We start from the raw sequence: 54,514 nt of genomic DNA on the forward strand, positions 1-54,514 counted from the left end.
AATGGGTTGTTAAGGACAAACCCCGCGCCCGGCATGTCGGCCAGACGCGGGGTTCGGTGGTTTAGTTACGAACCGAAGGCCCTTCGACCGACAGGCCGTTGCCGCGCGACGCGACATACAGTTCCAGCGCCACGAATTCGGGGCTGCCGGGCGCGAAGGATTCGGCACGGGTGTCGCGGATACAGCCGAAGAAACGGCCATGCACGGTGTTCAGCCTGGCGTTCTTCAGGCGATAGGTCGGGAACCCGTTGACCTGGCCCTGGCTCAGGTGGTCGGCGCGGATCATGTTGCCGTAGTTCTCTTCATGGCAGGACGCGCAGGACAGGTCGAGCTGCCCGAAGCGGGTGTAATACATCTCCTTGCCCTGCTCCCAGGTCTCGGCAACCGGGCCGTCGATGGCCACGTTCACCGGCATGCCGCGGGACTGAACGGCGATCAGCGCCTCCATCGCGGCCATCGGGCCGCTGTCGTACTTGTACGCCTCGGCGCCCATGTTCTCGGTCCGGCAGTGGTTGATCTGCATCGCCAGGGTGCGCACCTCGCCGGCCTCTTCGTTCCATTTCGGATAGACCGCGCGCACGCCCTTCATGCTGTCCTCGGCGCTTTCGTGGCACGACGCGCAGGACTTGCCCTCGGTGCCTTCGACCGTGTCCCACGCCACCATGGCGTCCTCGACCGCCAGCATACCGGGGTTGTCGAAATCGTCCATTTCCATGGCTTGCGTGTCGTCGTTGCGGAAGTGCCAGCCCGACATGATCTCGGGCAGCAGGCTGTCCTCGAGATGCGCGGGCAACGGCGCCTTGGTGACCATCTCTTCGCCGTTGATGGTCAGCGTGTCGTCATCCGGGTCTGCAAATGTCAGCGCCGGTGCCGCAACCATCAATGCCGCGATGGCTGTCAGTGCCTTGAATTTCATTAAGCGTCCTCCCTTTGGCGGGCCCTGCCCCCGGTTTCTTCCGGGGACAGGCCGCCTGTCGTTTTTATTATCCGATCGCAACCGACTTGACGTCCTCGTAGACCGAGCCGTCGTCGTCGTACCAGGTGAACTTGAGGTCACCGGCCTCGGGGATCGTGGCCTCGAACTCGAAATACGGGTTGGTCGAGATCGCCGGCTCCATCTTGACGTCGATCACGGACGTGCCGTTGAACTCGCAGGTGAAGCGATTGATGATCGAACGCGGGATGACCGAGCCATCCTTGTTCTTGCGCTGACCCGATTCCATCTTGTGGCTGATCAGGGTCTTGATCGTGACGACTTCGCCGGCCGAAGCACTCTTCGGGGCCTTGACGCGGGGTTTAACACCGTCTGCCATGTTCTTGTCTCCTTGGTTTTCCCGATCAGCCGCCGCAGCCGCCGATGGTCACTTTGACGTTCTTGGTGGCCTTGGCAAAGCTGCCGTCGGCCATCTTGGCGATGGCCACGACATCCTGCGTGCCGGCCAGGCGGATACGGGTCGAGGCCGTGGTGCTGCCCGCCAGCTCGCCATAGGTGAAGGTGGCGACGCCCGGGGTCGGGTTGCCCATCGCCAGCAGCATGATGGCGCTCGCGCCCTCGGCCGAAACGCCGATCGGAACGGTGTTGCCGTTCTCGGCGATTTCCGGGGCGTCCAGGGTCACACCGCCCTCGGCGACGTCCGCACCGCCAGTGAAGGCGGCGATGGCCTCCTCACCGGCCGCATTCACGCGGAACGGCAGGACGGTCAGGGCAACAGCACCGGCGCCCAGGGCCAGCGTATCGCGACGTGTAAGGTCCATTTCTCTACTCCTCAGTTTGTTCTCCTGCGCGCCCCGTCACTCTTCCTTCAGAGTGCCCAGGAACGCGATGACGTCCTCGACCTGCTGCGCGGTCAGCAGCGGGCCGAACGAATCGTCCGCGGCCTTGCCGGTATAGGCATTGCCGGGGCGGGTGAATCCGTCGACCTTGTAATAGGCGGGCATCACCGTGCCCTCATAGGTCTTCTTGGCGTTCACGAGGATGCCGCGCAGCTCGGCCTCGTTCCAGCGATCCGCCACACCGTCGAGGCTGGGGCCGACATTGCCGAGGAACTGCGCATATTCCAGCACGTTGGCCTGGTGACAGGCGACGCAATTGCCAAGGCCGCGGTTCGTCATGACCTTCTCACCCTCGGCGGGATCGCCCGGCTGACCCGTCAGCGAGGTCGCCACGGCGCCGTATTCGTCGAATTCCACATCGCCCGGTGCAACGGCATCCGCCGCCGCCGCCACGCCCGCGACCAGCGTCGCCGCCAGTGTCAGTGTTGCAAGCTTCATGATTCCTCCCATGGATTCAGCTCTTGTATCTCTTGTGACCGAGTTGGCTCAGTATACCGTAGTTCACCGGGCCACCCGTTTGCAACATCAAATTCACGATTATGAATTTTTGATTTTCACCCAACGCGATCAATCGTTGCTTTTCTGCTGGCGTTCTTGAATTTTTCTTGCGTGGTAACGCTGGAAATCCTCGTCGTTATCAAGCTCATAGAGTTTCTCGTTCACCCAGACGAACATATCATACGTGGTCTGTTCGCCAAAGGCGCCGGGCATGATCGCAACGGCGGCATCCCTGACCGACACGTCCTGCGGCACCTCTTCGGGCAGGAAGATCACCGTGGGGGTAAAGAGAATCCCCCATTTGCGCGCCGCCGCCTTCTCGCTCAGCGCCTCGCCATCGGTGTCCACCATCTCGGTGTCGCCATGCAGGTTGATCTGAACGACAAAGAAATTCTCGCCGATATAAGAGGATATCTCCTCACGAGGATAGATTTCCTCGTGCATCTTCTTGCAATAGATGCAGCCGCGCTGCTCGACCATCAGCACCAGGCGCTTGCCCTCGGCATTGGCCTCGGCCAGATCCTCCTGCAGGTCCTTGAAGGTGTCGCGCATCCAGGGCTCCTTGTGCAGCCCGTCATCGCCGACCGGTGCCGCCATCACCGGCAGCGCGAACAGAACGGCCCAAAACCCAGCAATCAGTTTCTTCATGTCATCCTCCCAGTTGGCTCCGTCACCCGATTCGCGAGAACACGGGGAAAACCTCGATCATCCAGTTTGCAATCTCGTTGATCGTGCCCGTTGCGATCAGGATCGCGAACACGACCAGCATGACACCCAGCGCCTTTTCGACATAGGGCTGGTATTTGCGGTTACGCTGCACCCAGTTCAGGAACGGCCGCGCGAATATCGCGGCGACGACGAAGGGGGCGGTCATGCCGATCCCGAACAGCCCCAGCAACAGCCCGCCGCGCCAGACCTCGCCCATGCCGCTGGCGATCATCAGGATCGTCGCCAGCACAGGGCCGACGCAGGCGCTCCACCCGAAGCCGAAGGCCAGGCCCATGACATAGGCCCCGATCACCGAACTTGGGTCCATCTTCGATTCCATCCGCGCCTCGCGGTACAGGATGCCGATCCGTATGATGCCCAGGAAATGCAACCCGAACACAAAGATCAGCCCCGCCGCAACATAGCGCAGAACGTCGAACCAGTCGCGGAAGACCTGCCCAAGCGCCGTCGCGCCCATCCCCATCAGCATGAAGATGCTGGTCACGCCCAGCGCGAAGAACACCGCCGACAGGAACAGCCGGCGCTGCGCCCCCGGCGCGATCCCGCCCTCGCCCTCGCCGCGCAGCTCGGCCATCGACAGGCCGGCCATGTAGCTTAGGTAGAAGGGCACCATGGGCAGGATACAAGGGGTGAAGAAGGCAAGAAACCCGGCAAGCGCCGCGCCGGCAAAGGTGACGTCCATGTGACAATACGATCCCTTGTGAAATTCACATATTCAGATTATGTTTTGTATACCATCGTAGTCAATCGGAAGTTTCATGATAACCATCAGGATCGCCATCCTCTGTCTCGCGGCCGGCCTGGCGGCGGTGCCCGCCCTGGCGGCCGAGCTTATCATGGTCGAACGTGACGGTTGCCAATACTGCATCGCATGGAAGAAAGACATCGGCCCCGCCTATCCCAACACCGAGATGGGCCGGTACGCGCCGCTGCGCATGGTCGATATATCCGACGCCCCGCCCGAGGGCGTCGAATTTGCGTCGCGCGTGATCTTTACACCGACATTCGTTCTGGTTGAGGATGGCCGCGAACTGGGCCGGATCGAGGGACATCCGGGCGAAGATTTCTTCTGGGGTCTGCTGCATCGCCTGCTGACCGGGAAGACAGGATATGACGGGCCCGGCTGACCGCCCCTGGCCTGCATGTGCATGGGCCGGACCAGTCGCAAGAACAACGAAAGCCGCCATGGCAAGGCGGCCATCGGAGGGATGATGACGTGACGTTGCCGGTATTCGACAAGGGCATCTCGGACGACGAGATGGAGCGCATCGTCGAGAACGCCACCCTGGCGTCCAACTTCCTCAAGGCCGTCAGCCACGAAGGCCGGCTGATGATCCTGTGCCATCTCGTCTCGGGCGAAAAATCCGTTACCGAACTCGAAGACCTGCTGTCCGCCCGCCAGGCCGCGGTCAGCCAGCAATTGTCGCGCCTGCGGCTCGAAGGTCTGGTCATCCCCCGGCGCGAGGGCAAGGCGATCTATTACAGATTGGCAGACGATCGCCCGAAACGTATACTGGAGATGGTTTACGATCTCTTTTGCGAATGACGCGAAACCGCCATTCGCCGGGGTCGGACCGGGGGAGGATTACGGATGTTTGACTGGATCACGGACGAGGCGCTTGTCGCCCTGATCGGCATGGGCGGCGGCATCCTGCTGGGCCTGGCCGCACGGCTTGGCCGGTTCTGCACCCTCGGCGCGATCGAGGACATGCTCTATGGCGGGTCGGACCTGCGGATGCGGATGTGGGTTCTGGCCATCGGGGTGTCGGTGCTGGGCACCTTCGGGCTGGCCGCGGCGGGGCTGCTGGAACTGGAAACCTCCTATTACCTGTCGATCCGCTGGATGCCGCTTGCCGCGGTGCTGGGCGGGCTGATGTTCGGCTATGGCATGGCGCTGGCGGGCAATTGCGGCTTTGGCTCGATCGCACGGGCGGGCGGCGGCGATTTCCGCGCCTTCGTGATCGTGGTGATCATGGGCGTTTCGGCCTACCTGGTGCTGTCCGGCCCGCTGGCCATCCTGCGCGACTGGGCCTTTCCGCAGGCCGAGGTGGTGAACGACATGCCGCCGGGGCTTGCGCACCTGCTGCATCAATGGACCGGGCTGTCCGTGCCGCTGATCGGCCTGACAATCGGCGCCGCGATCACCGCGGGCGCGCTGTGGTCGCGCAGCTTCCTTGCCAGCCCGCGATCGGTCTTCTGGGCGGTGGTGGTAGGCGTGGCCGTTGTCAGCGGCTGGGCCGGCAGCTACTGGGTGGCGGCCAACGGCTTTACCCCCCTGCCCGTCGTCTCGCACAGCTTTTCCGCGCCGGTGGGCGAAACCCTGCTTTACGCCATGACCGGCTCGGCCCGCGCGCCCTCCTTCGCGGTGGGGTCGGTGACAGGCGTCGCGGTCGGCGCCTTCATCGGCTCGCTCATCAAGGGCCATTTCCGCTGGGAAGCCTGCGAAGACCCGCGCGAACTGCGCCGCCAGCTGGCCGGCGCGGCGCTGATGGGCGCGGGCGCGGTGATTGCGCTCGGCTGCACCATCGGGCAGGGCATCTCGGCCTTCTCGATGCTCGCCTTCTCGGCGCCGGTCGTGTTCCTGTCGATCATCGCCGGCGCGGCCTTCGGCCTGCGCCAGTTGATCGAAGGGTTCCAGCCCGCCGAATAGCGCGGCAACCACAAAGACGGGCCGCGAACACCGGATATCGGCGCTGCGGGACGATGCTGCCGGTTGAAGGGCACACCCCGCCCGGAACGGCCGCGCAGCGGCCCGGGCATCGCACGGCCGCCCCCCGGCCGGGCGATTGGCTGCCGCCAGTGCCGCGTTTAGAGGTGGGAAGTGGCGGCACGATAAACTGCCAAACCCCAACCGTCGGATCGCCCGACCGCGGCCGTGCGCTACCCTCCGTTGCACTCAACTTGAAATGTCAGTCGCGGCCGAAGCAACCGTTCCGCCCCGCTCCAAATTCACGCATCCGCCCCGAGAAAAACGAAGGGCCGACAGCGCCGGCCCCTCCCCGTCTCGCATATCCGGCGGCTCAGATCTTCATCTGCGTGTGCTTCTTCAGCTCCGCCCGCGCGATCTGGCGGCGGTGCACCGCGTCGGGCCCGTCGGCCAGCCGCAAGGTGCGCACCTGCGTCCATTTATGCGCCAGCGGCGTGTCCTGGCTGATGCCCTGCCCGCCATGCATCTGCACCGCCTCGTCGATCACCTTGAGCGCCATGCGCGGCGCCACCGTCTTGATCATCGAAATCCACGGCGCCGCGGCCCGCGCATCGCCCTGGTCCATGTACCACGCCGCCTTGAGGCACAGCAGCCGGGCCTGTTCGATCTCCATCCGGCATTCCGCGATGATGTCGAAATTCGCCCCCAACTGGGCCAGCGGCTTGCCGAACGCCTCACGTTCCAGGGACCGCTTGCACATCAGCTCCAGCGCCGATTCCGCCTGCCCGATGGCGCGCATGCAATGGTGGATGCGCCCCGGCCCGAGCCGCCCCTGGCTGATCTCGAAACCGCGCCCCTCGCCCAGCAGCAGGTTTTCCGCCGGCACCCGCACATCGGTAAAGCGCATATGCATGTGTCCGTGCGGCGCGTCGTCCTGCCCGTAGACCATCATCGGGCGGATCGTTTCGATCCCCGGCGTGCCGGCGGGCACCACGATCATCGAATGGCGCCGGTGCCTGGGCGCGTCCTCGCCGCCGGTCTTCACCATGACGATATAGACCTTGCAACGCGGATCTCCCGCGCCGCTGGCCCACCATTTCTCGCCGTTCAGCACGTAATCGTCGCCGTCACGCACGCAGGACATCGAGATATTGGTGGCGTCCGAACTGGCCACATCCGGTTCCGTCATCAGGTAGGCCGAGCGGATCTGCCCCTCCAGCAGCGGCTCCAGCCACTGCTTTTTCATCTTGTCGGTGCCGTAGCGTTCGAACACCTCCATGTTGCCGGTATCGGGGGCCGAACAGTTGAACACCTCGGCGCCCAGCGGCGTGCGGCCCATTTCCTCGGCGAAATAGGCGTATTCCACCGTGCTCAGCCCGAAACCGCGCTCGCTGTCGGTCAGCCAGAAATTCCACAAGCCCTGCGATTTCGCCCTGGCCTTGAGGCTTTCCAGGATCTCGGTCTGGCGCTCGGTGAACTGCCAGCGATCGCCCCTGGCGACCTCTTCCTCGTATTCCTCGGCCAGCGGCGCAACCTCGTTGCGGATCATGTCCGCCACCCGCGCCAGCAGCTTGCGAGTCTCCTCGCGCATACCGAAATTCATGTCCATCGCTCCGCTCCTCCCCGGACTTTTTCCAACCTGCGAAATTTCATTTCGCAGCCATATCAGCACGTCGGCCCGGCGATGAAAAGAACCAAGCCGCGCGACGGGGCGTCACACGGGACTACGGGCGGTTGTCGGGAAGAGAATGGTGCGGTCGAGAAGACTCGAACTTCCACGGGAGTTACCCCACAGCGACCTCAACGCTGCGCGTCTACCAATTCCGCCACGACCGCACATCTTGGCTTGGTGACGGGGCGTATAGACGACCCGCCCGGCGATGTGAAGGGGCAAAAACGGGCGGCCGGGCGGATTTTCCGCCCTGCCCCGCATTCACGCCCGCCGCAGCAGCAGGCGCAGGTGATCGGGGCGCCATACTCCCCAGAGAAACCCTGCCAACGCCAGTGCCCCGCATACGAACCAGAACCCCGCCCAGGGGGTCGCGGGAAACAGGATCGCGCTCATGATGCGGCCCGGCAAAAGGGTGAACAATCCCGGTATGCCCATCCCGAACACGTAAAGCGACAGCATCGTGCGGCGATGGTCGGCCATCCGCCCGGCACGGATATGGCGCAACCCCTCCCAAAGGCCGGCCAGCGTAACAACCGACAAGACATGGATCGGGCTGAACGGGCCGACCACGCGGATCGTGTAGATGAAGAATGAACTCAGCGCCGTCACCGCCATCGCCGCCACCCAGATCCGCCCTGCAAGCCGGTGCAGCCGGTCACGGCTGCGCCGCAGCAAGGCGACCGGCCCAAGCGTCAGGGCCGCCAGCGCGGCCACGATATGCAGCTGGATCACCGGCGGGGCCTCGAAGAAAGGCGTGAGGGTCATGTCAATTTCCTTTCGCTTTGCTATATCGACAGGGAAACATCACCGGCCTCGCACCCGCCCGGGCAGGATGCAAAACCGGCTGGGCCGAAAGACGGGGGAACTGCGTGAAATCCGGGAAACTGCAACTCGCGCTTCGTGAAACACGAGGGTTTCTGGCGCGCTGGCCGGTCCTGACGGGTGCGGCGGTGATTGTCGTGATTCTGGTGATTTCGGGGCCGTTCGGCACCGGCGATGCGTTGACGATACTGCCGCGCCTGCTCTACTGGGCCGCGGTTGCCCTGCTGACATTTCCCGCCGGCGTTCTGGTCAACCGGCTGGTCGCGGCGACCGGGGGCCCCGGCGCGATGACGGCCGTGCTGGCGACCCTGGCATCGGGGCTTGCGGCCACCGGCATCGTCCTTGCCCTGAATGCCGTCACCTTCGCCCCCGGCGCCGGCGTGGACTGGCCGGTGGTCGCCAGGATACTGGCCGTCGCCGTGCTGGTCGCCGCCGCGTTCCACTTTCGCACCGCGCAGACCACGCAAGAGCCCCCCTCCCCGCCGTCCTTTCTCGACCGCCTGCCGCTCGACAAGCGCGGCCCCCTTGTGTCGATCTCGGTGCAGGATCATTATGTCGAGGTGGTGACGACGCGCGGCCGCGACCTGCTGCTGATGCGGCTGGGCGACGCGATCCGCGAAACAGGCGCCACCAAGGGACTTCAGGTGCACCGTTCGCACTGGGTCGCACTGGACCAGGTGCAGGCGGCACGGCGCGAAGGCGAACGCGCCGTTCTGACGATGACATCCGGGCACGAGATTCCGGTCAGCCGCACCTATGTCCCGGCTGTCCGCGAGGCGGGATTGCTGCCCAGGGGAAAGGAGCGCACATGACCCGCGACCAGATCCGCGTCGATATCGTGTCGGACGTGATGTGCCCCTGGTGCATCATCGGCTACAAGGAGCTTGAGGCCGCCGCGCGGCAGACCGGCATCGGGCTGGGCCTGCGCTGGCATCCGTTCGAACTGAACCCCGACATGGCCGCCGGGGGCGAGGATCTGACCGAACACATCACGCGCAAATACGGCATCACCCGCGATCAAAGCGCGCGGAACCGCGCGGTTCTGCAAGAGCGGGGTCAGGCGCTGGGGTTCGAATTCGCCTACGGGCCGGACGCGCGGATGCGCAACTCGTTCCGCGCCCATCAACTGGTGGACTGGGCCGAGGCACAGGGCGCGCAGCACGCCATGAAGCTGGCGCTCTTCGCTGCGCATTTCAGCGCCGGGCTGGATGTGGACGACATCGCCGTGCTGACGGAACTGGCCGGGACCATCGGGCTCGACCGGGCGGCGGCACGCGCGGCGCTGGAGACCGGGGCCCATGCGGACCAGGTGCGCCGCAAGCAGGCATTCTGGCAGCAACAGGGCGTCACCGGCGTGCCGGCGATGGTGTTCGACCAGCGATACCTCTACACCGGGGCGCAGGGGATCGACGCCTGTGCCCGCATCCTGCGCGAGCTTGCGACGCACCCGGGCTGATCCGCCTTCACAAGCGGCGCCCGAGGGGCTAAAGCGCAGGTCATGGTGGAATGGATCATCTCTGACGGCCTGACCGATTACGACACCGCCTGCCGCGCGATGGAAGAACGCGCCGCCGCCATCGCCGAGGGCCGCGCGGACGAGGCGATCTGGCTGCTCGAACACCCGCCGCTCTATACCGCCGGCACCAGCGCGAAACCGCAGGACCTGACCGATCCCGACCGCTTCCCGGTCTATCCCAGCAAGCGCGGCGGGCAATATACCTATCACGGGCCGGGGCAGCGGGTGGTCTATGTCATGCTGAACGTGGGCCAGCGCGGCCATGACGTGCGGCATTTCGTCCAGCAGCTCGAAACATGGGTGATCGCCACGCTGGCCGAGTTCAACGTGACCGGCGAAATCCGCGAGGGCCGGGTCGGCGTCTGGGTCGCGCGGCCGGAAAAACCGCTGACCGCCACCGGCGCCGTGGCCGAGGACAAGATCGCCGCCATCGGCATCCGCCTGCGCAAATGGGTCAGCTTTCACGGCATCTCGATCAATGTCGATCCCGATCTCGACCATTTCGGCGGCATCGTGCCCTGCGGCATAACCGAGCATGGCGTGACCAGCCTTGTCGACCTGGGTTTGCCCGTCACGATGGCCGATCTCGACACGGCACTGCGCCGCGCATTCGGCAATGTGTTCGGGGACGGGGCTTGACGTCCCCCACCCCGGGGCGCGAAAAAGGTGCGCGGAAAAATCACATTGCAGCGCGGCGCCATTCGCATATCTCTGCCGCGGAACGCGCGAAACAACCACCGGAGACCAGGAAAACATGACCAAGTTTCTGACTGCCGCCGCCCTTATGGCGCTTGCCGCACCGGCCTTTGCCGATGGCGACGCCGCCAAGGGCGAAAACGAATTCAAGAAGTGCAAGGCCTGCCATATGATCGTGGCCGATGACGGCACCGAAATCGTAAAGGGGGGCCGCACCGGCCCCAACCTCTATGGCGTTATCGGCCGCACGGCCGGCAGCGTCGAGGATTTCCGCTACGGCAAGGGGCTCGAAGCCGCCGCCGAAGCCGGGTTCGTCTGGACCGAAGAGGCCCTCACCGAATACGTCGTCGATCCCAGGGTCTGGCTCGACGCGCAGGGCTTCCCGAACCAGTCCAAGATGACGTTCAAGCTGCGCAAGGGCGGCGAAGACGTGGCGGCCTATCTCGCCTCGCTGACCGGCGAAAGCTGATCCCGAAACACATCTTTCAAAAGACCGTCAGGCCCCGGCCCGGCGGTCTTTTTCTTTTCGGAATCAAATAATTGCACCCGAAATTTCGGCTTTTTCCACCCGCGAAGGGTGCGACAATATTTATTGATCCAGATCAAACTACGCCATTGCCGCCCCCGCCCCGCCATTCTAAAAAGCGAATAGATAACCGGGCGCGGGGATTCCTGCGCCTTCAAGGGACATAAGCAGGAGGCAGCCAATGGCAGACGCAGCCATTCACGGCCACGACCACGAGGATCAGCGCGGTTTCTTCACCCGCTGGTTCATGTCGACCAACCACAAGGATATCGGTATCCTGTACCTGATCACGGCGGCAATCGTCGGCCTGATCTCGGTGCTGTTCACCGTCTACATGCGCCTGGAGCTGATGGAGCCCGGCGTGCAGTACATGTGCCTCGAAGGCGCGCGGTTCACCGCGGCGGCCGCCGGGGAATGTACCCCCAACGGCCACCTGTGGAACGTGATGATCACCTATCACGGCGTCCTGATGATGTTCTTCGTCGTCATTCCGGCGCTGTTCGGCGGCTTCGGCAACTATTTCATGCCGCTGCAGATCGGCGCGCCCGACATGGCGTTCCCGCGGATGAACAACCTGTCCTACTGGCTCTACGTGGCCGGCACCTCGCTGGGCGTGGCCTCGCTGCTGGCGCCGGGCGGCAACGACCAGCTCGGCTCGGGCGTGGGCTGGGTGCTCTACCCGCCGCTTTCGGTGAACGAGGGCGGGATGTCGATGGACCTTGCGATCTTCGCGGTGCACGTCTCGGGCGCCTCGTCGATCCTGGGCGCGATCAACATGATCACCACCTTCCTGAACATGCGCGCGCCGGGCATGACGCTGTTCAAGGTGCCGCTGTTCGCCTGGTCGATCTTCGTCACCTCGTGGCTGATCCTGCTGTCGCTGCCGGTCCTGGCGGGCGCCATCACCATGCTGCTGACCGATCGCAACTTCGGCACGACCTTCTTCGACCCGGCCGGCGGCGGTGACCCGATCCTGTATCAGCACATCCTGTGGTTCTTCGGCCACCCCGAGGTGTATATCATCATCCTTCCGGGCTTCGGCATCATCAGCCACGTGATCTCGACCTTCTCGCGCAAGCCGATCTTCGGCTACCTGCCGATGGTCTGGGCCCTTATCGCCATCGGTTTCCTCGGCTTCGTCGTGTGGGCGCACCACATGTACACCGTGGGCATGTCGCTGACCCAGCAGAGCTATTTCATGCTGGCCACGATGGTCATCGCGGTGCCGACGGGCGTCAAGGTGTTCAGCTGGATCGCGACGATGTGGGGCGGCTCGATCGAGTTCCGCACGCCGATGCTCTGGGCCTTCGGCTTTCTGTTCCTGTTCACCGTCGGCGGCGTGACCGGCGTGGTGCTCAGCCAGGCGGGCGTCGACCGTGCCTATCACGACACCTATTACGTGGTGGCCCACTTCCACTACGTGATGAGCCTCGGCGCCGTGTTCGCCATCTTCGCGGGGATCTATTTCTACTTCCCCAAGATGACCGGCCGGATGTACCCGGAATGGGCGGGCAAGCTGCATTTCTGGGCGATGTTCATCGGTGCGAACCTGACCTTCTTCCCGCAGCACTTCCTGGGCCGCCAGGGGATGCCGCGCCGCTACATCGACTACCCCGAGGCCTTCGCGGTCTGGAACTACTGGTCGTCGATCGGCGCCTTCATCAGCTTCGCGTCCTTCGTGTTCTTCTTCGGCATCGTGTTCTACGCGCTGTTCCGCGGCGCCCGCGTGACCGAGGCGAACCCGTGGAACGAATACGCCGACACGCTGGAATGGACCCTGCCCAGCCCGCCGCCCGAACACACGTTCGAGCAGCTGCCCAGGCAGGAAGACTGGGACAGGAGCCACGCCCACTAAGGGCCACGCTCTGACCTGAACGGATCGGGGCCCGGACAACATGTCCGGGCCCCTTTCCTTTTCGACATCAGCCGCTACAGGACCCCATGCCCTATCGCTGGACGGACATATCCAAAACCGCGCGCCGGCTGGAACTCTGGCCGCACCGCTCGCTGCCGCGGCGCGGTTTCGCCGCCTTCATCCTGGCCACCTTCGCGCTGATCACCGTCCCGCTCTACCCGCTGCTGGGCACCTTCGTGCTGTGGGGGCTGCTGCCCTTTCTGCTGCTGGTGGTGGCGGGGCTGTGGTGGGCGCTGGAACGCAGCTACCGCGACGGCGAGATACTCGAGGTTCTGACCCTCGATCCCGACCGTATCCACCTCCGCCGCACCGCCCGCCGGGCCGCCCCGCTGGAATGGGAGGCCAACAGCTACTGGGCCCGCGCCGAGATGCACCAGACCGGCGGCCCGGTGCCCTGTTACGTCACGCTCACCGGCAATGGCCGCACGGTCGAAATCGGCGCCTTCCTGTCCGAGGACGAACGCCGGACGCTCTATGGCGAACTGGCCAGCGCGCTGGCCGAGGCCCGCGCCACCGGCACGCCATAGGCGCCCGCCGCTTCATCGTTCCCAAAATACTCCCGCCGGAGGCGCCCGCCGCCACGAAAAACCCCGCCGCGGCGCATCGCCCGGCGGGGTCCTTCCTCTTGCGGCCTCCGCGCCCGGTCAGGCGCTCAGCCGGTCCTTGACCATCGGGCCGACCGATCCGAAATCCATCTGCCCGGTGTATTTCGACTTGAGCGCGCCCATCACCTTGCCCATGTCGCGGATCGACTCCGCTCCGATCTCGGCGATGGCGCCGTCGATGGCCCTGGCCACTTCCTTGTCGCTCAGTTGCCGCGGCAGGAATTCCTCGATCACGCCGATCTCGGCGCGCTCCCGCTCGGCCAGGTCCAGCCGCCCGCCCTCTTCATAGGCGCGCGCGCTTTCCTGGCGCTGCTTGGCCATCTTGCCGAGGATCGCCAGAACCTCGGCATCGCCCACCCCGGACTCTTCGCCGGTGCCGCGCGCCGCGATATCGCGGTCCTTGATCGCGGCGTTGATCAACCGCAGGGTCGACAGCCTCTCGGCCTGTTTGTCCTTCATTGCCTGCTTCAGCGCCGCGGCAATCCTCTCTCGCATATCCATGTCGGATCCCATCCCCTCGGGTTCTCCTGAACGTGTCTAGATAGGGCCAAAACCCCGCGCTGGCAACCGCGCTTGGGCCTTGACCCCCGCAGGCCACGGGCATAGGTATCCGCCAATTTGGCCGCCCGGAGGATTCCCCCATGTCGCAGACATCCCGCCCCACCGCCTGCCTTGCCCTTGCGGATGGCACGCTGTTCTACGGGCGCGGCTTCGGCGCCACCGGGCAGGCCCAGGCCGAGCTGTGCTTCAACACCGCGATGACCGGCTACCAGGAGATCATGACCGACCCCTCCTATGCCGGGCAGATCGTGACCTTCACCTTCCCCCATGTCGGCAATGTCGGCGTGAACCCCGACGACGACGAAACCGCCGATCCGGTCGCCGACGGCATGGTGGTCAAGTGGGACCCGACCGAACCCAGCAACTGGCGCGCGGCCGAGCCGCTGTCGGACTGGCTGGCCCGGCGCGGGCGCATCGCCATCGGCGGCGTGGACACCCGCCGCCTGACCCGCGCGATCCGCCAGCAGGGCGCACCGCACGTGGCGCTGGAACACAACCCCGACGGCAAGTTCGATGTCGAGGCGCTCGTGGCCCGCGCCCGCGCGTTTTCCGGCCTCGAAGGGCTCGACCTTGCCAAGGACGTGACCTGCGCGCAAAGCTATCGCTGGAACGAGATGCGGTGGGCCTGGCCGCAGGGCTATGCGCCGCAGACCGACCCGCAATTCAAGGTCGTCGCCGTCGATTACGGCGCCAAGCGCAACATCCTGCGCTGCCTCGCCTCGGCGGGTTGCGACGTGACCGTGCTGCCCGCCACCGCCACCGCCGACGAGGTGCTGGCGCATGACCCCGACGGCGTGTTCCTGTCGAACGGCCCCGGCGACCCGGCGGCCACCGGGGAATACGCGGTGCCGATGATCCGGCAGGTTCTGGACAAGACCGATCTGCCGGTCTTCGGCATCTGCCTCGGCCACCAGATGCTGGCGCTGGCGCTCGGTGCCCGCACGATCAAGATGAACCACGGCCACCACGGCGCCAACCACCCGGTCAAGGACCTGGAAACCGGCAAGGTCGAGATCACCTCGATGAACCACGGTTTCGCGGTCGACAGCCAGACCTTGCCCGAGGGGGTGAAGGAAACCCATGTGTCGCTGTTCGACGGGTCGAATTGCGGGCTGCGCATGGCCGACCGGCCGGTTTTTTCGGTGCAGTATCACCCCGAGGCCAGCCCCGGCCCGCAGGACAGTTTCTACCTGTTCGAACGCTTCGCCGGGTCGATGGCCGCGCGCAAGGCGGGCTGAAAACCGCGCGATTTCGCCCCGGAACCGCGCGGTTTAACCCGTAATTAACCCCGGCCGGCGCATCCTGACCGCAAGGAAAGGAATGCGACAGTGGCCAGACCCCGCCCAGACACGCGCCGCGCCCCCGCGCCCGCCGCGAAACCGGCCCGCAACCTCGCGGCGTACCTGCGCCGCTCGGGCGCGGTGGCGCCGTCGGTTCTGCTGAACGCACAAAGCGCCCTGCGCCATCAGGATGCGACGCTGGCCGAGCTGCTGCTGGGCAACGGCGCGATGTCGCCCGATGCGATGGCGGCGGCGCAGGCGGGCTATCTTGGCGTGCCGCTTTTCGATCCCTCGCGGCACAGCCCCGATCCGGCGGGCGTTCACGCGCTGGGGCCGGCCACCTGCCTGCGCATGGCCATACTGCCCGCGCGGCTGCCGGGCGGGCGGCCATGCCTCGTGGTGGCGCGGCCCGAGCGGCTGGCCACGCAGCGCGCCGCCCTGCCCGACCGCTGGCGGGACGCGCCGGTCATCATCGCCACCGAGGCCGCGATACAGGACCGCGTGGCCGCCATCGCCCGCAACACCCTGACCGCCGCCGCCTCGGCCCGCGTGCCGGAAAGCGAAAGCTGCCGCAACTGGGGCAAGGCGCCGGGGCGGCGAATCGCCCTCACGCTGGCGGGGCTGGTGCTGTGCCTTGCGCTGACGCTGGCCTTTCCGGTGCAGGTGTTCACCGCGCTCGTGCTCTGGGCCAGCTTCACCCTGCTGGTGGCCGGGCTGCACAAAAGCGCCGCGGTGCTGGCATTTCTGACCACCCCACGCCGCCGCCCCGGCCTGCCGCCGCCGCCGGCCGGGAAACTGCCGCGCGTGTCGGTCCTCGTGCCGCTCTTTCGTGAGCGTGACGTGGCCACCGTGCTGGTGGAACGCCTGTCGCGGCTAACCTATCCCAAGGCGCTGCTCGACGTGGTACTGGTGCTGGAGGAGGCCGACGACCTGACCCGCGAGGTGCTGGAGGATGCGACCCTGCCGCCCTGGATGCGGGTGGTGGTGGTGCCCGACGGCCATCCGCGCACGAAACCGCGCGCGATGAACTATGCGCTGGATTTCTGCCGCGGCGACATCATCGGCATCTGGGATGCCGAGGACGCCCCCGCCCCCGACCAGGTCGACCGGATCGCCGCGCGTTTCCTGACCGCGCCGGACGACGTGGTCTGCCTGCAGGGGGTGCTGGATTACTACAACCCGCGCCAGACCTGGCTGGCGCGCTGTTTCACCGTGGAATACGCCACCTGGTTCCGGGTGATGATGCCGGGCATGGCGCGGCTGGGCTTTGCCATCCCGCTGGGCGGCACGACGCTGTTCTTTCGCCGCGACGCGCTGGAACGGCTGGGTGGCTGGGACGCCCATAACGTGACCGAGGATGCCGACCTGGGCTTTCGCCTGGCGCGCCACGGATACCGCACCGAGATGATCGCCACCACCACCGGCGAAGAGGCGAATTGCCACCTCTGGCCGTGGGTGCGGCAACGCTCGCGCTGGCTCAAGGGCTACATGGTCACGTGGATGGTGCACATGCGCCGCCCGGGGCTGCTGTGGCGCCAGATCGGCCCGTGGCGGTTCCTTGGGATGCAGACCCACTTCATCACCGCGCTGTCGCAATTCCTGCTGGCGCCGCTTCTATGGTCGTTCTGGCTGATCCCGCTGGGGCTGTGGCACCCGCTGGAAACCTTCCTTCCGCGCGAGATACTGTGGACCATGGGCAAGCTGTTCCTGGGTATCGAGATCCTGACGCTGGGCGCGGCGCTGATCGCGGTGCGCGGGCGCGACCACCGGCACCTGGTCCCGTGGCTGCCGGCGATGCATCTCTATTTCCCGCTGGGCTGCATCGCCGCCTACAAGGCGCTGTGGGAACTGGTGGCCGCGCCCTTCTACTGGGACAAGACGGCGCATGGGCTGTCGCTGCCGCTGCGCGGTCGCGGGCTACTCCTCCAGGCGCTTGATCGCCCCGGAATCGAGCTTGAGCCGGGTCACGAACGCCTTTGAGATATGATCCTTCAGCATCTGGTAGGCGGTCTGCTCGTCGCGCTTGGCGATGGCATCGACGATGGCATTATGCTCGGCGATCGTGTCCTGCCCCCGGCCCTCGGCCGCGATCGAGGTGGTGGCCATCAGCGCCATCGAGCGGTGCACGAGGTCAAGCTGCTGCACCAGGTAGCGGTTGTGGCTGGCCAGGTGGATCTGCTTGTGAAAGCGGCGGTTGGCGCGGCTCAGCGCCTTGGGCTGATCGACAAGCGTGCGGTCCTCCTCGACCATATCGCGCAGCACGCGGATCTCTTCCTCGGTGGCGTGGCGCGCGGCCAGCCGGGCGGCCAGCCCCTCAAGCTCGGCGCGCACCACGTAAAGCTCGCTGAGCTGGTTGTGGTCCAGCGACGCCACGATCAGCGACCGCCCGTCCCGCGCCAGCAGCGACTGCGTTTCCAGCCGTTGCAGCGCCTCGCGGATGGGCGTGCGCGACACCCCGAAGCGGTCGGCCAGTTCGCTTTCCACAAGGCGGTCGCCGGGCCGGTATATGCCGCTGTCGATCGCCTCGAGGATCAGCGTATAGGCATCCTTTTGCGCCGGTTTGAATTCGGTCATTCGCGGTTCCCTTTCCTGAACCGTGCAAACCTGCCCTGTCCGCCCCGCGCAATCAAGCCACCCCGCCTTGTGCGCGGCGCCGCGCCGCAGTAGGTTCGCGCCATGCCGCGTGAAAAATTCGCCCATGTGGATGCGTGGGTCTTCGACCTCGACAACACCTTGTACCCGCCGCAGGCGCGCCTGTTCGACCAGATCGAGGCGCGCATGACGCAATTCGTCATGGATCAGCTTGGCGTGGATCACGCCCGCGCCAATCACCTGCGCCGGCATTACTGGGGCACTTACGGCACCACGCTGGCCGGGCTGATGCGCGAACACGGGATCGACCCGGGCCCCTACCTGGTCGAGGTGCATGACATATCGCTCGACCACCTGGTGCCCGACCCCGAGCTTGCCGCCGCCATCACCGACCTGCCGGGGCGGCGCATCGTGTTCACCAATGGCAGCGCGCCCTATGCCGAACGGGTGCTGGCCGCGCGCGGGCTGACCGGGCTGTTCGACGCGATCTATGGCGTCGAACATGCCGAATTCCGGCCCAAGCCCGAGCGGCAGGCGTTCGAGACGATATTCGCACAGGACGGGCTGGCGCCCGAACGCGCCGCGATGTTCGAGGACGATCCGCGCAACCTGGCCGCCCCGCACGAGATGGGGATGCGCACCGTCCACGTGGCCCCCGACCGCCTCCATGCCGCGCATATCCACCACCATACCGACGACCTGTCAGGCTTCCTGTCGAAACTGGTCTGACATCCAGGGGGGCGCAGTGTCGCACTGCGGCAATCCGCGCCTTCCATTCGCTTTCATGAATGTTAGCTAGTCCTTCACCTGTGAAGCAGAAAGGACGACCATGACCCTTGCCGATACCCAGACCAGCCACGCCCCCGCCACCAGGCCCGCGAGGGACGAAACCGTGCTGGCCCGCAAGATCCTGCTGACCGTGCTCATGGTCTTGATCGCCTGGGGGCTGGCCATTGCGAAATGGGGCGTGCCGGGGCTCTATCTTCCTGCGCTGGCGATGGTGCCGGTGATGTATGTCATCCTGATCCTGATCAGCCGCGGCTGACCGCGATTTCGGACGGGACAGGATGCCGCTTGGAAACCCGCCCCGTCCCGGCCTAGATTGCCCCCGGACAGGAGGCATCAGGCCATGACCCATCAGACAGTCGATATTCTGGTCTCCGGCGGCGGTGTCGCCGGGCTGACCGCGGCGGCGGTATTCGGAAGCGCGGGATTTTCGGTGATCTGCGTCGATCCCGCCCCCCCGGTGACCGAGCGCGACGCCGAAGGCAGCGATCTGCGCACCACCGCCTTTCTGCAGCCCGCGCAGGCGCTGCTGGAGCGCGCCGGCCTGTGGGCGCGGCTGGCGCCCCATGCCGCCGACCTGCAGATCATGCGCATCGTCGATGCCGGCGGGCCGGAACCGGCGGCGCGGCTGACGCGGGATTTCAACGCCTCGGACATTTCCGACCGCCCGTTTGGCTGGAACCTGCCGAACTGGCTGCTGCGGCGCGAGATGGTGGCGCGGCTGGGCGAGATGCCGAATGTCGAGTTTCGCCCCGGCACCGGCACGCGATCCGTCTTTACCCGCGAGGGCGAGGCGCGCGTGGGCCTGTCGGACGGCAGCGCGGTGCGGTGCCGGCTGGTGATCGCGGCGGACGGGCGCAATTCGCCGGTGCGCGAGGCGGTGGGCGTGCCGGTGAAAACCATCCGTTACGGGCAAAAGGCGCTGGCCTTTGCCGTCACCCACCCGATCCCGCATGAGAATATCTCGACCGAGATCCACCGCTCGGGCGGACCCTTCACGCTGGTGCCGCTGCCAGATTACGAGGGGCGGCCCAGCTCGGCCGTGGTCTGGATGGAACACGGCCCCGAAGCCATGCGCCTGTCGCGCCTGGACGTGCCGGAGTTCGAGGCGGCGATGAACGACCGGTCCTGCCTGCTTTACGGTCCGCTGACGCTGGCCTCGCGCCGGACGGTCTGGCCGATCATCAGCCAGATCGCGCGGCGCATGTATGCCGAGCGCGTGGCGCTGGTGGCCGAGGCCGCGCATGTGGTGCCGCCGATCGGCGCGCAGGGGCTGAACATGAGCCTGGGCGACATGCGCGTGCTGCTGGATCTGGCCGAGGCCGCGCCCGAGCGGCTGGGCGATGCGAGGATGCTGGAAACCTATCACCGCCGCCGCCACCCGGAGGTGCAGGCGCGGGTCACCGGTATCGACGTGCTGAACCGCGCCTCGATGGTGTCGGCCCAGCCGCTGCGCGACCTGCGGATGATGGGGCTGAACGCGATCTATGCGCTGCCCGCGGTGCGTCGCACGATGATGCAGATGGGCCTTGGCGCGCGGGGTTGAGGGCTGGGCGTGAGGGGGCTTTGCCCCCTCGGCCTGCGGTCAATCCCCGGGGCTCCGCCCGTTCGGGCCTTGAAAGGTCCACTGGACGTTTCATCGCGCTGTCGCGCGAACCGGCCCTCACCCCCGAGTACTTGCAGAACGATGAAGAGGATCAGAGCACCTGATCCACCACCTTTTTCAGCCGGTCCAGCGCGGCGGGCACGTCATAGAGCTTGTCCAGCCCGAACAGGCCCAGCCGGAAGGTCATGAAGCCCTCGGGCTCGTCGCATTGCAGCGGCACGCCGGCGGCGATCTGCATACCCAGCGCCGCGAATTTCCTGCCGTTCTGGATATCGGGATCGGTGGTGTAACTGACCACCACGCCCGGCGCGCCGAAGCCCTCGGCGGCCACCGACGCCACACCCTTGTCCTTGAGCATCGCGCGCACGCCATCGCCCAGATCCCATTGCGCCTGGCGCAGCTTTTCGAACCCGTAATCGCGGGTTTCGAGCATCGTGTCGCGGAAGGCGCGCAGCGCGTCGGTGGGCATGGTGGCGTGGTAGGCGTGGCCGCCGTTTTCATAGGCCTCCATGATCGCGCGCCATTTCTTCAGGTCGAGCGCGAAACTGTCGGACGCGGTTTCCGCCAGCCGGGCCAGCGCGCGGTCGGACATCATCACAAGCCCGGCCGAGGGCGAGGCCGACCAGCCCTTTTGCGGGGCCGAGATCAGCACGTCGACGCCGGTGGCCTTCATGTCGACCCAGGCGCAGCCGCTGGCGATGCAATCGAGCACCATCAGCGCGCCCACGTCATGCGCGGCCTGCGCCAGCCGCGCGATATAATCGTCGGGCAGGATCAGGCCCGCGCTGGTTTCCACATGCGGCGCGAACACCACGTCGGGCTGGGCGTCGCGGATGGCCTGCGTCACCTCGTCGATCGGCGCGGGGGCAAAGGGCGCCTGCACGCCATTGCCGGTCTGGCGGGCCTTGAAGACGGTGGTGTCGCGGGTGAATTGCCCGGCGTCGAAAATCTGGCTCCAGCGGAACGAGAACCAGCCGTTGCGCACGATCAGCGCGTGGGCGTCATGGCCGAACTGGCGGGCCACCGCCTCCATCGCGTAGGTGCCGCCGCCGGGCACCAGCGCCACGCCGTCGGCATTGTAGACCTCTTTCAGCATGTCCGAGATGTCGCGCATCACCTGCTGGAAACTGGCCGACATGTGGTTGAGCGACCGGTCGGTGAAGACGACCGAATATTCCAGCAGCCCGTCGGGATCGACGGTATCGAGCAAAGCGGCCATGGCGGCACCTCCGTTTTTTCCGGTTTCTCCCCCCTGCTAGCGCGTGGCGCGGCAAAAGCCAATCAGCCGATCGGCCCCTGCAGCCGCTCTTCGCTGAGGATCACGTTGGCCTCGACATCGCCCGCGCCGGGCAGCGTCATGATCCGGCGGCGCAGCACCCGTTCGAAATCGGGCAGGTCGCGCGCCACCACTTTCAGCCGGTAATCGAACAGGCCCAGCACATGTTCGACCGTCTGCACCTCGGGGATGGCCGAAACCGCGCGTTCGAAATCCTCAAGCGACACCCGACCCTTGGTGGCCAGTTTCACGCCCAGAAAGACGGTGACGCCAAAGCCCAGCTTTTCGCGGTCGAGCACAAGGCGGCGGCGGCGGATCACCCCCGCCTCGGTCAGCCGGGCGATGCGGCGCCACGCCTGCGGCTGCGACAGGCCCAGACGGCGGCCCAGTGCGCCCGCGCTTTGCGTGGCGTCGCGGGTCAGCGCGCGCAGGATCTCGCGGTCGGTGGCGTCCAGCTCGATCATATCGGCAATGCCTCGTCACTCTTGATACGGGCCACATGCATCAGCGGCTCGATATCGGCGATATGCGGCAGGGTCAGGATGCGTGTGCGATAGACCTGCTGGTAATGCGCCATATCCCGCGCGATGACATGCAGCCGCGTATCCACCCGGCCCAGGAATGTCTGTATTTCAAGGACTTCGGGCACCTTTCGCGCCTCGGCAATGAACTCGTCGAAGGCCTGCGGCCGGGTCTTGTCCAGCGTGATCCGCAACGAAACCTCGACCGAATAGCCCAGCACCTGCCAGTCGATCACCGCCTCCTGCCCGCGGATAACGCCGCGCGCCTGCATCTTTTCGACCCGCCGCCAGCAGCTTGCCGCCGAAACCCCGCTGCGCTCGGCCAGCTCGGCATTGGTCAGCTCGGGGGCGGCCTGAAGCTGGCGGAGAATGCGCCTGTCGGTATCGTCGAGCATGATTTTTCCCGGAATCGCCTTATGCAGGAATTGATCTTTCGCAAAACCGCCCGGCGCCGTCAATCGGCCCGGGCCCGGCCCGGCACCGGGGAAAGCGCCAAAAATGCCACAAATCCGGGAATTCCCGCGCCGCCCTTCGCCTCATACCTCCACATCGGCGGGCAAATCGCGGCAGAATGGAACAACAATGCAAACAGGCGGCCAGCAAGGACCGCCGGGCATCAGGCAGGCAGCAGCAGACCCGTGACCGAGCGCACGATCCATATCTATTCCGCCCAGAGCGTGACGATCACCCGTGCGGGCGGCGGAGCGACCAGCCAGTCGAACATCATCGGCAACGCGCTGAACGGCGATGCGTTCAGTTGGGAAAACCCCAGCGACCTGGAGATCACCGTCCCCGGCGCGGGCGAGGCCATCGCGCTGTCCTTTGACGATGCCGATGGCTATCTCACCGACGACCCGTTCTCGGGCTCGACGGTCAGCGACCAGCTTCTGACGCAGCCCGTGACCATCGACGGCGTGACCTATACCCCCAACGAAGAAACGGTGCGCTGGCAGACGCCGCCGCCCGTCAACGTGGAAAACGAATACGAGGTCACGCTGTTCGACGACAGCGGCACCGCCTATCGCATGGTCGGCGTGTCGATCACCCAGGGCTATACCACGACGGTGGTGGGTATCACCTTCGAAGGGGCACAGCCGCCGCCGGGCACGGTGCTGCATTACATCCAGGGCGTGTCGAGCTATGGCGGCAGCGGCATGAGCACGCCAATCACCGAGGCCGTGCCCTGTTTCCTGGCCGGCACGCTGATCGGCACGCCCTTCGGCCCCCGCCCCGTCGAGACACTGGCACCCGGCGCGCTGGTCGATACGCTCGACCGCGGGCCGATGCCGCTGCGCTGGAGCGGGCAGAGCGATGCCTGCGGGCTGGGGCCGCTGGCGCCGGTGGCCATCCCGCAAGGGGCACTGGGCAACCGGCGGGCGCTGCTGGTGTCGCCCAATCACCGGCTGTTCCTGCGTTCGATCCTGGCCGAACTGCATTTCGGCCATCACGAGGTGCTGGTGCCCGCCAAGGCGCTGATCGGGCTGGCCGGGATCGCCCGCCGCCCGATGCCGCGGGCGCGTTACGTGCACCTGCTGCTGGACAGCCACGAGATGCTGTTCTCGGAAGGTATCGCAAGCGAAAGCCTTTTCACCGGCGCGATGGCGATGGGCGCGCTGGATGTGCAGGCGCGCGCCGCGCTGCACCGCGCCTGCCCCGGCCTCGATACCCGCCCGATGGTTCTGAACCGTCCCGCGCTCAGCCGGTCGGAAACGCGGCTCTTGCTGGCGGCGCATGACACGCGGGGCAGCCGGCCCGAAACCGCGCGCGCCGCGCCGTTCCGCATCAGGGGGCCGCGCCCGATCGCCGCATGATTATTTCATGAACCGGCAATTTTCGACGGAAGTTTCTCACCCTTCCTTGGGTGAACCTGAATAATGAACGGAAATTTCCGCCGAAACCGCTATCCTGCCCTTCATCTGGAAGGAAAGGAAAACCCATGCGCGTTTACTACGACCGCGATTGCGACATCAACCTGATCAAGGACAAGAAAGTGGCCATCCTGGGCTATGGCAGCCAGGGCCACGCCCACGCGCTGAACCTGCGCGATTCGGGTGCCAAGAACCTGGTCGTCGCCCTGCGCGAAGGCAGCGCATCGGCCAAGAAGGCCGAAGCCGAGGGCCTGCAGGTGATGGGCATCGCCGAAGCCGCGGCCTGGTGCGACCTGATCATGTTCACCATGCCCGACGAATTGCAGGCGGAAACCTACAGGAAATACGTCCACGACAACCTGCGCGAAGGCGCGGCCATCGCCTTTGCCCACGGGCTGAACGTGCATTTCGGCCTGATCGAGCCGAAACCCGGCGTCGACGTCATCATGATGGCGCCCAAGGGCCCCGGGCACACCGTGCGCGGCGAATACACCAAGGGCGGCGGCGTGCCCTGCCTTGTGGCGGTGAACAACGACGCCACCGGCAAGGCGCTGGAAATCGGCCTGTCCTATTGCTCGGCCATCGGCGGCGGGCGTTCGGGCATCATCGAAACCAACTTCAAGGAAGAGTGCGAAACCGACCTCTTCGGCGAACAGGCGGTTCTGTGCGGCGGCCTGGTCGAACTGATCCGCATGGGCTTCGAAACCCTGGTCGAGGCCGGGTATGCGCCGGAAATGGCCTATTTCGAGTGCCTGCACGAGGTCAAGCTGATCGTCGACCTGATCTATGAGGGCGGCATCGCCAACATGAACTACTCGATCTCGAACACGGCCGAGTATGGCGAATATGTCAGCGGGCCGCGCGTGCTGCCCTATGAGCAGACCAAGAAAGAGATGAAGGCGATCCTGCACGACATCCAGACCGGCAAGTTCGTGCGCGACTTCATGCAGGAAAACGCCGTGGGCCAGCCGTTCTTCAAGGGCACCCGCCGCATGAACGACGCCCACCAGATCGAGGAAGTGGGCGAGAAACTGCGCGCCATGATGCCGTGGATTTCCGCCGGCAAGATGGTGGACAAGGAAAAGAACTGATCCGCCACCGGGATCGGAACAGGGAAAGGCGGGCCTGCGGGTCCGCCTTTTTTCATGCGCCGGACGCCCCGGGCACGCGAATGGCGGCGGCTTTTGCGGTTGCATGTGGCGCGGCGCTGCCCCAATCAGGGGCGCACCCCCTTGCCCGGATACCGACATGACCGCCACGACCGTCCCCGCCGCCCCTGCCCCCGAGATCACCGGCGCAAGCTGGGCGATGGTGGCGACGCTGGGCCTTGTCTGGGGCGGCACCTTCCTGGTGACGGAACTCGCGCTCGAGGTGATGACACCGTTCTGGATCGCCAGCGCGCGGATCGGCTTTGCCGCGGCGCTGACACTGGTCGTCTGGGTGCTGCGGGGCCGGCGGCTGTTCCTCGAACAGCGCCGCGACTGGCCCAACCTGATCCTGATCGGCCTGCTGTCCACCGCCGTGCCCTTCATGCTGCTGGCCTGGGGGCAGCAATACGTGACTGCCGGTTTCGCGGGCGTCAGCATGGCCGCCGTGGCGCTGGTCGTGCTGCCGCTGGCGCATGTCATGGTGCCCGGCGAACGGATGACCCTGCGCCGGCTGGCCGGGTTCGTGATCGGCTTTGTCGGCGTGCTGGTGCTGATCGGGCCGGATGCCTTCCGCTCGACCGGCGTCGCGGGCGAGACCTGGGGCCAGCTTGCCTGTCTCGGTGCGGCGGCGTGCTATGCCCTGTCCTCGGTGCTGATGCGGCGCCTGCCGGCGATCGACCCGGTGGGCCTGTCGGGCGTCACCCTGCTGATCGGCGCGGTTTTCGTGCTGGCGATGGCCGTCACGGTCGAAGGTGCGCCCGCCAATCCCGGCCTCTACGGGCTGGGCCTGCTGGCCTTTCTGGGCCTGATCCCAACCGCCGCCGCCAACATGCTGCGGGTGTCGGTGATCCGCAGCGCCGGTCCGGTGTTCATGAGCCTGACCAACTACCAGGTGCCGGTGTGGTCGGTGCTGCTGGGCGTCCTGCTGCTGGGCGAGCCGCTGCGCGCCTCGCTGCTGGTGGCGATGGCGCTGATCCTGTGCGGCGTCGCGCTCAGCCAGTATGGCGCGCTGCGGCGGCTTTTCGCACGCGGCTGAACACCCTTCATCTTGCCCGAAATACTCCGGGGGAGTCGCCGTCAGGCGACGGGGGCAGCGCCCCCCTGCACCGCCTGCCACAGCGCCAGCGCCGACACGGTTTCGCGCACGTCATGCACCCGGACGATCTGCACCCCCTGCGCCACGCCCGCCAGTGCCACCGCGACCGAACCCGCCATGCGGTCGGCCGGTTCCGGCGCCTGCCCGATGGTGCCGATGAACCGCTTGCGCGAGGCACCCAGCAGGATCGGGCAGCCCAGCCCGTGAAACAGGCCGATCCGGTTCAGCAGCAGCAGGTTATGAGCGGCGGTCTTGCCGAAGCCGATGCCGGGATCGACCACGATGCGCCCGCGCGGAATACCCAGCGCGGTCAGGGTTTCCAACCGTTCATGCAGGAAATCGTAAACGTCCAGCAACACGTTGTCGTAGCTGGGGTTTTGCTGCATCGTCGCGGGATCGCCCTGGGCGTGCATCACGCAGACCGGCAGGGCGTGCATGGCGCAGAACGGGGCCAGTCCGGGATCGTAGGTAAAGCCCGCCACGTCGTTGACCAGCGTGGCCCCCGCCGCCACCGCGGCCTGCGCGACGGCGGTCTTGCGCGTGTCGATCGAGATCGGCGTGGGCCCGGCCGCCCGCAGCGCGGCGATCACCGGGGCGACGCGCGCGGCCTCGTCCCCGGGCGCGACGGTTTCGGCGCCGGGGCGGGTGGATTCGCCGCCCACGTCGATGATGTCGGCCCCTTCCGCGATCATCCTTGCGCCATGCGCCACCGCCTTGCGCGGATCGTGGTAGAGCCCGCCATCGGAAAAGCTGTCCGGCGTGGCGTTCAGGATGCCCATGACGCGCGGCACCTCCATCGACAGGCCTGCCACGGGGGCGCGCGGGGCGGTCAGCCGGGTCCGCACAGGGTCGGGGATGTCGCCCGCCGGCACCACACGCGCCGGCGCATCCCGGCGCAGCTGTTCGGCATGGGTGAACCACAGCGCACCGCCGGCCAGCGGCAGCGCCCCGTCGGGCCGGGCAGGCCCGGATTGCACGAGGGGTCGGTAATAATCGCTCATGGCCATCTGGTCGCCGATCGCGGGCGGCTTTGCAAGGCTCAGATCACCCGGACATCGGTCGCCACCGCGCGCAGCGGCAGGTCGGGCGCGTCGGGCAGCGCCGCGCCGATGACCAGCATGTCGGCGGCCTCCATGAAGCGGGCGAACCACAGCACCAGCCCCAGCGCGTCGCGCGGGCTGGCCGAGGGGCCGTCGACCGCGTCCAGCACGATTTTCGAGGGCGCCCAGACGCTGATCTGGTCGTGCCGCATCGACCAGTCGAGTTCGGTGCGCGAATTCACCACCACGCAGCGCGCGTCGCGCCCGGCCAGCACCCAGGCGTTCTGCTCGATCGCCAGCAGGTCGATCCGGCGCTGCGCCAGCTTGTGCCCGGCCTGCGGTGCGGGCGTGTCGGCGGGACCCACGCAGATGATCGTCGGGCGATGCCCGGCCTCCAACTGGTCGATCCACGCGCCCAGATTGTCCGAGGCGATGGCCGCGTTCGACAGGTAGACCACCTGCGGATGCGGCTTGTCGCTGGCGATGCGGCGCGGCGTGGTGTCCTTGCGCGCGCGCACGATCTCGACCCCCAGCGCGCCGGGACCGCGATCCAGCTTTTCGATCCGCACGAAGACACGCACCGCCTGCGGTTCCAGCAGGATGCGATCGGCCAGTTTCTCGGCCAGCGTTTCCAGCAGGTTCAGCCGTTCCTCGGCCAGCTCGTGCGCGATGGCCTCGGTCACCTTGTCGTAGGACAGGATGGTATCGACATCGTCGTCAAGGATGTTGTCGGGCGGCGTGACTTCGACCACCACGTTGAAGCAGATACGCTGGGTGGTGCCGCGTTCCGCCTGGAAGGCGCCGATCTCGACCTCGACGATGTGGTCGCGCAGCGAGATCCGGTCGAGCGGCGTGCCCTCCGCCGTGGCGGCGGCGCGCTCGGAAGGGTGGGCAAAGGCCCATCTGATCTCGTCGCTCATGGCGCGCAAAGCCCCCGGCCCTGTTGCAGTCGCGCGCAGCCTATCGCCCGCGCCATCCGTTGCCGCGCCGCGCGCGGCACCGCGCGGCCCGTTTGCGTCACGGGGTCAGTTCTGCACCATCTCGTGCGGGTGGCGATAGAAGAGATGTACGCCGATCTTCGCGGTGCGCGGGAACTTGCGCGCCCAGCGCGGGCTGACGGCGGTGGTGTGGTAATGGGTGGCGCCCTGCGTCAGCGGGCGCGGCGCGCCGCCGACCATCAGCCCGGCGACCTTGCCGACCTGTTCGAACGCGCCGGCTTCGCGGATGACGTCCTTGTGCCCGTCGCAGGTATAGGTGAACTGGCAGGCATATTTCCGGCCCGTCCCCTGGTGCACCACGCCACAGACGGTGTCGGGATAGTTGGGGCTGTCGACCCGGTTCAGGATCACCTCGGCCACGGCGAACTGGCCCTTCACGCTTTCGCCGCGGGCCTCGAAATACAGCGCCTCGGCCAGGCAACGCCATTCGGGCCCGCCCCTGGCACTGGGCTGGCTTTCCAGCCATTCGCGGCTGTAGCTGACGTTGCCTGCGCCCTGCGGGCGGCGCAGCAGCGCGTCGATCCGGTCAGATGGCAGTCTGGCCAGCTCGCGCTGTTCCATGCGGATGACCTGTTCGAGCGATTGCTCGGCCCCGGCTGCACCCGCGCTCAGGATGATCAATGCACTCAGAATGATCCGAAACATGAGTCCCCCCTTCCTGTCGCGTAACGTGGCGAAAACCGGGCTTTTATGACAATTTTTTGCCACAGGTCCAGCCCGCCCGGCCCAAAGCAGGGTTGCATCCAGCGCATGGCTGGCCTGAAAAAGACATATCTTGCGGAAATCCGCGCAGGTGCTACCCGATTTTGTCGCGCACCGCCAGCTGGGCCGCGGCAAGCCGTGCTACCGGGACGCGAAACGGCGAACAGGACACGTAATCGAACCCCGCCGCGCGGCAGAAGGCGATTGATTCGGGGCTGCCGCCATGCTCGCCGCAGATCGACAGCACAAGGTCCGGCCGCGCGCTGCGCCCGCGTTCCGCCGCGATCTTGAGCAGCTCGCCCACCCCGTCCTGATCCAGCGTGTGAAACGGGTCTTCGGGAAACACGTTCTGCTGCACATAGGCCGACATGAACCGCCCCGCATCGTCGCGGCTGAGCCCATAGGTCATCTGCGTCAGGTCGTTGGTGCCGAAGGACAGGAAGGCGCTGTGCGGCGCGATCTCGGCGGCGCGCAGGGCGGCGCGGGGCGTTTCCACCATCACGCCCAGCCGGTAGGTGAAATTCTTGCCGGTTTCGGTGCGCACGGCGGCGGCCACCGCGTCGACGCGGGTCTTGACCAGCTCGACCTCGCGCTTGGCCGAAACCAGCGGGATCATGATCTCGGGCACCACCGGGTCGCCGTCGCGGCTGGCCTCGATCGTCGCCTCGAAGATGGCGCGCGCCTGCATGTCGTAGATTTCCGGCACGGTGATGCCCAGCCGCACGCCGCGCATCCCCAGCATCGGGTTGTATTCGGCCAACGCATCGACCCGGCGGGTCACGTCCGACAGCGGCAGGTCCAGCGCCTCGGCCAGCTCGCGGTGGCCGGCGCGGTCCGAGGGCAGGAATTCGTGCAGCGGCGGGTCGAACAGGCGGATGCAGACCGGCTGCCCCTGCATGATGCGGAACAGCTCGGTGAAATCCGCGCGCTGCATCGGCAGCAGCCGGTCGAGCGCCGCCGCGCGGTCGGGCGAGGTGTCGGCAAAGATCATCTCGCGCATCACGGTCAGGCGGTCGGCCTCGAAGAACATGTGCTCGGTCCGGCACAGCCCGATGCCCTGCGCCTTGAAATTCCGCGCGGTCTGGGCGTCGGCGGGTGTATCGGCATTGGCGCGCACGCCGATATCGCGCACGTCGTCGGCCCATGTCATCAGCGTCAGCAGCGCGTCGTCCTCGGCGGCCTCGATCATCGCGGGCTCGCCCGCCAGGACCTGCCCGTTGGTGCCGTCGACGGTGATGATGTCGCCCTGGTGCAGCTCGCGCCCGTCGGGCGCCACCAGCATCCGGGCGCGGATATGAAAGTTCAGCGCGCTGGCGCCCACGACGCAGGGCAGCCCCATGCCGCGCCCGATCACCGCGGCGTGGCTGGTCATGCCGCCGCGTTCGGTCAGCACGGCAACGGCGGCGTGCATGCCGCGGATATCCTCGGGGCTGGTTTCGCGCCGCACCAGCACGCAGGCCTCGCCGCGCGCGGCGCTGGCCTGCGCCTCGGCGGCGGAGAACACGATGCGCCCGGTCGCGGCGCCGGGGCTGGCGGCGATGCCGCTGGCCAGCACGTCGCGGTCGGCCTCGGGATCGACCTGCCGGTGCAGCAGCTCGTTCAGCGCGCGCGGCTCGACCCTCAGCAACGCCTCTTCGCGGGGGATGATACCGTCCTCGGCCAGTTGCACGGCGATGCGCACCGCCGCGCGGGCGCTGCGCGCCACGCGCACACCGTCAAGGATATGCACCACACCGTCCTCGATGGTGAACTCGGCCTGCATTTCCTCGCGCAGGCGGGCGCGCATCCGGGCGGTGATGCCCTTGAGCTCGGCAAAGGCGTCGGGCGCCAGGTCCTCGAGGCTGGGACCGCGCGCATCATGGGCCAGGAACACCGCTTCGTTGCGGCGTTCCAGCGCGTCGCGGCCCTGGCTTTCGCGCAGGTAACGGCCGATGATCCGCGGCGCGCCGGTCTGGCTGTCGACCAGCTGGATCACGCCCGAGCCGCTTTCGCCCAGCCCCAGCCCCAGCGCCATGGCCTGCACCACAAGGCCCAGCCCGGCATCGGCCGGTGCGCCCTTGGCCTGCCGCAAAAGCCGCGCGGTCGTGCCCTCCCACGCGCGCGCCATCGAGCGCAGCACCTCGGCAAGCTGCACCGCCGGGTCCTGGGGAAACGCCTCTTCGGTTTCCTCTTCATAGGCGCGCAGCACCTCGGACAGCCCGTCCTGCCCGCCCTGCGTCACATGTTCGAAGGCATCCGGGTCAAGCCGCGCGACATGGATCGCATAGGCCTGCACGAACCGGGTATAAAGCGCGGCGGCGGCCTCCTTGCCGATGCGGTCGGACAGGTCGACGAACTGCGCATCGTTCATGCCGATATTCAGGATCGCCCCCGGCCCGCCCCAGTCGGGATCTTCCGAGGACGGGCGCACGCACAGCAGCGGCGCGGGCCCGAAGGGGGCCAGCAGCCTGCCCATGTCCGGCATCTCGCCCTGCGCGATCCGGTGCACCGCGTCAAAGGACAGCGCGACGGTCACGGGCACCGGCATCTCCAGCCGCACAAGGCGCTGAAGGCACTTCGCCCGCCCGCCATGCGTGACCGCGCTCAGCGGTGCGCCGGGGGTGACAAGGGTGATATCGGGGTCGATATGCTGCAATGCGGCATCCTTTTCAGATGCGCGCAGAATACGCGCACATATCGGTAACGCAAGGGCGCTGTTGATCGCTTGCGCCGGTGTTTCCTCTCTCGGGAAATGGGGGAGGCGCCGAAGGCGACGGGGGGCAGCCCCCCCCCCTGCCCGTCCCCTCAGCCCTCGATACGGGTCAGGTCGGCCACCTGCAGGCAGATGCCGCGGATGCGCGCCAGCAGGTTCAGGCGGTTGCGGCGCACCACATCGTTTTCCGCATTGACCTGCACGGCATCGAAAAACGCGTCGATCGGCGCGCGCATGTCGGCCATCGCGCCCATCGCGGCGGCGTAATCCTCGGCCTGCATGGCCGGGCCGATCTTCGCCTCGGCCGCGTCCAGCGCGGCGAACAGCGCCTTTTCCTCGTCGGTTTCGGCAAATTTCACGTCCGCGCCAAAGGAATATTCCACCCCGTCCTTGTCCTCGGCCTGGGTCAGGATGTTGTTGGCGCGCTTGAAGCCCTGCAACAGGTTGCCGCCATCCTCGGTCTGCAGGAACGCGCCCAGCGCACCGGCGCGGGCGACCACCAGCGTCAGGTCGTCGCCGCCATCCAGCGCAAGGCAGGCGTCGATCACGTCATGGCGCATCCCCTGGTCGCGCAGGTGCACCTTGAGCCGGTCGTGGAAGAACGCCAGCAGGTCGGTGGACAGGTCCGGCACCAGGTCGCCCACCGTGCGCAGCAGCGAACCGTCGCCCAGGTCGGGCGCGTCCTTGCTCCCCTGCAACCTGTCCATCACCGCGCGGAAGGCCGCGCCGAACACGCCGTGATCGGCGATTTCGTCCAGCACCTCTTCCAGCGTGTCGATCTCGTCGGGGCTGGCATCGGCGCGGTTCAGCGCGATCTTGTGGCGCACCAGTTGCCCGTCCACGAACCGGTCGAGGTGCAGCCGCAGCCCGTTCGCCAGCACGATGCGGATAACGCCCAGCGCGGCGCGGCGCAGCGCATAGGGGTCTTTCGAACCGGTGGGTTTCTCGTCGATGGCCCAGAACCCGGTCAGGGTATCGAGCTTGTCGGCCAGCGCCACCGCCAGCGACACCGGCGCGGTGGGCACGTCGTCGGACGGGCCGAGGGGCGAATAATGCTCTTCGCAGGCGGCGGCCACCTCGGGCGGCAGCCCGGCGGCTTCGGCATAGTAGCGGCCCATCAGGCCCTGAAGCTCGGGGAATTCGTAAACCATTTCCGAACTCAGGTCGGCCTTGGCCACCCGCGCGGCCTGCACGGCAAGGTCCGGCCCGGCGCCCACAAGCGGCGCGATCTCGCGCGCCAGCGCGGCGATCCGTTCGATCCGCGCGCGTTGCGATCCAAGCCGGTGCTGGAAGGTGACGTTCGACAGCCGGTCGGTCCACGCCTCCAGCCCCTGCTCCTTTGCCACACGCAGGTCGTTTTCCCAGAAGAACCGCGCATCCGACAACCGCGCCGCCAGCACCTTCTGGTTGCCGGCAAGGATGGTGGCGCCGTGATCGGCGGTTTCGCGGTTGGCGACGGTGATGAATTTCTCGATCCGGCCGGTTTTCGGGTTCTTCACCGAAAAGAATTTCTGGTGCTCCTTCATCGAGGTCTGCAGCACCTCGGGCGGCAGGCCCAGGAAATCCTCGCCGATCCCGCCCATCAGCACGACGGGCCATTCCACCAGCCCCGCGACCTCGGCCAGCAGGCCGCGATCCTCGACCACCTGCAGACCCTGCGCGAAGGCCAGGTTGGTCGCCTCCTGCCAGATGTGATCGGCGCGCTCGCCCGCGTCCAGGATCACCCGGTCGCGTTTCAGCTTGGCCTGGTAGTCGTCGAAGCTGCGGACGCTGAACCGCCCGGAACCGATAAAGCGGTGCCCCTCGGTGGTGTTGCCGGCGGCGATGCCGTCCACCTCCATCGGCACCACCTGCGCCTCGCCCGCATCATCGGTCAGGATGCACAGGATCGAATGCAGCGGGCGCACCCAGCGCAGGCTGCCGCTGCCCCAGCGCATCGACTTGGGCCAGGGGAAATCGCGGATCACGGATTCCAGCACCTCGGCCACGATCTGCGCCGCGGGGCGGCCGGGGCGGGTGATGGTTGCGAAATAGACCTGGCCCTTTTTCTCGTCGCGGATTTCCAGCTGGTCGCGGCCCACGCCGGCGCCGCGCAGGAACCCCTCGATCGCCTTTTCCGGCGCATCGACGCGCGGGCCCTTGCGTTCCTCGCTCGTCGTCGGGCTTTCGGCCAGCAGCCCGTCGACGGCCAGCGCCAGCCGGCGCGGGGTGGAAAAGGCGGCGGCCCCGGCATAGGTCAGCCCGGCCTCGACCAAACCATCGGTCATGCGTTTTTTCAGATCCTCGGCCGCGCGCGCCTGCATGCGGGCGGGAATTTCCTCGGAGAAGAGTTCGATCAGAAGGTTGGGCATCTCAGTTGCTCTCCGGCGGTTCGGGGCAGTCTTCGGGGGTGGGCTGCCCGTCGAAGACAAGCTCGCCGCAATGGTTGATCTGGTGCCAGACAAAGCCGCGCCCGTCCGGCAGGATAGCGACGATCCGGTCGACGCCGTAGGTGATGTTTTCGGTGCCCATGAAGGCCAGCGCCTGCCCGTCGGTCAGGGCGGTGCCGATTTCGCCGGCATCGAAACAGTCGAACCAGCCCGGCGCCTCCAGCGGGACCGCGTTGTCGTAGGGCTGATAGGTTTCCGACATCATCGCCTGGCTCATCGTGGTGGTGAAACAGGCGCGATAGCGGATCGGGCTGCTGGTGGCGTCGATGGCCTGGAAATCCTCGTAAAGGATGGGTTCGGGCTGGCCGGTGGCCATCACCGTCATCTGCACGTCATCGCTGCCCGTCGCGGCGACGGGTTCGTAGAAGGCATAGATTTGCAGGTAATAGATGCCGATCCCGGCCGCCAGAGCACAGATCACGATCATCCCCGCCAGAAACTTGCCCATCAGCCCGCATAGCCCCCCGCCCCGGTGCGCACGAAGGCGTCGGCGCATTGTCTGGCCAGCGCGCGGACGCGGCCGATATAGCTTTGCCGTTCGGTGACCGAGATCACCCCGCGCGCGTCCAGCAGGTTGAAGATGTGGCTGGCCTTGATGCACTGGTCATAGGCCGGGTGCGCCATGACGATGCGCAGGCCGGTCTTGGGGTCGGTGTCGTCGCAGGCCAGGATCGCCTCGCATTCGGCCTCGGCCTCTTCGAAATGGCGCAGCAGCACCGCGGTATCGGCAACGTCGAAATTCCAGCGGCTGTATTCCTGCTCGGTCTGGCGAAACACGTCGCCATAGCTCAGCGCGATGGGCGCGTCGGGATCGTTGAAGGGCATGTCCATCACGTGGTCGATCCCCAGCACATACATCGCCAGCCGTTCCAGTCCATAGGTCAGCTCGCCCGAAACGGGGTGGCAGTCATGGCCGCCGACCTGCTGGAAATAGGTGAACTGGCTGACCTCCATGCCGTCGCACCAGACCTCCCAGCCGAGGCCCCAGGCGCCCAGCGTGGGCGATTCCCAGTCATCCTCGACGAAACGGATATCGTGCAGCTCCATGTCGATGCCGATCGCTTCGAGGCTGCCCAGATACAGCGCCTGCAGATCGGGCGGGCTGGGTTTGATCAGCACCTGGTACTGGTAGTAATGCTGCAGCCGGTTGGGGTTCTCGCCATAGCGCCCGTCGGTGGGCCGGCGCGAGGGCTGCACATAGGCCGCGGCCCAGGGCTGCGTGCCCAGCGAACGCAGCGTGGTGGCCGGGTGAAAGGTGCCCGCGCCCACCTCCATGTCATAGGGTTGCAGCACCGCGCAGCCCTTTGCGGCCCAGTAGGTCTGAAGCCTCAGGATGATCTCCTGGAAACTGCGGGGTTTTTCCTGTTGCCGTGCCATTCTCGCCATCGCCTGGTTGCCGGGTGAAATCGCGCGCTCTGCTTACGTGGCGGGCGCGGCGGGGTCAATTGCGGGCCCGTGCATTATTTGGGGGTGCGCCGCGCGCCTGATTTGGTAGAAGACTGCGACGACAGGCAGAATACTACCTTAAGGGTTGGACAGACGGCAGATGATGCAAAGACTTTTCGCAACGCTTCTTTTCGTGATGATCGCCCTGCGCGCCGCGGTTGCGCAGGACGACGTGGTCTGGGTCCAGATCGAGGCGCAACCGACGCTGGCCGAGGCCGAGGCGCGCGCGCGCGTCTACGCCGCGGACCTGCCCGACGTGAACGGGTTTTCGCTGGGCGGCGGATGGTACGGCATCATGCTGGGCCCCTATGCCCGCACCGACGCCGAACAGGTGCTGCGCGTCTACCGCGCCGAGGGGTCGATCCCGCGCGACAGCTTCATCGCCTTCACCCGCAATTTCGGCCAGCAGTTCTGGCCCATCGGCGCCAACGCCCTGAACCGGCCCGCGGCCACCGCCCCCGCCGCACCGCAGCCGGACACCGACACCGCCGCCGCCCCGCCGCTGCCCGAACCCGAGATCCAGCCCGCCGACGAAACCCCGCGCGAGGCCCGCGCCAGCGAGGCGCTGCTGAGCCGCGAGGAGCGCGAGGCGCTGCAGGTCGCGCTGAAATGGGCCGGGTTCTACGACGCGGCGATCGACGGCGCCTTCGGCCGGGGCACCCGCAACTCCATGGCCGCCTGGCAGGAGGCCAACGGGTTCGAGCCGACGGGCGTTCTGACCACGATGCAGCGCGCCGGGCTGTTGCGCCAGTATAACGCCGTGCTGGACGGGCTGGGCCTGCAGACCGTGCGCGACGAGGTGGCCGGGATCGAGATCGCCCTGCCGACCGAGGCGGTCGAGTTCGAGAAATACGAATACCCCTTCGCCCATTACACCGCCACGGGCGACCTGCCGGCAAGCGTGCTGCTGATCAGCCAGCAGGGCGACCAGGACACGCTGTTCGGCCTTTACGACATCATGCAGACGCTTGAGATCGTGCCGCAGGACGGCCCGCGCAACCGCGAGGACAACCGCTTTTTCCTGATCGGCGAAGGCCCCGATTTCGTCAGCCACACCGAGGCGCGGCTGGAGGGCGGCGAGATCAAGGGCTTTACCCTGATCTGGCCCGCCGGCGACGAGGAACGCCGCACCCGGCTGCTGGGCGAGATGCAGAAAAGCTTTGCCCGGCTCGACGGCACGCTGAACCCCGCGCAGATCAGCGAAGACCAGAGCATCGACCTTGTGTCGGGGCTGGAGATCCGCAAGCCGAAACTGTCGCGCTCGGGCTTTTACATCGACCGGCAGGGCACGGTGGTGACCGCCTCGGAGGCGGTGCAGGACTGTTCCGCCATCACGCTGGAGGACGGGACCGAGGCCGATATCCTGCTGGACGATCCGGTTCTCGGCGTCGCCGTTCTGCTGCCGCGCGGCGGGGTTGCGCCGCTGGGTATCGCAACCTTCCAGAAGGCGACGCCGCGCCTGCAATCCGAGGTGGCGGTTGCCGGCTATTCCTATGGCGGCGTGCTGAGCGCGCCCAGCGTCACCTTCGGCACGCTGGCCGATCTGCGCGGGCTGCAGGGCGAAGAAACCCTGAAACGGCTGGCCATGACCACCCTGCCCGGCGATGCCGGCGGGCCCGTGGTCGATGCCGGCGGCGCGGTCCTCGGGATGCTCCTGCCCCGCTCCGGCGACGCGGCGGGCCGCGCCCTTCCGCCCGAGGTCAGCTTTGCCCGCCACGGCAGCGCGATCCTTGAGGCACTTACCCGGCTGGGCATCGAGGCGCGCACCACCGACACGGTGGGCCGGATCGACCCCGAGACCCTGACCACCGAGGCCGGGAATTTCACCACGCTGGTGAACTGCTGGGAGTAAGGCCGCCCCACAACGGCCACAGGGAACTGCCTGTGAGGCAGGGATATCCCGTTTGAAGCAGCAGGGCAGAATCCCGGCATGACGCCGGGGGCGCCTGTCTTCATCCGCACGCCGCACGCCGGTGCGTTGCGCTGCCGTTCCACGGCATTCGGACAATTCGCAACCGAAGGGCGGCGCACGGCCGCGGTCGGGCGATCCGAGGTCTGTGACTGGCATTTTATCGCCCAACCACATCCTCCCTCAAGGCGGAGTACTACGGCAGCCAATCGCCCGGCCGGGGGGCGGCCATGCGATGCCCGGGCCGCTTGCGCGGCTGTTCCGGGTGGGGTGCATCGTTCAAATGGCAGATCCGTCCCGCCATACAGATGCGCGTCGCTGGCACAGCAGGGGTGGGCATCGGGGCACCGGCCTGGTACGGGCGGCCGGACTCGAACCGGCACGGGCTTTCGCCCCAGGGATTTTAAGTCCCATGTGTCTACCATTCCACCACGCCCGCTCGGGCCAGGCCGGACCTGACTGTTAGCGCGGGCATGCGCGGGCAACAAGGGGATGCGCACCGCGCCCGCCATTTCGCCCCCTGGCTCACGCCCGCGCTTGACCCCGGCGGCAAAACCCCCAATCGTTCGCCCCATGTTTCCGATCCGCGATCACAACCCGTCGAACCGCACGCCCTTCGTCACCTATGCGCTGATGGCGATCAATATCGCGGTGTTCCTCAGCTACTGGCCGATGATGACCGACGGGCGCGCGCTGGCGGCATTCTTCGGCACCTGGGCGATGATCCCGGCCGAGGTCAGCTCGGGCGGCGGCTGGCACACCGTCGTGACCTCGATGTTCCTGCATGGCGGATGGATGCATATCATCGGCAACATGCTGTTTTTGTGGATCTTCGGCGACAACTTGGAGGACGAGATGGGCCACCTCGGCTTCCTCGCCTTCTACATGGCCAGCGGCATCGGCGCGGCGCTGGCCCATGTGGCCGCCGCGCCCCTGTCGCCGGTGCCCACCGTGGGCGCCTCGGGCGCGATCGCGGGGGTGATGGGCGGCTACCTGCTGCTGTTTCCCAGGGCGCGGGTGGATGTGCTGGTGATCATCGTGTTCTTCATCCGCATCTTCTCGGTCCCGGCCTGGGCAATGCTGGGCCTGTGGTTCGCGTTGCAACTGTTCAACGGCGTGGGCGCCGACATGAACGGCGGCGGGGTGGCCTACTGGGCCCATGCCGGCGGCTTCGTGATCGGGATCGCGCTGACGCTGCCGCTGTTCCTGCGGCTGGGCGGGCCGCGGTTCTGGCGCCGGACCGAAGGGCACCCGCCCCATCCCGACGCGAAATACGCGCTTCAGCGCAGCAACATCCCCACGGTCAGGAGACGCCGATGAAAGCCACATGCCATTGCGGCGCGGTCGAACTGCGCATCGACCCCGGCCAGCCGCTGTCCGAGGCCAGCCGCTGCGATTGCAGCTTTTGCCGGCGGCGGGGCGCGGCGGCGGTGATGGTGCCGCTGGACCGGCTGGAGGTGGTGAAAGGCGCCGACAGGCTGACGCTTTACCAATGGGGCACGAAGACGGCCAGGCACTATTTCTGCTCGGTCTGCGGCATCTACACCCACCACCGGCGCCGGTCGGACCCGACACAATACGGCGTGAACCTCGGCGCGATCGAGGGCGTGAACCCGCGCGACTACGAGCCGATCCGCTGGACCGACGGGGTCAACCATATCAGCGACCGCTGAGGGTCAGGCGGCGCGGATCACCTTGGCGAAACTGCCGAAAACGGTGCCGTTGGCGGCGATCAGGTTGCCGTCCAGCGGGTTCTGTCCGTCGCGCAGCCCCTCGACCAGCCCGCCGGCCTCGCTCACCAGAAGGGCCCCGGCGGCGATATCCCAGATGTTCAGCTCGCGCTCCCAGTAACCGTCGTAGCGGCCCGCCGCCACATAAGCCAGGTCCAGCGCGGCCGAGCCGAACCGCCGCACCCCGGCGCATTCCGGCATCAGCCGTGCCAGATCCTGCAGCGTCGCCGGCAGCGTGCGCTTGGCGGCAAAGGGGATGCCGGTGGCAAACACCGCCTCGATCATGCGGGCCCGGCCCGAGACGCGCAGGCGCTTCTTGTCGTTCAGCCACGCGCCCTGCCCCTTTTCGGCATAGAACATCTCGTCCTTGGCGGCGTCGTAGATCACGCCGGCCACGATCTGCCCCTTGTGTTCCAGCGCGATGGAAATCGCCCAATGCGGCAACCCGTGCAGGAAATTGGTGGTGCCGTCCAGCGGGTCGACGATCCAGCGGCGGGTGGGGTCGGTGCCTTCGATCTCGCCGCCCTCTTCGGCCAGCCAGCCATAATTGGGGCGCGCGGTCAGCAACTCTTCCTTCAGGATGGCCTCGGCCGCGATATCGGCACGCGACACGAAATCGCCCGCGCCCTTCATCGAGACCTGCAGGTTCTCGACCTCGCGGAAATCCTTGACCAGCGACCGGCCCGCCTTGCGTGCGGCCTTGATCATGACGTTGAGGTTTGCGCTGCCCTGCATGGTTCGGCTCCTGTGGTTCAGGGCGCGCGTATACGCGCCCGGGCCAGGCTTGCCAAGGGGCGATGGGCGCGGCGGGCCGGCGCACAGGCGCTGCTCGGGGATGCACAGGACATCCGGCGCAGGGGAACTATGTTGGGCCTGCCTTCGTTGCGAAGGAAAAACCAGGAGATGCAGATGAGCACACCGAAGATACTGATCGCGTTCTATTCGACCTATGGCACCAACCACCAGGTCGCCGAAGCCGCCGCCGAGGCCGCCCGCGCGGCGGGTGCCGAGGTGCGGCTGCGCCGCTTTGCCGAAACCGCCCCGAAAGAGGTGGTCGACGGACAGGAAGCCTGGGCCAGCCAGCTGGAAAAGATGAAGGACATCGCCGAAATCAGCCATGACGACATGACATGGGCCGACGGCTATTTCTTCAGCGGGCCGACGCGCTTCGGCTCGATGCCCAGCCAGATGCGCGTCTTCATCGACACGGTGGGGCCGCTCTGGATGGAGGGGAAGCTGGCGAACAAGACCGTCACCGCCACCACCAGCGCGCAGAACCCGCATGGCGGGCAGGAAAGCACCCTGCTGGCATTCTATATCACGCTGATGCATTGGGGCGCGGTGATCGTCACGCCGGGCTATACCGATGACAGCATCTTTGCCGCCGGCGGCAACCCCTACGGGTTCTCCGCAAAGGCCGGGCAGTTCGACGATGCCGGCAAGGCCGCGGTCGCCCACCAGGCCAGGCGCCTGGTCGAGATGACGGCGAAGATCGCCGGCTGAGGCACGGGCGGGCGCGGCCCCACCGCCGCGCCGCTGCCTTAAGCGGCCTGCATCCGCTGCGCCTCGTCCCCGGCAAGGCGGATCAGGTCGCGCACGAACGGCTTGTCCAGGTCGTCGCTGCGCGTGGCGGCGTAAAGGCGGCGGGTGATGCCATGCTCGGTCAGCGGGCGGGTGACGTAATCGCTGGAATATTTCACTTCGCGCACCACCCAGTCGGGCAGCACGCTGACACCCCGGTTCGACGCCACCAGCAGCAGGATCACCGCCGTCAGTTCCGCCTGCCGCACCGCCGCCGGTTCGACCTTGGCCGGGGTCAGCAACTGGCTGAACACGTCCAGCCGCGACCGCTCCACCGGGTAGGTGATCAGCGTCTCGCCGCGGAAATCCTCGGCCTCGATCCATGCCTTCTGCGCCAGCGGATGCTGCGACGAGGCGACAAAGACCGGCTGGTAATCGAAGAGCGGCGTAAAGGTGACGCCCGGCAGGTCCTCGGGGTCCGAGGATACCACCAGGTCGACCTCTTCCTTCATCAGCGCGGGCAGCGCATCGAAGGCAAGGCCGGGGCGGATATCCACGTCCACGTCGGCCCAGGTCTTGCGAAACTGCTCAAGCACCGGGAACAGCCATTCGAAACAGGCGTGGCATTCGATGGCGATATGCATCCGCCCGGCATGGCCCTCGCGCAGGCCGGAAAACTCGGCCTGCAGCGCCTCGATCTCGGGCAGGATGCGTTCCGCCGCGCGCAGCAGCCGCTGCCCCGCCGCCGACAGTTTCAGCGGTTTCGAGCGGCGCACGAACAGCTCGACCCCGGCCTGATCCTCGATCCCCTTGATCTGGTGGGACAAGGCCGATTGCGTGATGTTCAGCTGCTCGGCCGCGCGGGCCAGGCCGCCCGCCTCGTGAATGGCCTTGATCGTGCGAAGATGACGAAATTCGATATGCACCTATCAGCCGCCTCATGTTGATGTTCGATATTATGAAGTTGTCTCACAATGCTGCACCTGCGACAAGGACCGAAACCAAAAGGATACCCCGCCATGCGCACGCCCGACGTTTCCTTCGAATTTTTCCCGCCCCAGACGCTCGAGGCGTCGTTCCGGCTGTGGGACACGGTCAATGTGCTGGCCCCGCTCGGGCCGCGTTTCGTATCCGTTACCTATGGCGCCGGCGGCACCACGCGCGACCTGACGCGCGACGCGGTGGCGACCCTGCACAAGACAAGCGGGCTGAACGTGGCCGCGCACCTGACCTGCGTGAACGCCTCGCGCGACGAAACGCTAGAAATCGCCAACGGCTTTGCCGAGGCCGGCGTGAACGAGATCGTGGCGCTGCGCGGCGATCCACCCAAGGGGTCGGACGGGTTCCGCCCCCACGCGGACGGTTTCGCCAACTCGGTCGAGCTGATCGCGGCGCTGGCCGACACCGGAAAATTCACCATCCGCGTCGGCGCCTATCCCGAAAAGCACCCCGATTCGCCCGATACGGCGGCGGATGTCGACTGGCTCAAGCGCAAGCTGGACGCCGGTGCGGACGAGGCGCTGACCCAGTTCTTTTTCGAATCGGACACCTTCTTCCGTTTCCGCGATGCCTGCCAGAAGGCCGGGATCGACGGCGACCGCCTCACGCCGGGCATCCTGCCGATCGAGAACTGGAAGGGCGCGCGCGGCTTTGCCCTGAAATGCGGCACCTCGGTGCCGGGCTGGCTGGACGATGCCTTCGACAAGGCGCTGCGCGACGACCGCGCCGACCTGCTGGCCACGGCGCTGTGCACCGAGCTGTGCAGCGAACTGATCGAGGGCGGGGTGAAGCGGCTGCATTTCTACACGCTGAACCGCCCCGAACTGACGCGCGACGTCTGCCACGCGCTTGGCGTGACGCCCCGGGTGCAACTGGAAAACGTGGCGTAACGCTTGCCCCCGTTTCGCGCCGGGATACCCTCGGCGCGACAAACGGGGACATGCCATGACCGAACGCCGCTACGCCAGCTCGCCCGACGATCTGCCGACGATGGAAGAAACCGCCAGCCGGTCGGGGCTGGAAACCATGCGGATGGTGCTGGACGGCCGCCTGCCCGGCCCGCCCATCGCGCAGGCACTCAACTACCGGATCACCGAGGTCGAAGAGGGGCAGGTCGCCTTCGAAGGCGTGCCCGAGTTCCGCTTTACCAACCCGATGGGCACGCTGCATGGCGGCTGGTACGGCACGCTGCTCGACAGTTGCATGGCCTGCGCGGTGATGACCCGCGTGCCCAAGGGATCGGTCTATACCACGCTGGAATACAAGGTGAATATCCTGCGCCCGATCACGCTGGGCATGGCCGTGCGCGCCACCGGCTGGTGCCAGCACGCGGGCCGCTCCACCGGCATCGCCAATGGCGAGATTCGCGGCATCGAGGATGACAGGCTGTACGCCACCGGCTCGACCACCTGCATCATCATGAAGATGGGCTGATCCGGGCGCGGCCCCGCCGCGCTCAGCCCTGCACCGGATCGACCAGCGGCGCGGTGAGGCCGTTGCGCGTCTGGATCAGGGTTTCGTGGAACCGCTCGCTCCGGTCGACGCAGGGCACGCGCCGGTGGCGCAGCAGGAACAGCTTGCCCAGCCCGCGCCAGGTGCCGACCGAGGGCGCCTCGACATCGCAGGGGAACTCTTCACGCCAGTCGACCGGCAGCGGCAGCCCGCAAAGCTGGGCCCGCTCCAGCATCCAGACCAGCGGGATATTGGCCAGCGGGCGCGCCGCCTCGAACCCGCCCAGGTGGCCGCCCACATCGCCATGGGTGCCGCGGAACCAGACCTGCTCGACCCGGCCGGGGCGGTCGCCGGTGCAATCCCACATCACCGGCGCAAAGACCGAGCGGGTTTCGTCCAGCGCCAGCGCGTGAAACCCGTTCTTCACAGATCCGACAAGATGATGGTTGTGAAAGGCGTGCTTCTGTTCCGACCAGTGCCACAGGAACGGCAGGCGCAGGCCCAGCGCCTTGACCGTGTCCCAGACGCCCAGCATCTCGATCTCGACCTTCGGGTGGCAATAGGCGCGGGTGAATGCCTGCGCCACCTCGCTGCCCGGCGTCGCCTGGTAATGGCGATAGGCGGTCATGATATTGCGCTCGGTCGCGTGTTTGGGGCGCAGCAGCCCGACGCTGTCGATCACCCCGGCCAGGCTGCGCACCGCATAGGCCCCGCGCGAATAGCCCAGCAGGAAGATGCGGTCGCCCGGACGGTAGCGGCTGGCGAGATAGCCATAGGCGCGGCGGATCTGGCGGTTGATGCCGCGCCCCATCATCACGTCCGGCGTGCTGCGCCAGTCCAGCCATTGCACACCCGGTTCGTAATAGACGGTGACGGGCGCGCCGATCCGGTTCAGCACGCGGCAGGCCAGCCCGGCATTGGTTTCCGATCCCGGCTCCATCGAGCTCATGGTGCCGTCCAGGATGATGGCATGGATCAGCCCGCCTTCGCGCCGGACCGGCGCCGAGCGGACGGGCGCGCGGCCCGGCCAGATCCATGACAGGATCTTCTTATGCAGCGTTCTCCATTGCATCGTTCAGCATGTTCCATACCCGGTGCGGGGTAAACGGCATGTCGGCCCGCCGCACCCCGCGTGTCCAGAGCGCATCGAAGACGGCATTGGCCGTGGCCGCCATCGCGCCTACGGTGCCGGCCTCGCCGCATCCCTTCATCCCCATGACGTTCGCGGTCGACGGCACCGGCTCGGTCTCGAACGCGATCATCGGCAGATCATTGGCCCGCGGCATCGCGTAGTCCATGAACGTTGCCGTGAGCAACTGCCCGTCGGCATCGTAGACCACGCTTTCGCTCAGCGCCTGCCCGACGCCCTGCGCCACCCCGCCATGCACCTGCCCCTCGGCCAGCATCGGGTTGATCAGGTTGCCGAAATCGTCGACCACCGAATAGCGGTCCAGCGTGACAACGCCGGTTTCGGGGTCGACCTCGACCTCGGCCACATGGGCGCCGTTGGGGAAACTGCGCGCCTCCAGCGTGGCGCGCGCCTCGTGCATCAGCAGGTCGTCGCGCCCGTCGGCGCGGGCCATTGCCGCAACCTCCAGCATCGTCGGGGTCAGGTTCGATCCCGGCGCGCGAAAGGTTTCGTCGTCAAAACGCACATCCGCCTCGGCCACGCCCATCTTGCCGGCCAGATAGGGCGTGAAGGCCGCGATCATGCGGTCCACCGTGGCCAGCGTGGCGTTGTTCTGCACGGTGACCGAGCGTGACCCGCCGGTGCCGCCACCCTGCGCGATGCGGTCGCTGTCGCCCTGGATCACGGTGATCGCCTCGAACGGGATGCCGGTCTGATCGCTCAGGAACCGGGCATAGACGGTTTCGTGCCCCTGCCCGTTCGATTGCGTGCCGACATAGATGAACACGGTGCCATCCTCGTTGAATTCCACCTTCGCGCCTTCGGAAGGGTCGCCCAGAATGCTTTCGATATAGTAACACAGGCCGATGCCGCGCAGCCTGCCCCGCGCCTCGGACGCCTTGCGCCGCGCGGCGAACCCGTCCAGCTCGGCGGTGCGGGCGGCATGGTCCAGCACAAGGTGGAAATCGCCGACGTCATAGGTTTCCCCCGCCATCGTGGCATAGGGAAACTGCTCGGCCCTGATGAAGCTGCGGCGGCGCAGATCCCAGCCGTCCACGCCCAGCTCGCGCGCGGCCATGTCCATCGCACGCTCCAGCACGTAATTCGCCTCGGGGCGGCCCGCGCCGCGATAGGCATCGACCTGCGTGGTGTTGGTGTAGTAGCCCTCCACATGCAGATAGGCGTCCTGCACGTCGTAGACGCCGGTCAGCACCCGGCTGAACAGCTGGGTCTGGATCGGCTGCCCGAACTGGCTGTTATAGGCGCCAAGGTTGCATTTGGTATCAACGCGATAGGCCACGAGCTTGAGGTTCTCGTCGAACCCCAGCGCGACCTCGTGCACGAGGTCGCGGCCGGCATTGTCGCTCAGCATCGCCTCGGTCCGGTCCGACATCCAGCGCACCGGGCGGCCCAGCGTCATCGCGGCATGCGCGCACAGGAAATATTCCGGGTAGGTCATCGCCTTCATGCCGAAGCCGCCGCCCACATCGGGATTGGTGACGCGCACGCTGGCCTCGTCCAGCTTCAGGATCTTCGCCAGTTGCCCCTTGGGGCCCCAGACGCCCTGCCCGTTGACCGACAGGTGCAGGCGCGCACCGTCCCACTCGGCGAAACAGCCGCGCGGCTCCATCGAGTTGACGATGACGCGGTTGTCGTCCACCGCCATGCGCACCACATGCGCGGCCCCCTCCAGCGCCGACTGGCAGGCGCCCTCGTCGCCAAGCCCCCAGTCGAAGGCGCGGTTGTCCGGCGCCTCGTCATGCAGCGCCTCGCCGCCCGCCGCCAGGTCCAGCTTGGCGGGCAGGTCGTCGATATCCAGCACGATCATCTCGGCCGCGTCGCGCGCCTGCGCAAGGCTGTCGGCAAAGACCATCGCCACCGGCTCACCGACAAAGCGCACCTTGCCCTCGGCCAGCAGCGGCCGGCGCGGCGCGGCGCCCCTGGTGCCGTCGCGGTTGTCCACCACGCTTGCGACCATACCCTCGGTGATCCCGTCCGCGGCCAGGTCGTCGGCGGTCAGCACCAGATGCACGCCGGGTGCGGCGCGCGCATCCGTCACGTCCAGCCCGGCAATCCGCCCATGCGCCACCGGCGAGCGCAGGACCACGCCGTACAGCGCCCCCTCTGGCGCGATATCGTCGACATACCGCCCCTGTCCGGTCAGAAACCGCACATCCTCGACCCGCCTGACCGGCTGGCTCCTGCCGAATTTCTCCATCGTCTTCCCCTTCGCGCATCCTGTCCGGGCGAGACTAGCCGATGCTGTCCCGCTGTCCAGAGCCCGCTTGATGCAAATCAAGGTGGACCCGGCGAGAATCGTATTTAGTGAACACAGTCAATCAAACCCGACGATCCGAGGAAAGGAGAGGGCGATGTTCAAGAAGATTGAGGCCATGCTCAACAAGGCGGACCTGCATTTCGACCTGCTTACCGCGGTGGCCGAAAAGGGCGGCGTCGACCTCAACAGGCAACTCCAGGTCGGAGAGCTGAGCGCCTCGGGCCTGCGCAGCGCGGTGATGCTGTGCACCCATTGCACCCATGTCGGCGAATGCCAGAGCCACCTGCGCGACGGCCCGCAGGGCGAGGTGCCCGGCTTTTGCCTGAACAAGCACATGTTCGAGCATCTCAAGGCCTGAGGTTTCCGGCGGGCGTCACACGATGCCCGTCAGGTGGTGGTCACCACCCCGGACGGCCCGAAGCCGTTGAACCGCGTGGCCAGCGCCAGCGAATAGGCCCCCATGGCCGAGAACAGCACGAAATCGCCCTCGGCTGTGTCGGCGGGCAGCATCAGCGGGTCGGGCAGCCGGTCAAGGCTGTCGCAGGTCGGCCCGTAGACCACCTGCGGCCGGGGCGCACCGCCGCGCGGCGTGCCATCCGGCGCGATGACCTGCACCCTGTCGCCCGGCGCGATGTCGCGCCATTCGGCCAGCGCACCGTAAATTCCGTCGTTCAGAAACAGCGCCTCCCTACCCCGCCGCGCCTTGACGCGGGTGGCCAGCACATAGGCGTCGGCCACCATCGCGCGGCCCGGCTCGCAGACCAGCGCGGGGGCATCCGGGCCAAAGGACCGCGCGGTTTCCGCCCCGATCCGCGCGAATATCGCCTCAAGGTCCGGGGCCGTCCCGCCACGATGCGCGGCAAAGCCGCCACCGACGTTCAGCCGGTCCAGCCGCACCCCCGCCCGCGCCGCGATTTCTGCGCAAGCCCGGATGTAAGCCGCCCAGGCACCGGGATCGGCGCATTGCGTGCCCGGGTGAAACGTCATCGCCGGGCGCACACCCATATCGGCCACCCGCCGCAGCAACGCCTCGGCCAGTTCGGGCGCGGCGCCGAACTTGGCGCCGAAATCATAGGCCGCGCCGGCCACCGGCAAGGCCAGCCGCACGCTGATCTCCTCCATCCCCGCCCCGGCGAGCTTGTCCAGTTCCGCGAAACTGTCCACCGAGCACGAGCACACGCCGAAGCCCCGCGCCGCGCGCACCTCGGCCACGCTGCGCACCGGGTTGTTGTAATGCAGCACCGCGTCGGGGCAAACCGCGCGCACCGCCGCCATTTCGGCGGGCGAGGCGACGTCGAACGCCTCCAGCCCGGCGGCGACGAGGTTTTCCAGCACCTCTTCGCGGGGATTGGCCTTGACCGCGTAGGTCACCAGCCCCGGAAAGCCCCGGCGGAACCGCGCCGCCGTATCGCGCAACCGCTGCGGCGAAAAGAACATCACCGGCGCGTCGGGGCGGTGCCGTGCCAGCCATGTCACCGGGTCGTAAAACGGAAGGATCGTCTGCATCGCGCGCCTCGTTGTCGGTTTTCCCCCAGCCTGCGCCCCGTGCATGTCGGATTCACCCGTCTTTTTGTTGGATGTGACTCATGTTTTCGGCATAATGCCGAAACATGGCACAGATTGACGAAACCGACCGCGCGATCCTGACCCTGCTGGCCGAAAACGCCCGGCTGCCGGTCACTGCGCTGGCCAAGCGTCTGGGGTTGGCGCGCACCACCGTTCAGGCGCGGCTGGACCGGATGGAGGGCGCGGGCGTGATCCGCGGCTATCGCGTGCAACTGGGGCAGGCCGCCCCCACCCGCCTGCGCGCCACCGCGCTGTTGCAGATCGAGCCGCGCTCGGGCCCCGCCGTTCTGGCGCGTCTGAAATCGCTGCCCCAGGTCGAATCCGTGCACACCACCAGCGGACGGTTCGACCTGATCGTGCAGATCGCGGCGGACAGCACGGAAATCCTGGACGAAACGCTGGATCGCATCGGCGAGGCGAAGGGCGTGCGTTCGTCCGAGTCGCTGATCCATCTCAGCACCAAACTGGACCGCGCGCTTTGATGCCCGACGGATCGCGCCCGCCCGCCCGTATCACCCCGCATCGTCCTGCCCGGTAAAGGAGCCCGCCATGCCGCGAACGCCCGTCCCCTTGTACCTGTCCACCGCCGCCGGGCTGTCGCTGCTGTTGTCGGCGGCGATCTTCGGGTTCTTCTATGCCTGGGTCTGCTCGACCATGTGGGGGCTGGATGCGATCGACCCGCGTGTGGCGATCGCGGCCATGAACGGCATGAACGCATCGGTGCGCAACGCGGTCTTCGCCCCGGCCTTTTTCGGAACCGGCCCGATCCTGCTGGCGACGGCCGGTCTGGCGGCCCTCGCGGGGCACCGGGGCGCGGCGGGCTGCTTCGTGGCGGCGGGCGCGGCCTATCTGGCCGGCGCCTTCGCCGTCACACTTGCCGTGAACGTGCCGATGAACCAGGCGCTGATGGCCGCCCCCGTGCCGCAGGATATCGAAACCGCCGCGCAGCTCTGGCAGGACTATTCCGGGCGCTGGCAGGTCTACAACCTGATCCGCACGCTGGTCACCGCCACCGTGCTGGGGCTGTGTGCGATGGGGATCGTGCGGCTGGCACAGGCGCGATAGCGCCGCCCTACCCCGCCAGCAGCGCGCGGGCCGCGGCGCGGGCCTCGTCGGTGACGGTATCGCCCGACACCATGCGCGCGATCTCGTCCACGCGCTCGGCATCGTCCAGCGGCACCACGGTCGACAGCGTCTGGCCGCCGCTCACCCGCTTTTCCACCCGCCAGTGATGCGCCCCCAGCGCCGCCACCTGCGGCGAATGGGTGACCACCAGAACCTGCCCGCCCTGCGCCAGCGCGGCCAGCCGGCGGCCCACCGCATCCGCCGTGGCACCGCCGACGCCGCGGTCGATCTCGTCGAAGATCAGCGTCAGCCCGCGATCCTCGGCCGTCAGGCAGACCTTGAGCGCCAGCATGAACCGGCTCAGCTCCCCGCCCGAGGCGATCTTGCCCAGCGGCCCCGCCGGCGCGCCGGGGTTGGTGGCGACGGTAAAGGCCACGCCGTCGCGCCCGTCGGGGCCGGGATCGGCGGGGGCGATCTGCGTGGTGAACACCGCCCGCTCCATCCTGAGCGGCGCAAGCTCGGTCGTGACCGCGCGATCCAGCCGCGTGGCGGCCTTTTCCCGCGCCTGCGTCAATGCCCCGGCGGCGGCGTCATAACCCGCCTCGGTTTCGGCCACCCGGCGGGCCAGTTCGGCCAGGTCGGCATCGCCCTGGTCCAGCGCCGCCAGCCGGCTGCGCAAACCATCGGCGAATTCCGCCAGGTCGTCGGCCAGCACGCCATGCTTGCGCGCCAGCCCGCGAATGGCAAACAGCCGTTCCTCGGTCTCTTCCAGTTCGTGCGGGTTGAAATCCAGTTGCTCCAGCGCGGTTTCCAGCCCCGCCACCGCGTCCGACACCTCGCCCAGCGCACGCCCCACCGCATCCAGCGGCGCATCGAGCGTGCCCTCGGCCTGCCCCGCCACGCCTTCCATCCAGCGCAGCGCGTCACCCATCGCACCCTCGGCGCCCTCCAGCCCCAGCGCGGCATGGGCGCGGGCGATATCCTCGCGGATCTTGGCGGCGGCCTGCATCAGGCGGCGGCGACGGTCGAGATCTTCCTCTTCGCCCGGCTCGGGGGCCAGCTTGTCCAGCTCGGCAACCGCGTGGCGCAGGAATTCCTCTTCGGCGCGCACCTCGTCCAGCGCGGCCCGCGCCGCGGCCTCGGCCTTGCGGGCGGCGCGCAACGCGCGCCACGCGCCGCGCGTGCCGGCCACCAGCCCGCCAAGATCGCCGTAGGTATCGAGCAGCGCGCGGTGGCCTCTGGGGTCCAGCAGCCCGCGATCGTCATGCTGGCCGTGCAGTTCCACCAGCGTTTCCGACAGCCGCCGCAACACCTCGCCCGAGCAGCGCCGGTCGTTGACCCAGGCGGTCTTGCGCCCGTCGGCGGTATTCACCCGGCGCAGGATCAGCCCGTCCTCGGCGGGCAGCCCGGCCTCGTCCAGCACCGCGCGGGCGGGATGGTCGGGGGCCAGGTCGAACTCGGCCACCACCTCGCCCTGCTGCGCGCCCTGCCGCACCAGCTCGGCCCGGCCGCGCCAGCCCAGCACGAAGCCCAGCGAATCCAGCAGGATCGACTTGCCCGCCCCGGTTTCGCCGGTCAGCACGTTCAGCCCCGGGCGAAAGGCCAGGTCCAGCCTGTCGATGATCAGGATGTCACGGATTTCAAGCGCGCGCAGCATGATGCAGATGCCGTCCGGGCCACCGGCCGGCCCCCCTTACAGCCACTTGCCCTGGATCGTCTGGCGATAGATCTGCGCCAGCCAGCCGTCGCCCGCCGCCTTCAGTTCCAGCCCCCGGCCGGTCAGCAGCTTGTAGCTGTCCTCGTACCAGTCGGTCGAACGGAAGTTGTGGCCCAGGATCGCCCCGGCGGTCTGCGCCTCGTTGGTCAGGCCCAGCGACAGGTAGGCCTCGACCAGGCGGTGCAGCGCCTCGGCGGTGTGGCTGGTGGTCTGGAAATCCTCGACCACCACGCGGAAACGGTTTATCGCCGCGGCATAGTGATCGCGGCGCAGGTAATAGCGGCCGATCTCCATCTCCTTGGCGGCGAGATGGTCGAAGGCCAGATCGAACTTCAGGACCGAGGACCGCGCGTATTCGCTGTCGGGATAGCGTTCGATCACCGTGCGCAACGATTGCAGCGCCTGGAACGTCAGCCCCTGGTCGCGCCCGACCTCGTCGACCTGGTCGTAATAGCTGAGCGCCAGCAGGTACTGGGCATAGGCCGCGTCCTCGTCGGTGGGGTAAAAGTCGATATACCGCTGCGCCGCAGAGCGGCTGTTCTCGTAATCCTTGTCCCGGTGATAGGCATAGGCCTGCATGATCAGCGACCGCTTGGCCCAGTCGGAATAGGGGTAAAGCCGCTCGACCTCGGAGAAGTAAAACGCCGCGCGATCGGGGCGGCCGCGTTCGACCTCGTATTCGCCGCGTTCGAAAATCTGCTGCGCGGAATAGGTCTCCATCGGGATCTGACCCCTGGCCACGCTGTTGGCGTCGCTGCAACCGGCCAGAACGGCCAAGGCCAGAACACCCCCCAAAAGCCGCCGCGCCGGTTTGCCGCCTGTCATGCTCGATCTCTTCCTTCCACGGACTTCGTTCGCCGAACATCGCCCGGCGCTTGCGATTGGTCCTAGCACAGAAAATTTCGGTGCAAAACGCCTTTGGCACAAAATCTGGTGACCGGCGACCGGCAGGTCAGGCAACGTGGCGCAACTCGCCCAGGTGCACGCCCGCGCCGGGCAGCCGCGCGGCCATCGCCGCGTCGCAGGTCACCATGCGCCAGGCATCGCGGCGGGCGAACAGCGCGCGCAGCAAATCGTTGGTCAGCGCGTGGCCTGCCCGGTGGCCGGTATAGGCCGCGAACAGCGGCGCGCCGGCCAGCGCCAGGTCGCCCAGCGCGTCCAGCATCTTGTGGCGCACGGCCTCGTCGGCGTGGCGCAGCCCGCCGGGGCTCAGCACCCGGTCGCCATCGACCACGACGGCGTTTTCCAGCGTCCCGCCCAGCGCCAGCCCGTTCGAGCGCATCGCATCAACATCGGCCTTGCGGCAGAAGGTGCGGCTGTCGCACAGCTCGCGCACGAAGCTGCCATTGGCCATGTTCAGCACCTTGTGCTGCACACCGATGGCGCGGTCGGCAAAGTCGATGTGAAAATCAATGGTCAGCGCGGCGGCGGGTTCCAGCCGGGCCCAGGCATCGCCGCGGCGCACCTCGACCGGGGCCAGGACCTCGATCGCGCGCACCGGCGCGTCCTGCTTGCGCAGCCCGTGGTTCAGGATGCGCAGCACGAATTCCGAGGCGCTGCCGTCGAGGATCGGAACCTCGGGGCCGTCGATCTCGACCAGCACGTTATGCACGCCGCAGCCGGTCAGCGCGGCCATGATATGCTCGACCGTGGACACCGACACGCCATCGGCATTTTCAAGAAGCGTGCAAAGCGGCGACTGGTTCACGCGGTCCCAGCGCGCCGGGATCCGTGCATCGCCCTGCGTCACGTCGGTGCGGCGGAAAACGATGCCGTGATTCACCGGCGCCGGGCGCAGGATCATCCGCGCCGGTTTGCCGGAATGCAGGCCGACGCCGTCGAAAGTCACCGATGTGATCAGAGTTGTCTGCACGTAATCCTCAATTCCGCGAAGGTATCCCCTGCCTTCACACGGCGTTTACTATTCCGAATGGCGGGGAAGGCTCAACTCACTCTTTGCAACGGTCTGAAACATGGGCACACGGGATCGGCAGCGTTTCGCCGCAGCTGCGATATCGACGGCTTAACACCCTGGTTCCAAAAGAAAAAGGCCGCCAAACCGGCGGCCCTTTCCGATGAAATCGTGACGTTGCGTCAGTTCGCCTGACGCCGCAGGAAGGCCGGAATTTCGATCCGTTCCTGGTCGGGATCGGCCTCTTCCTGCACCTGCTGGGCGCGGACCGGCGGCTGCTGGCGCGGCTGTGCCGCGGCCTGGTGCTGCCCCTCGCCATGGCCGGTCATCCGGTTGATGAGCGAGTTGATCCCGAAGCGCGACCGCTCGGCCTCGGTCGCGTGGCGCGGCTCGGCGGCCGGGGCCGCGGCGGGGCGCTCGGCGGCCTCGGGGCGGCGGCCGACGGCGGCGCGCAGGCGGGCCATCGCCTCGGGCGACGGGGTGCCCGGCGCGGGCGCGCGCGGCGCGACGAAGGCTTCGGCCTCGTCCTCGTATTCCTCTTCGGCGCGCGGCTGGAACTCGGCCACCTGCGGGCGGTAGGCCGGCGGCGGCAGGTCGTCGGCCGCGGCGGGCGCCTCTTCGAAGATGTCTTCCATCTGCTCCTCGGCGGCGGCGCGCTGCGCGTCGAGGTCATGGAACAGGCCCGGCTCCTGCACCGGCTCGGCGCGGGCGGCCACGGCAGGCTGGGGTGCGGGCTGCGGCGCAGGCGCGGCGGGGGCCGCGGCCTCGGGCGCACGCTCCTCGGTGCTGACGGTCTGGGTCAGCGGCGCGGCCATCGTGCGGCGCGGCACGGGGATATCGTGCTGCACCTCGCTGGCGTCGATGCCGGTGGCCACCACCGACACGCGCATCGCGCCTTCCATCCCGGTATCGAGGGTCGAGCCCACGATGATGTTGGCATCGGGGTCCACCTCTTCGCGGATGCGGTTGGCGGCCTCGTCCAGTTCGAACAGCGTCAGGTCGTGCCCGCCGGTGATGTTGATCAGGACGCCCTTGGCGCCTTTCAGGCTGATCTCGTCCAGCAGCGGGTTGGCGATGGCCTTTTCGGCGGCCTGCACGGCGCGATCCTCGCCCTCGGCCTCGCCGGTGCCCATCATGGCCTTGCCCATCTCGTCCATCACGGCGCGGACATCCGCGAAGTCGAGGTTGATCAGGCCCGGGCGCACCATCAGGTCGGTCACGCCCTTCACACCCTGGTAGAGCACGTCGTCGGCCATCGAGAACGCCTCGGTAAAGGTGGTCTTCTCGTTGGCGAGGCGAAACAGGTTCTGGTTGGGGATGATGATCAGCGTATCGACGACCTTCTGCAGGGCCTCGACCCCGTCCTCGGCCTGTTTCATCCGCTTGCCGCCCTCGAACTGGAACGGCTTGGTCACCACGCCCACGGTCAGCACGCCCAGTTCGCGCGCGGCCTGCGCGATGATCGGCGCGGCGCCGGTGCCGGTACCGCCGCCCATGCCGGCGGTGATGAAGCACATATGCGACCCTGCCAGGTGGTCGACGATCTGCTCGATGCTTTCCTCGGCGGCGGCGGCGCCGATCGTGGCCTTGGCGCCCGCGCCCAGCCCCTCGGTCACTTTCACGCCCATCTGGATGCGGTTGTCGGCGCGCGATTGCTGCAGCGCCTGCGCGTCGGTGTTGGCCACCACGAAATCGCAGCCGGTCAGCTGCTTTTCGATCATGTTGTTGACCGCGTT

Annotated in this window: 55 protein-coding genes and 2 tRNA genes (1 of these 57 only partly in view); 26 read left to right on the forward strand and 31 right to left on the reverse strand. The window is 67.2% G+C overall.

Going from position 1 to position 54,514, the window contains the following annotated elements; all coding sequences use genetic code 11:
- Positions 1-61 precede the first annotated feature (61 nt).
- From soxA to F3H87_RS09620, 6 genes are all read right to left on the reverse strand, one after another.
- The gene (soxA, locus tag F3H87_RS09595) at positions 62-916 is read right to left on the reverse strand and encodes a sulfur oxidation c-type cytochrome SoxA (protein ID WP_149788953.1); all 855 of its coding nucleotides are present in this window, start codon (positions 914-916) and stop codon (positions 62-64) included.
- 67 nt (positions 917-983) lie between these two features.
- A complete protein-coding gene (soxZ, locus tag F3H87_RS09600; protein WP_149788952.1) occupies positions 984-1,313 on the reverse strand; it encodes a thiosulfate oxidation carrier complex protein SoxZ in 330 nt (109 codons plus the stop codon).
- 25 nt (positions 1,314-1,338) lie between these two features.
- Positions 1,339-1,755, reverse strand: a complete 417-nt coding sequence (gene soxY, locus F3H87_RS09605) for a thiosulfate oxidation carrier protein SoxY (protein WP_149788951.1) — start codon at positions 1,753-1,755, stop codon at positions 1,339-1,341.
- A 36-nt stretch (positions 1,756-1,791) separates the two neighbouring features.
- Positions 1,792-2,271, reverse strand: coding sequence for a sulfur oxidation c-type cytochrome SoxX (soxX, locus tag F3H87_RS09610; protein ID WP_149788950.1), 480 nt, complete (start codon positions 2,269-2,271; stop codon positions 1,792-1,794).
- 129 nt (positions 2,272-2,400) lie between these two features.
- Positions 2,401-2,979 (reverse strand): thioredoxin family protein, encoded by a 579-nt coding sequence (locus F3H87_RS09615; protein ID WP_149788949.1) that lies wholly within the window; start codon positions 2,977-2,979, stop codon positions 2,401-2,403.
- Between the two features lie 22 nt (positions 2,980-3,001).
- Positions 3,002-3,742, reverse strand: a complete 741-nt coding sequence (locus tag F3H87_RS09620) for a cytochrome c biogenesis CcdA family protein (protein WP_149788948.1) — start codon at positions 3,740-3,742, stop codon at positions 3,002-3,004.
- A 76-nt stretch (positions 3,743-3,818) separates the two neighbouring features.
- Between F3H87_RS09620 and F3H87_RS09625 the strand changes: the two genes are divergently transcribed.
- The 3 genes from F3H87_RS09625 to F3H87_RS09635 all read left to right on the forward strand — a co-directional run bounded on the left by F3H87_RS09625 (position 3,819) and on the right by F3H87_RS09635 (position 5,710).
- Positions 3,819-4,187 (forward strand): thioredoxin domain-containing protein, encoded by a 369-nt coding sequence (locus F3H87_RS09625; RefSeq protein ID WP_149788947.1) that lies wholly within the window; start codon positions 3,819-3,821, stop codon positions 4,185-4,187.
- A gap of 131 nt (positions 4,188-4,318) precedes the next feature.
- Positions 4,319-4,606, forward strand: coding sequence for an ArsR/SmtB family transcription factor (locus F3H87_RS09630; protein ID WP_149788987.1), 288 nt, complete (start codon positions 4,319-4,321; stop codon positions 4,604-4,606).
- A gap of 45 nt (positions 4,607-4,651) precedes the next feature.
- Complete coding sequence (locus F3H87_RS09635; RefSeq protein WP_149788946.1) at positions 4,652-5,710, forward strand: YeeE/YedE family protein; 1,059 nt, start codon at positions 4,652-4,654, stop codon at positions 5,708-5,710.
- Positions 5,711-6,080: 370 nt separating this feature from the next.
- Here F3H87_RS09635 and F3H87_RS09640 read toward each other — a convergent pair whose 3' ends face one another.
- The 3 genes from F3H87_RS09640 to F3H87_RS09650 all read right to left on the reverse strand — a co-directional run bounded on the left by F3H87_RS09640 (position 6,081) and on the right by F3H87_RS09650 (position 8,144).
- Complete coding sequence (locus F3H87_RS09640; RefSeq protein WP_149788945.1) at positions 6,081-7,316, reverse strand: acyl-CoA dehydrogenase family protein; 1,236 nt, start codon at positions 7,314-7,316, stop codon at positions 6,081-6,083.
- 140 nt (positions 7,317-7,456) lie between these two features.
- Positions 7,457-7,543: transfer RNA gene (locus F3H87_RS09645), tRNA-Leu, on the reverse strand.
- Positions 7,544-7,640: 97 nt separating this feature from the next.
- Positions 7,641-8,144, reverse strand: coding sequence for a DUF2306 domain-containing protein (locus tag F3H87_RS09650; protein ID WP_149788944.1), 504 nt, complete (start codon positions 8,142-8,144; stop codon positions 7,641-7,643).
- A gap of 104 nt (positions 8,145-8,248) precedes the next feature.
- Here F3H87_RS09650 and F3H87_RS09655 point away from each other — a divergent pair, with 104 nt between their 5' ends.
- The 6 genes from F3H87_RS09655 to F3H87_RS09680 all read left to right on the forward strand — a co-directional run bounded on the left by F3H87_RS09655 (position 8,249) and on the right by F3H87_RS09680 (position 13,381).
- Positions 8,249-9,013 carry a LytTR family DNA-binding domain-containing protein gene (locus tag F3H87_RS09655; RefSeq protein ID WP_149788943.1) on the forward strand — a complete coding sequence of 255 codons (765 nt, stop codon included), beginning with the start codon at positions 8,249-8,251 and terminating at the stop codon, positions 9,011-9,013.
- The gene (locus tag F3H87_RS09660) at positions 9,010-9,657 is read left to right on the forward strand and encodes a DsbA family oxidoreductase (protein ID WP_149788942.1); all 648 of its coding nucleotides are present in this window, start codon (positions 9,010-9,012) and stop codon (positions 9,655-9,657) included. The genes F3H87_RS09655 and F3H87_RS09660 overlap by 4 nt, the downstream gene beginning before the upstream one ends.
- A gap of 42 nt (positions 9,658-9,699) precedes the next feature.
- Positions 9,700-10,356: a lipoyl(octanoyl) transferase LipB gene (lipB, locus tag F3H87_RS09665; RefSeq protein ID WP_149788941.1), complete on the forward strand. Its 657-nt coding sequence runs from the start codon at positions 9,700-9,702 to the stop codon at positions 10,354-10,356.
- 115 nt (positions 10,357-10,471) lie between these two features.
- Positions 10,472-10,882, forward strand: coding sequence for a c-type cytochrome (locus tag F3H87_RS09670; RefSeq protein WP_149788940.1), 411 nt, complete (start codon positions 10,472-10,474; stop codon positions 10,880-10,882).
- Between the two features lie 238 nt (positions 10,883-11,120).
- The gene (gene ctaD, locus F3H87_RS09675; RefSeq protein WP_149788939.1) at positions 11,121-12,794 is read left to right on the forward strand and encodes a cytochrome c oxidase subunit I; all 1,674 of its coding nucleotides are present in this window, start codon (positions 11,121-11,123) and stop codon (positions 12,792-12,794) included.
- Positions 12,795-12,880: 86 nt separating this feature from the next.
- The gene (locus F3H87_RS09680; RefSeq protein WP_149788938.1) at positions 12,881-13,381 is read left to right on the forward strand and encodes a DUF2244 domain-containing protein; all 501 of its coding nucleotides are present in this window, start codon (positions 12,881-12,883) and stop codon (positions 13,379-13,381) included.
- A gap of 117 nt (positions 13,382-13,498) precedes the next feature.
- Here F3H87_RS09680 and F3H87_RS09685 read toward each other — a convergent pair whose 3' ends face one another.
- Positions 13,499-13,960 (reverse strand): GatB/YqeY domain-containing protein, encoded by a 462-nt coding sequence (locus F3H87_RS09685; protein WP_149788937.1) that lies wholly within the window; start codon positions 13,958-13,960, stop codon positions 13,499-13,501.
- A gap of 140 nt (positions 13,961-14,100) precedes the next feature.
- On the opposite strand from F3H87_RS09685, the gene carA reads away from it, so the two are divergent.
- Positions 14,101-15,258, forward strand: coding sequence for a glutamine-hydrolyzing carbamoyl-phosphate synthase small subunit (gene carA, locus F3H87_RS09690; RefSeq protein WP_149788936.1), 1,158 nt, complete (start codon positions 14,101-14,103; stop codon positions 15,256-15,258).
- Between the two features lie 90 nt (positions 15,259-15,348).
- Positions 15,349-17,280: a glycosyltransferase gene (locus F3H87_RS09695; protein ID WP_188129232.1), complete on the forward strand. Its 1,932-nt coding sequence runs from the start codon at positions 15,349-15,351 to the stop codon at positions 17,278-17,280.
- On the opposite strand, the gene F3H87_RS09700 is transcribed toward F3H87_RS09695, so the two are convergent.
- Entirely contained in the window at positions 17,218-17,874 is a 657-nt protein-coding gene (locus F3H87_RS09700; protein ID WP_149788935.1) for a GntR family transcriptional regulator, read from the reverse strand. The genes F3H87_RS09695 and F3H87_RS09700 overlap by 63 nt on opposite strands.
- Positions 17,875-17,976: 102 nt before the next feature.
- Between F3H87_RS09700 and F3H87_RS09705 the strand changes: the two genes are divergently transcribed.
- From F3H87_RS09705 to F3H87_RS09715, 3 genes are all read left to right on the forward strand, one after another.
- A complete protein-coding gene (locus F3H87_RS09705; RefSeq protein ID WP_149788934.1) occupies positions 17,977-18,621 on the forward strand; it encodes a pyrimidine 5'-nucleotidase in 645 nt (214 codons plus the stop codon).
- 100 nt (positions 18,622-18,721) lie between these two features.
- Positions 18,722-18,937 (forward strand): hypothetical protein, encoded by a 216-nt coding sequence (locus F3H87_RS09710; RefSeq protein ID WP_149788933.1) that lies wholly within the window; start codon positions 18,722-18,724, stop codon positions 18,935-18,937.
- A gap of 84 nt (positions 18,938-19,021) precedes the next feature.
- Positions 19,022-20,224, forward strand: a complete 1,203-nt coding sequence (locus F3H87_RS09715) for a UbiH/UbiF family hydroxylase (RefSeq protein WP_149788932.1) — start codon at positions 19,022-19,024, stop codon at positions 20,222-20,224.
- A gap of 151 nt (positions 20,225-20,375) precedes the next feature.
- Here F3H87_RS09715 and F3H87_RS09720 read toward each other — a convergent pair whose 3' ends face one another.
- From F3H87_RS09720 to F3H87_RS09730, 3 genes are all read right to left on the reverse strand, one after another.
- Positions 20,376-21,503: an aminotransferase class V-fold PLP-dependent enzyme gene (locus tag F3H87_RS09720; protein WP_149788931.1), complete on the reverse strand. Its 1,128-nt coding sequence runs from the start codon at positions 21,501-21,503 to the stop codon at positions 20,376-20,378.
- Between the two features lie 62 nt (positions 21,504-21,565).
- Positions 21,566-22,024: an Lrp/AsnC family transcriptional regulator gene (locus F3H87_RS09725; protein WP_149788930.1), complete on the reverse strand. Its 459-nt coding sequence runs from the start codon at positions 22,022-22,024 to the stop codon at positions 21,566-21,568.
- On the reverse strand, positions 22,021-22,476 hold the full coding sequence (locus tag F3H87_RS09730; RefSeq protein ID WP_149788929.1) for an Lrp/AsnC family transcriptional regulator: 456 nt from the start codon (positions 22,474-22,476) through the stop codon (positions 22,021-22,023). The genes F3H87_RS09725 and F3H87_RS09730 overlap by 4 nt, the downstream gene beginning before the upstream one ends.
- Positions 22,477-22,719: 243 nt before the next feature.
- Between F3H87_RS09730 and F3H87_RS09735 the strand changes: the two genes are divergently transcribed.
- The 3 genes from F3H87_RS09735 to F3H87_RS09745 all read left to right on the forward strand — a co-directional run bounded on the left by F3H87_RS09735 (position 22,720) and on the right by F3H87_RS09745 (position 26,133).
- A complete protein-coding gene (locus F3H87_RS09735) occupies positions 22,720-23,892 on the forward strand; it encodes a Hint domain-containing protein (protein ID WP_188129231.1) in 1,173 nt (390 codons plus the stop codon).
- A gap of 125 nt (positions 23,893-24,017) precedes the next feature.
- A complete protein-coding gene (gene ilvC, locus F3H87_RS09740; protein WP_149788927.1) occupies positions 24,018-25,040 on the forward strand; it encodes a ketol-acid reductoisomerase in 1,023 nt (340 codons plus the stop codon).
- 157 nt (positions 25,041-25,197) lie between these two features.
- Positions 25,198-26,133 carry a DMT family transporter gene (locus F3H87_RS09745; RefSeq protein WP_223228024.1) on the forward strand — a complete coding sequence of 312 codons (936 nt, stop codon included), beginning with the start codon at positions 25,198-25,200 and terminating at the stop codon, positions 26,131-26,133.
- Between the two features lie 41 nt (positions 26,134-26,174).
- Here F3H87_RS09745 and folP read toward each other — a convergent pair whose 3' ends face one another.
- The 7 genes from folP to F3H87_RS09780 all read right to left on the reverse strand — a co-directional run bounded on the left by folP (position 26,175) and on the right by F3H87_RS09780 (position 35,431).
- Complete coding sequence (gene folP, locus F3H87_RS09750; protein WP_149788926.1) at positions 26,175-27,194, reverse strand: dihydropteroate synthase; 1,020 nt, start codon at positions 27,192-27,194, stop codon at positions 26,175-26,177.
- Positions 27,195-27,232: 38 nt separating this feature from the next.
- Positions 27,233-28,153: a dihydroneopterin aldolase gene (locus tag F3H87_RS09755; protein WP_149788925.1), complete on the reverse strand. Its 921-nt coding sequence runs from the start codon at positions 28,151-28,153 to the stop codon at positions 27,233-27,235.
- A 105-nt stretch (positions 28,154-28,258) separates the two neighbouring features.
- Complete coding sequence (locus tag F3H87_RS09760) at positions 28,259-28,876, reverse strand: cell wall hydrolase (protein ID WP_149788924.1); 618 nt, start codon at positions 28,874-28,876, stop codon at positions 28,259-28,261.
- Positions 28,877-29,027: 151 nt separating this feature from the next.
- Positions 29,028-31,568, reverse strand: coding sequence for a putative PEP-binding protein (locus tag F3H87_RS09765; protein WP_149788923.1), 2,541 nt, complete (start codon positions 31,566-31,568; stop codon positions 29,028-29,030).
- Positions 31,569-31,717: 149 nt separating this feature from the next.
- Positions 31,718-33,976: a glycine--tRNA ligase subunit beta gene (glyS, locus tag F3H87_RS09770; protein ID WP_149788922.1), complete on the reverse strand. Its 2,259-nt coding sequence runs from the start codon at positions 33,974-33,976 to the stop codon at positions 31,718-31,720.
- 1 nt (position 33,977) lies between these two features.
- Positions 33,978-34,502 (reverse strand): DUF6446 family protein, encoded by a 525-nt coding sequence (locus tag F3H87_RS09775; protein WP_149788921.1) that lies wholly within the window; start codon positions 34,500-34,502, stop codon positions 33,978-33,980.
- Positions 34,502-35,431 (reverse strand): glycine--tRNA ligase subunit alpha, encoded by a 930-nt coding sequence (locus F3H87_RS09780; protein WP_149788920.1) that lies wholly within the window; start codon positions 35,429-35,431, stop codon positions 34,502-34,504. Before F3H87_RS09780 ends, F3H87_RS09775 begins: the two co-directional genes overlap by 1 nt.
- Positions 35,432-35,603: 172 nt before the next feature.
- Here F3H87_RS09780 and F3H87_RS09785 point away from each other — a divergent pair, with 172 nt between their 5' ends.
- Positions 35,604-37,352 (forward strand): serine protease, encoded by a 1,749-nt coding sequence (locus tag F3H87_RS09785; RefSeq protein WP_149788984.1) that lies wholly within the window; start codon positions 35,604-35,606, stop codon positions 37,350-37,352.
- Between the two features lie 410 nt (positions 37,353-37,762).
- On the opposite strand, the gene F3H87_RS09790 is transcribed toward F3H87_RS09785, so the two are convergent.
- Positions 37,763-37,848: transfer RNA gene (locus F3H87_RS09790), tRNA-Leu, on the reverse strand.
- A gap of 134 nt (positions 37,849-37,982) precedes the next feature.
- On the opposite strand from F3H87_RS09790, the gene F3H87_RS09795 reads away from it, so the two are divergent.
- On the forward strand, positions 37,983-38,729 hold the full coding sequence (locus F3H87_RS09795; protein WP_149788919.1) for a rhomboid family intramembrane serine protease: 747 nt from the start codon (positions 37,983-37,985) through the stop codon (positions 38,727-38,729).
- Positions 38,726-39,082, forward strand: coding sequence for a GFA family protein (locus F3H87_RS09800; RefSeq protein ID WP_149788918.1), 357 nt, complete (start codon positions 38,726-38,728; stop codon positions 39,080-39,082). The genes F3H87_RS09795 and F3H87_RS09800 overlap by 4 nt, the downstream gene beginning before the upstream one ends.
- A gap of 3 nt (positions 39,083-39,085) precedes the next feature.
- Here the strand turns inward: F3H87_RS09800 and F3H87_RS09805 are convergent, their stop codons facing one another.
- Positions 39,086-39,874, reverse strand: coding sequence for an inositol monophosphatase family protein (locus F3H87_RS09805; RefSeq protein WP_149788917.1), 789 nt, complete (start codon positions 39,872-39,874; stop codon positions 39,086-39,088).
- A gap of 174 nt (positions 39,875-40,048) precedes the next feature.
- Between F3H87_RS09805 and wrbA the strand changes: the two genes are divergently transcribed.
- The gene (gene wrbA, locus F3H87_RS09810; RefSeq protein WP_149788916.1) at positions 40,049-40,642 is read left to right on the forward strand and encodes an NAD(P)H:quinone oxidoreductase; all 594 of its coding nucleotides are present in this window, start codon (positions 40,049-40,051) and stop codon (positions 40,640-40,642) included.
- 38 nt (positions 40,643-40,680) lie between these two features.
- Here the strand turns inward: wrbA and F3H87_RS09815 are convergent, their stop codons facing one another.
- Positions 40,681-41,586, reverse strand: coding sequence for a LysR family transcriptional regulator (locus tag F3H87_RS09815; RefSeq protein ID WP_149788915.1), 906 nt, complete (start codon positions 41,584-41,586; stop codon positions 40,681-40,683).
- 93 nt (positions 41,587-41,679) lie between these two features.
- On the opposite strand from F3H87_RS09815, the gene metF reads away from it, so the two are divergent.
- Both metF and F3H87_RS09825 read left to right on the forward strand, forming a co-directional pair.
- A complete protein-coding gene (metF, locus tag F3H87_RS09820) occupies positions 41,680-42,549 on the forward strand; it encodes a methylenetetrahydrofolate reductase [NAD(P)H] (protein ID WP_149788914.1) in 870 nt (289 codons plus the stop codon).
- Positions 42,550-42,604: 55 nt separating this feature from the next.
- Positions 42,605-43,093 carry a PaaI family thioesterase gene (locus F3H87_RS09825; RefSeq protein ID WP_149788913.1) on the forward strand — a complete coding sequence of 163 codons (489 nt, stop codon included), beginning with the start codon at positions 42,605-42,607 and terminating at the stop codon, positions 43,091-43,093.
- A gap of 22 nt (positions 43,094-43,115) precedes the next feature.
- Here F3H87_RS09825 and F3H87_RS09830 read toward each other — a convergent pair whose 3' ends face one another.
- The gene (locus F3H87_RS09830) at positions 43,116-44,183 is read right to left on the reverse strand and encodes a DUF2235 domain-containing protein (RefSeq protein WP_149788912.1); all 1,068 of its coding nucleotides are present in this window, start codon (positions 44,181-44,183) and stop codon (positions 43,116-43,118) included.
- Complete coding sequence (locus tag F3H87_RS09835) at positions 44,161-46,458, reverse strand: xanthine dehydrogenase family protein molybdopterin-binding subunit (protein ID WP_149788911.1); 2,298 nt, start codon at positions 46,456-46,458, stop codon at positions 44,161-44,163. Before F3H87_RS09835 ends, F3H87_RS09830 begins: the two co-directional genes overlap by 23 nt.
- Positions 46,459-46,612: 154 nt before the next feature.
- Between F3H87_RS09835 and F3H87_RS09840 the strand changes: the two genes are divergently transcribed.
- Positions 46,613-46,876, forward strand: a complete 264-nt coding sequence (locus tag F3H87_RS09840; protein ID WP_149788910.1) for a DUF6455 family protein — start codon at positions 46,613-46,615, stop codon at positions 46,874-46,876.
- A 29-nt stretch (positions 46,877-46,905) separates the two neighbouring features.
- On the opposite strand, the gene F3H87_RS09845 is transcribed toward F3H87_RS09840, so the two are convergent.
- Complete coding sequence (locus F3H87_RS09845; protein ID WP_149788909.1) at positions 46,906-48,024, reverse strand: type III PLP-dependent enzyme; 1,119 nt, start codon at positions 48,022-48,024, stop codon at positions 46,906-46,908.
- 104 nt (positions 48,025-48,128) lie between these two features.
- On the opposite strand from F3H87_RS09845, the gene F3H87_RS09850 reads away from it, so the two are divergent.
- Positions 48,129-48,566, forward strand: a complete 438-nt coding sequence (locus F3H87_RS09850; RefSeq protein ID WP_149788908.1) for an Lrp/AsnC family transcriptional regulator — start codon at positions 48,129-48,131, stop codon at positions 48,564-48,566.
- A gap of 67 nt (positions 48,567-48,633) precedes the next feature.
- Positions 48,634-49,149: an anthrone oxygenase family protein gene (locus F3H87_RS09855; protein WP_149788907.1), complete on the forward strand. Its 516-nt coding sequence runs from the start codon at positions 48,634-48,636 to the stop codon at positions 49,147-49,149.
- Between the two features lie 7 nt (positions 49,150-49,156).
- Here the strand turns inward: F3H87_RS09855 and recN are convergent, their stop codons facing one another.
- The 4 genes from recN to ftsZ all read right to left on the reverse strand — a co-directional run.
- Positions 49,157-50,806 carry a DNA repair protein RecN gene (gene recN, locus F3H87_RS09860; protein WP_149788906.1) on the reverse strand — a complete coding sequence of 550 codons (1,650 nt, stop codon included), beginning with the start codon at positions 50,804-50,806 and terminating at the stop codon, positions 49,157-49,159.
- A gap of 36 nt (positions 50,807-50,842) precedes the next feature.
- Positions 50,843-51,691 (reverse strand): outer membrane protein assembly factor BamD, encoded by an 849-nt coding sequence (locus F3H87_RS09865; protein ID WP_149788905.1) that lies wholly within the window; start codon positions 51,689-51,691, stop codon positions 50,843-50,845.
- Positions 51,692-51,818: 127 nt separating this feature from the next.
- Positions 51,819-52,739: a UDP-3-O-acyl-N-acetylglucosamine deacetylase gene (lpxC, locus tag F3H87_RS09870; protein WP_149788904.1), complete on the reverse strand. Its 921-nt coding sequence runs from the start codon at positions 52,737-52,739 to the stop codon at positions 51,819-51,821.
- A 221-nt stretch (positions 52,740-52,960) separates the two neighbouring features.
- On the reverse strand, positions 52,961-54,514 hold the 3' portion of the coding sequence (ftsZ, locus tag F3H87_RS09875) for a cell division protein FtsZ (RefSeq protein WP_149788903.1). 81 nt of this gene lie beyond the right edge of the window; 1,554 of the gene's 1,635 nt are visible here — the last part of the coding sequence; the start codon falls outside the window, past its right edge; it ends in the stop codon at positions 52,961-52,963.

Source organism: Lutimaribacter pacificus, from assembly GCF_900142185.1.
Lineage (GTDB): Bacteria > Pseudomonadota > Alphaproteobacteria > Rhodobacterales > Rhodobacteraceae > Lutimaribacter > Lutimaribacter pacificus.

Excerpts from the sequence above, each read along its gene's own strand:
- soxA (WP_149788953.1), bottom strand. The coding sequence starts at position 916 with ATGAAATTCAAGGCACTGACAGCCATCGCGGCATTGATGGTTGCGGCA.
- soxZ (WP_149788952.1), bottom strand. The coding sequence starts at position 1,313 with ATGGCAGACGGTGTTAAACCCCGCGTCAAGGCCCCGAAGAGTGCTTCG.
- soxY (WP_149788951.1), bottom strand. The coding sequence starts at position 1,755 with ATGGACCTTACACGTCGCGATACGCTGGCCCTGGGCGCCGGTGCTGTT.
- soxX (WP_149788950.1), bottom strand. The coding sequence starts at position 2,271 with ATGAAGCTTGCAACACTGACACTGGCGGCGACGCTGGTCGCGGGCGTG.
- F3H87_RS09615 (WP_149788949.1), bottom strand. The coding sequence starts at position 2,979 with ATGAAGAAACTGATTGCTGGGTTTTGGGCCGTTCTGTTCGCGCTGCCG.
- F3H87_RS09620 (WP_149788948.1), bottom strand. The coding sequence starts at position 3,742 with ATGGACGTCACCTTTGCCGGCGCGGCGCTTGCCGGGTTTCTTGCCTTC.
- F3H87_RS09625 (WP_149788947.1), top strand. The coding sequence starts at position 3,819 with ATGATAACCATCAGGATCGCCATCCTCTGTCTCGCGGCCGGCCTGGCG.
- F3H87_RS09630 (WP_149788987.1), top strand. The coding sequence starts at position 4,319 with ATGGAGCGCATCGTCGAGAACGCCACCCTGGCGTCCAACTTCCTCAAG.
- F3H87_RS09635 (WP_149788946.1), top strand. The coding sequence starts at position 4,652 with ATGTTTGACTGGATCACGGACGAGGCGCTTGTCGCCCTGATCGGCATG.
- F3H87_RS09640 (WP_149788945.1), bottom strand. The coding sequence starts at position 7,316 with ATGGACATGAATTTCGGTATGCGCGAGGAGACTCGCAAGCTGCTGGCG.
- F3H87_RS09650 (WP_149788944.1), bottom strand. The coding sequence starts at position 8,144 with ATGACCCTCACGCCTTTCTTCGAGGCCCCGCCGGTGATCCAGCTGCAT.
- F3H87_RS09660 (WP_149788942.1), top strand. The coding sequence starts at position 9,010 with ATGACCCGCGACCAGATCCGCGTCGATATCGTGTCGGACGTGATGTGC.
- lipB (WP_149788941.1), top strand. The coding sequence starts at position 9,700 with ATGGTGGAATGGATCATCTCTGACGGCCTGACCGATTACGACACCGCC.
- F3H87_RS09670 (WP_149788940.1), top strand. The coding sequence starts at position 10,472 with ATGACCAAGTTTCTGACTGCCGCCGCCCTTATGGCGCTTGCCGCACCG.
- ctaD (WP_149788939.1), top strand. The coding sequence starts at position 11,121 with ATGGCAGACGCAGCCATTCACGGCCACGACCACGAGGATCAGCGCGGT.
- F3H87_RS09680 (WP_149788938.1), top strand. The coding sequence starts at position 12,881 with ATGCCCTATCGCTGGACGGACATATCCAAAACCGCGCGCCGGCTGGAA.
- F3H87_RS09685 (WP_149788937.1), bottom strand. The coding sequence starts at position 13,960 with ATGGATATGCGAGAGAGGATTGCCGCGGCGCTGAAGCAGGCAATGAAG.
- carA (WP_149788936.1), top strand. The coding sequence starts at position 14,101 with ATGTCGCAGACATCCCGCCCCACCGCCTGCCTTGCCCTTGCGGATGGC.
- F3H87_RS09700 (WP_149788935.1), bottom strand. The coding sequence starts at position 17,874 with ATGACCGAATTCAAACCGGCGCAAAAGGATGCCTATACGCTGATCCTC.
- F3H87_RS09705 (WP_149788934.1), top strand. The coding sequence starts at position 17,977 with ATGCCGCGTGAAAAATTCGCCCATGTGGATGCGTGGGTCTTCGACCTC.
- F3H87_RS09710 (WP_149788933.1), top strand. The coding sequence starts at position 18,722 with ATGACCCTTGCCGATACCCAGACCAGCCACGCCCCCGCCACCAGGCCC.
- F3H87_RS09715 (WP_149788932.1), top strand. The coding sequence starts at position 19,022 with ATGACCCATCAGACAGTCGATATTCTGGTCTCCGGCGGCGGTGTCGCC.
- F3H87_RS09720 (WP_149788931.1), bottom strand. The coding sequence starts at position 21,503 with ATGGCCGCTTTGCTCGATACCGTCGATCCCGACGGGCTGCTGGAATAT.
- F3H87_RS09725 (WP_149788930.1), bottom strand. The coding sequence starts at position 22,024 with ATGATCGAGCTGGACGCCACCGACCGCGAGATCCTGCGCGCGCTGACC.
- F3H87_RS09730 (WP_149788929.1), bottom strand. The coding sequence starts at position 22,476 with ATGCTCGACGATACCGACAGGCGCATTCTCCGCCAGCTTCAGGCCGCC.
- ilvC (WP_149788927.1), top strand. The coding sequence starts at position 24,018 with ATGCGCGTTTACTACGACCGCGATTGCGACATCAACCTGATCAAGGAC.
- F3H87_RS09745 (WP_223228024.1), top strand. The coding sequence starts at position 25,198 with ATGACCGCCACGACCGTCCCCGCCGCCCCTGCCCCCGAGATCACCGGC.
- folP (WP_149788926.1), bottom strand. The coding sequence starts at position 27,194 with ATGAGCGATTATTACCGACCCCTCGTGCAATCCGGGCCTGCCCGGCCC.
- F3H87_RS09755 (WP_149788925.1), bottom strand. The coding sequence starts at position 28,153 with ATGAGCGACGAGATCAGATGGGCCTTTGCCCACCCTTCCGAGCGCGCC.
- F3H87_RS09760 (WP_149788924.1), bottom strand. The coding sequence starts at position 28,876 with ATGTTTCGGATCATTCTGAGTGCATTGATCATCCTGAGCGCGGGTGCA.
- glyS (WP_149788922.1), bottom strand. The coding sequence starts at position 33,976 with ATGCCCAACCTTCTGATCGAACTCTTCTCCGAGGAAATTCCCGCCCGC.
- F3H87_RS09775 (WP_149788921.1), bottom strand. The coding sequence starts at position 34,502 with ATGGGCAAGTTTCTGGCGGGGATGATCGTGATCTGTGCTCTGGCGGCC.
- F3H87_RS09780 (WP_149788920.1), bottom strand. The coding sequence starts at position 35,431 with ATGGCACGGCAACAGGAAAAACCCCGCAGTTTCCAGGAGATCATCCTG.
- F3H87_RS09785 (WP_149788984.1), top strand. The coding sequence starts at position 35,604 with ATGCAAAGACTTTTCGCAACGCTTCTTTTCGTGATGATCGCCCTGCGC.
- F3H87_RS09795 (WP_149788919.1), top strand. The coding sequence starts at position 37,983 with ATGTTTCCGATCCGCGATCACAACCCGTCGAACCGCACGCCCTTCGTC.
- F3H87_RS09800 (WP_149788918.1), top strand. The coding sequence starts at position 38,726 with ATGAAAGCCACATGCCATTGCGGCGCGGTCGAACTGCGCATCGACCCC.
- F3H87_RS09805 (WP_149788917.1), bottom strand. The coding sequence starts at position 39,874 with ATGCAGGGCAGCGCAAACCTCAACGTCATGATCAAGGCCGCACGCAAG.
- wrbA (WP_149788916.1), top strand. The coding sequence starts at position 40,049 with ATGAGCACACCGAAGATACTGATCGCGTTCTATTCGACCTATGGCACC.
- metF (WP_149788914.1), top strand. The coding sequence starts at position 41,680 with ATGCGCACGCCCGACGTTTCCTTCGAATTTTTCCCGCCCCAGACGCTC.
- F3H87_RS09825 (WP_149788913.1), top strand. The coding sequence starts at position 42,605 with ATGACCGAACGCCGCTACGCCAGCTCGCCCGACGATCTGCCGACGATG.
- F3H87_RS09830 (WP_149788912.1), bottom strand. The coding sequence starts at position 44,183 with ATGCAATGGAGAACGCTGCATAAGAAGATCCTGTCATGGATCTGGCCG.
- F3H87_RS09835 (WP_149788911.1), bottom strand. The coding sequence starts at position 46,458 with ATGGAGAAATTCGGCAGGAGCCAGCCGGTCAGGCGGGTCGAGGATGTG.
- F3H87_RS09840 (WP_149788910.1), top strand. The coding sequence starts at position 46,613 with ATGTTCAAGAAGATTGAGGCCATGCTCAACAAGGCGGACCTGCATTTC.
- F3H87_RS09845 (WP_149788909.1), bottom strand. The coding sequence starts at position 48,024 with ATGCAGACGATCCTTCCGTTTTACGACCCGGTGACATGGCTGGCACGG.
- F3H87_RS09850 (WP_149788908.1), top strand. The coding sequence starts at position 48,129 with ATGGCACAGATTGACGAAACCGACCGCGCGATCCTGACCCTGCTGGCC.
- F3H87_RS09855 (WP_149788907.1), top strand. The coding sequence starts at position 48,634 with ATGCCGCGAACGCCCGTCCCCTTGTACCTGTCCACCGCCGCCGGGCTG.
- recN (WP_149788906.1), bottom strand. The coding sequence starts at position 50,806 with ATGCTGCGCGCGCTTGAAATCCGTGACATCCTGATCATCGACAGGCTG.
- F3H87_RS09865 (WP_149788905.1), bottom strand. The coding sequence starts at position 51,691 with ATGACAGGCGGCAAACCGGCGCGGCGGCTTTTGGGGGGTGTTCTGGCC.